Genomic DNA, 56,318 nt, shown 5'->3' on the forward strand with positions numbered 1-56,318 from the left:
AAAATTAGAAAGCACTGAATTAGAAATTACATTAAATCCAAAAATAAGGCAGTATGACGTAAAAAATAAGCTTTATCCAAAAGGTAGATCAACTATGGGTATGCCAGGAACTAAAGTTACAAAAAAAAGAGATAAGAAATGGAAGCACGGAAAATAATTATTACTGGTGGAGCTACTCGAATGGGTGCTGCAATTGCAAGAAAGTTATCTGGTCCAAATATTGAAATCTTAATCCATTACAACAAGTCAAAATTAAAAGCAGAAAAATTAAAAAAAGAATTATCTAACAAAGGTACAAAAGTATACTTAGTCAAAGGTGATTTAAGTAAAGAAACTGATATAAAAAAAATAATTAAATTTGCAAAATCTAAATTAAAGTTTTTTGATTGTCTTGTTAATAACGCCTCTTTATTTGAAAATGATAAATTAAAAAATTTTTCATTGGATAGTTGGAGTAAGCATTTAAGAACCAATTTAAGAGCGCCCGCATTATTAACGAAAGAATTTGCTAAAAATGTTAAAGGTAAAAATAATAATATCATAAATATTATTGATCAAAGAGTTTTCAAATTAACCCCTTACTTTTTTTCCTACACTCTTAGTAAAACTGGTTTGTATACTTTAACAAAAACTAGCGCTATGAGTTTGGCTCCAAATATAAGAGTAAACGCAATTGCACCTGGACCCACTATAAAAAATCAAAGACAATCTGAAAAACATTTCAAAAAGCAATATTTAGCAACACCTCTTAAAAGACAAGTTGATGTGGAACAAATATGTAATGCTGTTGACTTTTTTATTAAAAATATATCTATTACTGGTCAGGTTTTGGCTATTGATAGTGGTCAAAATCTTAACTGGCAAACCCCAGATGTAATGGGCAAAGAATGAAAAAAAATAATTTAAAAATTGTCAAAATAGATAAAAATAAAAGCTTATTTAATTATGAGAAAAAAATCCTAATTAACGAATTAATCTTGGATTTAAAACTTGGTTATTACGATTTTGAAAAAGAAAAACCACAAAAAGTTAAATTTAGTCTTGAAATAGACTATGAAGACAAAAAACCTTCAAGCGATAAAGATATCAAATCCATTGTTAATTATGGAACTATAGTAAAATTAATTACGAAACTTGTAAAAAAGAAACATTATAATTTCCTAGAAACTTTAGCAGAAGCTGTTTTTGACGAGTTATTTAAAGACAAAAGGATTGCTAAAATAATGTTGAAAATTGAAAAATTAGAAATTTTAAAACAGTGTTCATCTGTTGGTATTCAAATTACCAAAAAGAGAAGCCATGATAAGCTCTGAAATAGGAAAAGAAGTAATTAAAAAAGAGCTACCTCTAGTACCAAAACTTCCAGGCATATACAGAATGCTTAATGAAAAGAATGAAATTCTTTATGTAGGTAAAGCAAAAAATTTACCAAATAGATTAAAGAGTTATGTTTCAGAAAAAAATCATATAATTAGAACTGAACGAATGTTGTCTCAAACAAGAAAATTAGAGATAACAACAACATCTAATGAAAGTGAAGCTTTACTACTAGAAGCAAATTTAATTAAAAAACATAAACCAAAATTTAATATCCTTTTACGTGATGATAAGTCATTTCCATTTATATTTATTGGTAATAAAGATAAATGGCCTCAAATAAAAAGACATAGAGGAAAAAAAACAAAAGAAGGTTTTTACTTTGGACCTTTTGCCTCTGCTGGTTCAGCTAATTGGACAATTAAAATGATACAAAAAATTTTTCATTTAAGAGTTTGTGATGACACCGTTTTCAAAAACAGAGAAAGACCTTGTATTTTATATCAAATAAAAAGATGTTCTGGACCTTGTGTAGGATATGTAAAAAAAGAGGAATACAATCAAACAGTAGAAGATGCTATTGAATTTGTTTCAGGCAAATCTAGGAAAATTCAAAAAAATCTTTCTAACCAAATGGAAAAGGCAAGTGAGAATCTTGATTTTGAAAAAGCTGTAATTTTAAGAGATAGAATTAAATCATTAAACATCATTCAATCTTCACAGAGAATTAATGAAGCAAACTTAGTTGAGGCAGATGTTATTGCTGGATATAAAGAATCTGGAAAAACTTGTATTCAAGTATTTTTTTATAGATCAAAACAAAATTGGGGCAATCAAGCTTTTTTCCCTAAACACGATCCAGATGAAAAGTTTAGTGAAATCCTTAATTCATTTGTTTCTCAATTTTATGAAAATAAAAGTGTTCCTTCATCGGTTATCCTTTCAGAAGAAATAAAGGAAAAAGCACTAATTGAAAAAACACTTACACAAAAAGAAGGTAAACAAATAAATATTTCAGTTGCCAAAAAAGGATCAAAACTAAAAGTAATTAATCAAGCAATTAAAAACGCAAAGGATAGTCTAAATAGAAAACTTTATGAAAGTCAGAATAATAAAGAATTGTTCGATGCAGTAGCTAAAAAATTTAATTTAGAAACCAATATAAATTTAATAGAGGTTTATGATAATAGTCATATTCAAGGCACAAATAGTGTTGGCGCTTTAATAGCCTACGGCGATGAAGGATTTATCAAAAAAAGATATAGAAAATTTAATATTAAGCATAAAAAAAATGAGCAAGACGACTATGGAATGATGAGAGAGGTATTAAATAGAAGGTTCAAAAGAGCAGTTCAAGAAAAAGATAATTACCTTGCTTTTCCTGATTTGGTTCTAGTAGATGGGGGAAAAGGTCAATATTCAGTCGCTAGAGAGAGCCTTAATGAATTAGGACTTCACGACATTCCAATTATTGCAATAGCAAAAGGTAAATTTAGAAATAGTGGAAATGAAACTTTTTTTCACAATGGTAAGGAATATAAATTCACTAGAAATGATCCTACCTTATTTTTTCTTCAAAGAATAAGAGATGAATCACATAGATTTGCTATAAGCGCTCACAGAGCAAAGAGAAAAAAAGGTATAAGCAAATCTCTGTTAGATCAAATAGAGGGGATTGGGGCTATAAGAAAAAGAGCTTTATTGAACCATTTTGGATCTGCAAGATCGGTTGAGTCTGCTAGCTTAGATGAAATAAAATCTGTAGAAGGTGTTGAGGAAAAAGTAGCAAAAAAGATATATAACTTTTTTCACGAATAATTATGCTAAAAAAAATTCCAAACATATTAACGATAGGGCGAATAATAATTGTTCCTTTTTTTGTTTTGGCTTTTTATCTTCCAGGATTTTATGGTGATCTTACTGCTTTAATATTATTTATTATTGCATCATTTACAGACTTCTTGGATGGTATGTTGGCTAGAATGTTTGGAGTAGAGTCAAAACTGGGTGAATTATTAGATCCTATAGCTGATAAAATTATTGTTGCAACAGCATTAATACTTCTGGTTATGGATGGAACAATCAGAAATTATGAGGTGATTGCAGCAATAATAATTCTTACAAGAGAAATTTTAATTTCAGGTTTAAGAGAATTTTTAGCAAAGGGAAAAATAAAACTTCCTGTTTCAAACCTTGCTAAACTTAAAACAGTATTACAAATGGTATCAATTGCTCTTTTATTGTCTGGAGATACTGGAAATAAAATAATTAATTTCCAAGATTATAATGCTCAAACTATAGGTATAATTCTTTTGTGGTTATCTGCTGCTTTAACACTTTTTACTGCATATGATTATATGCGAAAAGGTATTGATCACGCTATGTCTGAAGATAGTAAAGACTAGGCTGCTTTTTTCTTCCTTACTAATGCCTGATAACTTTCATTCAAATCAATAATAGTATCACAAACTTTAAATTGATTTTCAGCAATACAAGATACTGGTGTTACCTCTGCTGCTGTTCCTGTTAAAAAACATCCAACAAAATTAGGTAATTCAGTGGGACTAATTTTTCTTTCATGCACTTTTATATTTTTTGATTTTGCAATTCCAATTACGGTTCTTCTTGTAATACCGTCTAAAAAAGAATCTGGTATTGGAGTGTGAATTTCTCCATTTTTATCTTTGAAAAAAATATTTGCACCCGTTGCTTCAGCAATATTTCCTTCGTGATCAAGCATTAAAGAATCTGTATATCCTTGCTTTTCTGCCTCATGTTTTGAGAGTGTACAAATCATGTAAAGACCTGATGCCTTTGTATCCCATGGTATTGTATTAGGCGCTGGTCTTCTCCAATTTGAAATATTTAATCTTATTCCTTCTACTTTAAGTTTAGGATCAAAATATGATCCCCATTCCCATGTTGCAATCGCAACATGTATTTTGGTTTGTTGCGCAGAAATAGCCATCATCTCACTACCTCTCCAAGCTACAGGTCTTACATAACCATTTTCTACTTTTTGGGTTGCTATAATTTTATTGGATGCATTATTTATTTCTTCTTCTGTGTATGGAATTTCAAAACCCATTCTTCTTGCAGAGTGAAAAAATCTAGCTGTATGCTCTTCTAATTTGAAAATTGAACCATCATAAACTCTCTCACCCTCAAATACACAACTGGCGTAGTGCATACCATGGCTTAAAACATGTAGTTTAACCTCAGCCCAATCAACTAATTCGTTGTTGTACCATATTTTTCCAGATCGCTTGTCGTAAGGTATCATGTGTGAAAATTTTTTAATTTATAAATGAAAAATATCTTTGTATCTTTAATATGTCAATATAACTTACCTATTATGAAAGAACTTTTATATTTAAAAGATGACCAGCTTAAAGATCTAATTGAAAAACTATTTGTAAGCTATAGAGAAACCTTTTCTGACTCTAAAAAAATATTAGATAGATATTCAATTGGTTTAGCACACCATAAAGTAATTCATTTACTGTCAATGTATGAGGGGATCTCAATTTCTGAGCTGCTTAAGAGATTAAAAGTAACAAAACAAAGTTTAAATCGTGTTCTCAAAGATTTGATTAAACTTGAAATCGTCATTTTTAAAAAAGATGACCAAGATACTAGAGTAAAGCATGTTTTTCTGAATGATAAAGGTAAAAAAATTTTTAATGAAATTTTCAATTTACAAAAAAAGAGAATTTATAATGCTTTATTAAGTTCAAGTTCTGAAGAAGTTATTAATTTTGATAATGTACTAAGTAAAATAATTAATGGATAAGTTTATCGCACATATACTAGTGGTTGATGATGATGATGGAATTAGATCTCTTGTAAAAAAATATTTAAATGAAAATAAATTTTTAGTCACTACTGCTGAAAATGCAGAAAATGCATCAGAGAAAATAAAAATAATTAAGTTTGATTTAATAGTTTTGGATATCATGATGCCTGGTAAAAGTGGTCTTGAATTTTTAAAAGAAAATAAAAAAAAAATAGATACACCAGTTATACTTCTCACTGCTAAAGGTGAAGCAAGTGAAAGGGTTGAAGGGTTAGAGATTGGTGCTGATGATTATTTACCGAAACCATTTGAACCAAAAGAATTAATTCTAAGAATACAGAACATCTTAAATAAAACTATCAAAACAGATCAGAAAAGGGTTATAGAATTTGCAAATGTCAAAATTGATTTGAATAAACTTTTAATATTTAAAAGTAATAAAGAATTTAAGATTAATGCAACGGAAAAAACGATTTTAGAAAAAATGATTAATAACCCAGGCAAAACATTTTCTAGGGAAGATATTGGTCAATTAATCAATTTAGATAAAGAGAGATCAATAGATGTTATTATTACTCGGCTTAGAAAAAAAATTGAAATTGATCCAAAAAATCCAAAATTTTTGCAAACAATAAGAGGTGCAGGATATGTTCTCTGGATTGAGTAATTACTTAAAAAAAATATTACCAAAAAGATTATTTTATAGAGCACTTCTTATAGTTGCTATTCCAGTTTTGGTTTTGCAACTGGTAATTACAATTGTTTTTTTTGATAGCCTTTGGATCAAAACAAACAAGGGTATGACAAGAACCTTGGTAAATGAAATTAGTACATTTATTGAAGGCTATGAAAGTGAGCAAGAAAATAAACAAGAGTTGCTAGATCTTTTTTCCATATTTTTAGATTTAAATATTGAGTTTACCAATAACGAAAAATTACAAAATACAGATACTGAAAGATGGTTTAGTCCTATAGATAGAACTTTAAGAAGAGAACTAAAATCTAAATTTGGATTAGATGAATACTGGTTTGATACAACAAGTTATAAAGAATTAATTGATTTAAGAATTAAATACGAAAATGGTTATTTTAAATTTTTAGTGCCTAAAGATAGGGTTGCAAGTTCTTCAGCAAGAATATTTGCACTTTGGATCACAGTACCTGCAATTATAATGGTGATCATTTCTCTAATATTTTTAAAAAATCAAACTAGACCAATCACTAACCTAGCTCGTGCGGCTGAAAGGTTTGGTAAAGGAGAAAATATTGAAGAGTTCAAACCTTCTGGAGCCCTTGAAATAAGACAAGCAGGACATGAATTTGATAAAATGAGAAAGAGAATTGAAAGACACTTAAATCAAAGAACAGAAATGTTATCTGGAATAAGTCATGATTTAAGAACACCCTTAACAAGGATGAAACTACAATTAGCTTTTATAAGAGATAAAGAAACTGTTAATAAATTGACTGAAGATATCAATGAAATGGAGAAAATGTTAAATGAATATTTACAATTCACCAGCTCATCATATGTTGAAAAAGATGAAATGTTTAATCTATCTGAATTAATTTCAGAAGTTATTGATAAATATAATAATGAAAATATTTCACAAAACTTAACACCAAGAATTTACTTTAATGGTAGGAAAAATTTAATTAATAGGTGTCTAAATAATCTAATTGATAATTCACTGAAATATGCAAATAAAGTCGAAATTAGTTTAAGTAAAAAAAATACAAATTTATTCATTATTATTGATGATGATGGTCCTGGAATACCAAAAAATGAGTATGAAAATGTATTTAAACCTTTCTATAAAATAGATAAGGGTCGAGCAGACTCAAAATCAAGTGTTGGTCTTGGTTTATCAATTTCATCTGACATTATTAAATCTCATGGAGGAAATATAATGTTAGAAAAATCAAAAATGGATGGTTTAAGAGTTAAGGTTTTCTTGCCCGTTTAACTTTTTTATTTTTTTTTTTATCAAGTTTATTTATTTTATTTTCAAGATTCTCAACACGTTTTGAGAGTACTTCAAACTCATCTTTGCTTGTAAGTTTCATTTTAAAAACAAACTCATCTCTTTTGGATTTTAAGATATTAAATAATTCAGTAGTTAAGTCTTTTGAAGATACTAGTCCCTGCTCTATTAATTTAGCAAACTTATCAATTATAAATTTAGAATTTTTCATATTTAAGATATACATTATAAGTATTATTAAAAATGTTCATTAATAATTTTGACCCAGTAGCCTTAGAAATATTTTCTCTAGAAATCAGATGGTATTCTTTAGCTTATATGTTTGGAATTATATTAGGCTGGATTCTCGCAAAAAAATTATTTATCCAAGACATAGAAGTTAAAAATAAATTTGATGATTATTTAACTTATTTAATTATAGGTATAATTTTAGGAGGAAGACTTGGTTATATTATTATTTATAATTTAAGTTTTTATATAAATAATCCATTAGATATATTTAAAATTTGGCAAGGAGGAATGTCCTTCCATGGTGGTTTAATTGGAGTTATTTTCGCATCTATATTTTTCGCTAGAAAAAATAATCAAAATCCATTCTTATATTTAGATATTGTTGCTTTAGTAGCTCCAGTCGGATTATTTTTTGGACGAATAGCAAACTTTATAAATTCAGAGTTGTATGGAACTATAACTAATGTACCCTGGGCAGTAACATTTGTTCAGGTAGATAATCTTCCTAGGCATCCCTCGCAATTATATGAAGCACTATTAGAGGGTTTATTTTTATTTTTATTATTAATTTATTTTAAAAATAAATTTTCAAACAAACCTGGTGTGATTTCAGGATTATTTTTAATAATTTACTCAATTTTCAGATTTATTATTGAATTTTACAGAGTACCAGATGAACAGCTTGGTTATATACTTTTAAACTTAACGATGGGGCAAGTAGTAAGTTTAATATTTATAATATCAGGAGTAATCTTATTTTATTTAAAATATGAAACTCGCTAAAACAAATAATTTACCATTAGATCAATTTATAAATTTTGCTCTTTACGATAAGGACAAAGGTTTTTATATGAAAAAAAATCCTTTTGGTGAAGATGGAGACTTTATTACTGCTCCCAATGTCACAAGATTATTTTCGGAGATTATTGCAATTTGGACGATTACTTTTTGGAAAAGCATTGGCTCTCCAAAAAAATTTAATTTGCTAGAACTGGGAGCTGGAAATGGTGAAATGATGAAAGTCATAGATGAGACACTTATAAATTTTCCTGAGTGTTATAATGCCTGCAGTTTTGTAATTCATGAAAAAAGTGATTTTTTATTAAATGAACAAAAAAAAAATTTAAATTCTAAAAAATTTTCATGGTTAAAAAACATTAAAAAAATAAACTCAAATCCAACAATTTTTTTAGCTAATGAATTTTTTGACGCCATACCGATCAAACAATTTTTTAAAAAAAAAGATAGTTGGTTTGAAAGATTTGTGAATTTAAGTGATCCAAACAAAGCTGAATTTAAAGAAGAAAAAATTGATATAGAAACAATTGAAAAACATCTTAATTTCGAAATATCAAAAGATCAAAGTGTTATAGAATATTCGCCAGATACATTTAAATATTTAAAAACAATTTGTGACTTAATACAAAAAAATGATGGAGGAATGTTAGTTATTGATTATGGTTATGCAGATAGCAAAATGCATGAAACTCTTCAGGCAGTAAATAATCACAAATATTCTAACGTTTTAGAAAATATTGGAGACTCTGATATTACCTACAATATAAACTTTCATTCCTTTGAAAAATTTATTAATCAGTTTAAAGAAGTTAATTCAATTTTTACAAATCAAAAAAAATTTTTGACAAATATGGGTATTCTTCAAAGAGCAGAAATAATAAGCAAAAATATAGCATTTTCTAAAAAAGCAGATTTATTTTATCGAGTAAGACGTTTAATAGATGAAAATCAAATGGGTGAATTGTTCAAAGTCATGCTTGTAAAAAATAGGAGAAACAATTTTAAGACAGGTTTTCAAAATTGATAAAATCAAAAAAACTTTCGAAAATAAATATAATTAAACATGGTTTTTTTAATAAAACTGGTGGTAAATCAAAAAAAATTTATAAAAGTTTAAACTGTGGTCCTGGTTCTAAAGATAATCCCTCAGATGTTAAAAAAAATTTACAAATAGTTAAAAAAAAAATAAAAAGCACCGCTAAACGTATTTTTTTACTTCATCAAATGCATAGTAATAAGTTTGTTTATATTAATAAAAAAAATAAATTTAGATCAAAACCAAAAGCAGACGCAGTAATTACAAACCAAAAAAACATACCAATTGGTGTTTTAACTGCTGACTGTGTGCCGATTTTAATCTGTGATGAAAGAATAAAATTAGTTGCTGCAATTCATGCAGGATGGAAAGGTGCATACAAAGATATAATTAGCAAAGTAATCCAATTTATGATCAAAAAAGGATCTAATCCTAAAAATATTACTGCAGCTATCGGACCTGCTATCTCAGCTAAAAATTATGAAGTCAAACAAGATTTTAAAAGAAAATTTATAAAAAAGGATAAAAAAAATAATAAATTTTTTAAAATTAAGTACAAAAAGCTTTATTTTGATTTACCTAAATATGTAAAATCATGTCTTTTAAAGAATAAAATAAAAAATATTGAGTCTTTAAATATTGATACATTTAATATTAATAATAATTTTTTTAGTGCAAGAAGAGCGCTAAGGCTAAATCATGATGATTATGGTAGAAATATTTCAATAATTATGCTTAATTAGGTTTTTTTAATGAAATTATTATCCGGAAATAGCAACAAACCATTAAGCAAGAATATTGCTAAATATCTAAAATCTAAATTGGTTAACTCAAGCATTAGAAATTTTTCTGATGGAGAAATTTATGTTGAAATAAATGAGAATATCAGAGGTAACAGTATTTTTATAATTCAATCTGTTTCTTCGCCTGCAAATGATAATTTGATGGAGCTTTTATTGTGTATTGATGCACTAAAAAGATCTTCTGCAAAAAATATAACTGCCGTAATTCCATATTTTGGTTATGCCAGACAAGACAGAAAGGTAGTACCTAGAACTTCAATTTCTGCAAAACTAGTATCAAACTTAATTACAAAAGCGGGAGCTGACAGAGTAGTTACTGTTGATTTACATGCAGGTCAAATTCAAGGTTTCTTTGATATTCCGGTAGACAACTTGTTTGCAACACCTATTTTTGCAAGACATGCAAAAAAAAAGATAAAAAGTAAAAACCTTATTTGCGTTGCTCCAGATGTGGGTGGAACTGAGCGAGCAAGAGCACTAGGTAAACTACTAAATGTTGGATTAGCAATTGTAGATAAAAGACGACCGAAGCCAGGTCAATCTCAAGTCATGAATGTCATAGGAGATGTAAAAGGTAAAACTTGTATAATTGTAGATGATATAATCGATTCTGGTGGAACAATAGTAAATGCAGCTAAAGCTCTTAAAGATAGAGGGGCTAAAGAAGTTTATGTCTATATAACTCATGGTGTTCTTAGTGGTGAAGCTGTAAAAAAAATTAAAAATTCAGCAATTAAGAATTTAGTAATAACTGATACGATCGATAACATGAGCAGAACTAAAGGTGTTAAAAACATTGAGGTTCTGTCAATTTCAGGGCTTATGGGAGAAGCAATTAAAAGAATATCTAATTCAACCTCAGTATCAGATTTATTCAAATAAATACCTTGAGTTATTAAGTAACTTGAGCTAAAAACCCTTGTTTTTATGAATTCATTAGATGCCAACATCAGAAATACCAAAACTAAAGGTGAATTAAATTCATTAAGAGATAATGGTAATGTGCCTGCTATAATTTATGGTGGAGAGGCTCAAAACGAGAAAATTTCAATATCTAAAAAAATACTCAAGTCACTAATTGAAAAAGAAAACTTTTTATCAAGCATCATAACTTTAAATATTGATGGCAAACCTCAAAAAGTTCTACCAAGAGAAATAAAATATGACATTATTTCAGATGAACCAATTCATGTAGACTTTCTAAGAATAGTTTCAGGCATAAAAGTTAGAATTGAAGTTCCAGTAAAATTTTTAAATCATGAAAAATCACCTGGTTTGAAAAGAGGTGGGGTTTTAAACATTGTACGAAGAAAAGTTGAACTAAAATGTCCAAGCGAAAAAATTCCTGAAAATCTTGTAATAGATCTTGATGGAGTTGATATTGGAGAGAGTTTTAAGATCTCTTCTATAAATCTTGACAGTGAAGTTACTCCTACAATTCAAGGAAGAGATTTCGTAATTGCAACTCTAGCAGCTCCGACTGTTATGAAAGAACCTGAAAAACCTGCAGAAGCTGATGCGGCTGAGGGAGAAGGTGCTGAAGGAGCAGAGGCGGCGGCAGCTGAAGGTGGAGATAAGACAGCAGCTGAAAGTGATAAAAAAGAAGGTGAAGATAAAAAACCCGCTGAAGAAAAAAAATAAGTTAATTAAAATTGAATTTTATTCTCCAATATTAATATTTTATGCTTCTACTTGTAGGATTAGGCAATCCAACCCCAGATAGTGAAAAAAATAGACACAATATTGGTTTCAAGATTATAGATGCAATAAATAAAAAATTTGGACTTTCAAAACAAAAACCAAAATTCAAAGGACTTCTTACAACTGGTAATGTGGGTGAACAAAAAGTTTATGCAATTAAACCTTTAACATTTATGAATAATTCTGGAATTTGTATTAGAGAATTAATTGAATATTTTAAAATAGATGCTGAGGATGTTATCGTTTTTCATGACGATCTAGATGTAGAATTTGGAAAAATAAAAGCAAAATTTGGTGGCTCTGATGCAGGACATAACGGAATTGCATCAATAGATAAATTTATTGGTAAAGATTATTCAAGAGTGCGAATAGGAATTGGTAAACCAAAAGATAAAATGGAAGTTAGTGATTTTGTTCTTCAAAATTTTGACGAGGATGAAATGCTTGAATTGGAAAAAATTACCAATAACATCACAGATTCTATTTCAATACTTATCGAAAAGAAATTAGATTTATTCTCTAGTACTGTAAATAATAAATAATGAGTTTTAAATGTGGAATTGTTGGTTTGCCTAATGTGGGTAAATCTACACTCTTCAATGCTCTAACAAACTCAGGCAAAGCCCAAGCTGCAAATTTTCCATTTTGTACGATAGATCCTAATGTGGGAGTAGTCCCTGTTCCAGATAAAAGATTGAACAAATTATCAGAAGTTTCAAAATCAAAAAAAACAATAAATACAACTATTTCATTTGTAGATATAGCTGGTCTTGTGAAAGGTGCATCTAAAGGTGAAGGATTAGGCAATAAATTTCTGTCCCACATAAGAGAAGTTGATGCAGTTATTCATATGATTAGATGCTTTGACTCGGACGATATTCAAAATGTTAATCCTAATGTTGACCCAATAAGAGATCTTGAGATCATTGAAACTGAAATGATGTTGGCTGACCTAGAATCTATCCAAAAAAGACTTGAAAAAAATAATAAGAAAAATGTAGACGAAGATCAGCTTAAAATTTTAGAGATTGCATTAGACTGTATTAATAATGACAAAGATATATCAACATTAAATTCTCAATTTGATACAAAACAACTTAATCAAAGTGGTCTTTTATCAATAAAACCAAAGATTTTTGTTTGCAATGTTGATGAGCAAAGCGTACAGGATGGAAATCAATATACTAAAAACTTTATTGAAAAATTTGGAAAAGATAACACTCTGATTGTTTCTGCGGACATAGAGAACCAAATAAATGAATTAGCAGATGATGAAAAAAAAAATTATATGGATATGATTGGTTTAAAAGATACAGGTCTGAGTATGTTAATTCAAAAGGGCTATAAAATATTAGAACTTGATACGTATTTTACCTCTGGACCTGAAGAAACAAGGGCTTGGACTATTCAAAAAAACTGCACTGCTCCTAAAGCTGCAGGTGAAATTCATACAGATTTTGAAAAAGGCTTCATTAGAGCTGAAACTATATCTTATGAAGATTTCGTTGCTAATGATGGATGGGTAAATTCTAAAGCAAATGGAAAAATGAGACTAGAAGGTAAAGATTATATTGTGAAAGATGGAGACGTACTAAACTTCAGATTCAACACGTGACCATATCTTTTTCATGCTGAAGTAAACAAGAATTGTCAAAATAATTAAGTATATAATTGCTTTAAAGCCCATTTGATGTCTAGCTTCTAGATGGGGTTCAGCAGCCCACATTAAAAATGTTGTTACATCTTTTGACATTTGTTCAACAGTAGCAGCAGTTCCATCACCGTACTCAACCAACCCATCAGAAAGTGGAGCGGCCATTCTTATTTTATTTCCATACATGTATTTATTATAATGAACACCATCATCTAAAATCATTCCGCTAGGAGCTTCTTCATAGCCTTGTAATAAAGAATATACGTAATCAACACCACCACCTCTAGCTTTAACCAAAACAGACATGTCTGGAGGGTATGCACCACCATTTGCAGCTTGAGCAGCTTTTACATTGTCATACGGCATTACAAATTTATCAGATAATTTACCTGGTCTAGCAAACATTTCACCATCTGCATTAGGTCCATCCATTACCTCAAATGAAGCTGCAATAGCCTTAGCTTGATCTTCTGGAAATTCTGGTCCACCTTTTTCAGCTAAATTTCTGTAACTTAAGTATTTCATTGAGTGACATGAGGCACAAACTTCTGTGTAAACTTGATATCCTCTTTGAAGAGAAGCTCTGTCAAATTTTCCAAAAAGCCCTTTAAAACTCCAATCTGTTTTTAAGTAATCAACTTTTTCAGCAGCAAAAGAGAAGGTATTTGACGAACAAATTAATAATAATACTGAAAATATTTTAAGAAATTTTTTCACTTATTCTATCTTGCTTTCTTTTTTCCTCGCGGTTGCTAAATTGGGTGAACCACCAAGAACTGGTTCGGTTATGCTCAAAGGTACTGGTAAAGTTTTTTCTTTAAATCCTAAAACAGGAAGAATAACTAAAAAATGTAAAAAGTAATATGCCGTAGCAACTCTTGCAATTAACAAATAAAGTCCTTCAGCTGGCATTGCACCTACATAACCAAGAATTAGAACATCAGCAACTAGTATCCAGTAAAACTGTTTATACAAAGGTCTAAATACTGCAGATCTAATTTTCGAAGTATCTAACCAAGGTAAGACAGCTAGAATTAATATTGCAGATAACATTGCCACAACCCCCAATAATTTATCTGGGACAGATCTTAAAATTGCATAGAAAGGTAATAGATACCATTCAGGTACAATATGTGCGGGTGTTACCATTGGATTTGCCTCAATATAATTATCAGCATGACCTAGTATATTTGGTGAATAAAAAACAAAAAATGCAAAAACAATCATGAACATTAATAAAGCGAAACCATCTTTGATTACGATGTAAGGATGGAAAGGTACAGTGTCTTTGGACGGTTTTTTGATGTCTATTCCAACTGGATTATTATTTCCAGGAACATGCAAAGCCCAGATATGCAAAACAACTAATCCTAATATTAAAAATGGAATAAGATAATGCAACGTAAAAAATCTGGTTAAAGTTGGATTGTCTACTGAGTATCCACCCCATAACCATGTAACAATACCCTCTCCAACAAAGGGAATGGCACTAAATAAATTTGTAATTACAGTTGCTCCCCAGAAGCTCATTTGTCCCCAGGGCAATACATAGCCCATGAACGCAGCTGCCATCATTAGCAAGTAAATAATTATTCCAATTATCCAAATTATTTCTCTTGGTGCTTTGTAAGAACCGTAAAACAATGATCTAAAAATATGAATGTAGACTGCTAAGAAAAACATAGATGCACCGTTTGCATGAATATATCTAATTAACCAACCATAGTTAACATCACGCATGATGTGCTCAACACTCTCAAAAGCCATATCAGCGTGAGCGATGTAATGCATAGCAAGAGTTAATCCAGTTATAATTTGAGTGATTAAGCAAAAAGTTAAAATTCCACCAAATGTCCACCAATAATTTAAATTTTTAGGAGTCGGATAATCAGTTAAATGATTTGCAAGAGTTAATAGTGGCAATCGATCATTAAACCATTGTCCTACTTTTGATTTTGGTCTGTAATCGTGATCACTCATTAGTGTTCAATTTATCCAATCTTAATTGTATTAGCGTTAACAAATTCGTATTTGGGAATTTCCATGTTTAAAGGAGCTGGTCCTTTTCTTATTCTTCCAGATGTATCATAGTGAGATCCATGACATGGACAGAACCATCCATTGTAATCGCCTTTGTCATTTAAAGGTACACATCCTAAATGTGTGCAAACCCCTAACATTACAAGCCACTCAGGGTTTTTAGCTCTATCCTCATCTTTCTCAGGATGAATTAAATCCTCCATCTTTACTTTTCTTGCTTCATCAATTTCTTCTTGAGTTCTTCTTCGTATAAAGACTGGTTTACCTCTCCACAAAACAGTTAATGTATTTCCTGGTGTTAATGCACTTACATCAACTTCTGTGCTAGCTAATGCTTTAACAGAAGCATCTGGATTCATTTGATCTATCATTGGCCACACCACTGCAGCGGCACCAACAGCTCCTACCGCTGTGGTAGCTGTAAATAAAAAATCTCTTCTTTTTGTTTTTTTTTCAGACACTATTAGTAGCTTTTATTATTATCTCTTTTTGATTTAAAATAGTTAATATACGAATTCATATAATATAAAATAATTATTTTACTACTGAAAGAATGACACAGAATTCAACAATTTTAGGACCCAAAATAGCTTTGTATGAGCCTGATATACCTCAGAATACTGCTGCAATCATAAGAACCTGCGCTTGTTTGGGTGCTAAATTAGAAATAATTGAACCATGTGGCTTTCTATTATCAGACAAACGTTTTAAAAGAGTGGTTATGGACTATATGGACTATAGTCAAATAGAGTTTTATCAAAGTTCAGAAAAATTTTTTGAGGCAAAGAAAAAACAGAGAATCGTATTGATGACAACTAAGGGTTCAATAAATTATACTAAATTTAAATTTAAGCCTGATGATACTATTTTGTTTGGAAGAGAAAGTGCTGGGGTCCCCGAGAAGGTTCATAAAATTATTAAAAATCGTTTAAAAATACCAATGAATAATCAAGTAAGATCTCTTAATATTGCATCGTCTGTTGCCATTGTTTTGGCAGAAAGTTTGCGTCAAATTGAATTAATATAAAATGGATATTTTAATTAAAAAAGACTTAGCAAGTAATTGGTTTAAGCTATTACAAAATGCAATATGTGACGACATTTTAAAAATTGAAAAAAACAAAGTAAATTTTCAATCAACTTCTTGGAATAGAAGCAGTAAAAAAGATGAGGGTGGTGGTGAATATAGGATTCTTAAAAATGGAAAAATTTTTGAAAAAGTAGGAGTAAATTTTTCAAAAGTTTATGGAAAATTTCCTAAGCAATTTCAAAAGAATATACTGGGCGCAAGTAAAGATCCTAGATTTTGGGCATCAGGAATATCAATAGTTATGCATATGCAAAATCCCCATATTCCTGCAATGCATTTTAATACCAGATTTATTTGCACAACAAAGAATTGGTTTGGTGGAGGTATGGATGTAACCCCGGCAATAAAAGATGAAAAAGAGAAGAAAAACTTTCATAAAATATTAAAGGCAATGTGTGATAGACATAATAAAAATTATTATAAAAAATATAAAAAGTGGTGTGATGAATATTTTTATCTACCTCACAGAAAAGAAGCCAGAGGTATAGGTGGAATATTTTTTGACTATAAAAATGATAATTTTGAAAATGACTTTAAATTTGTCAGAGATGTTGGTGTTACATTTCAAATGCTATTTAATGAAATAATTAAAAAAAAATTAAAAAGAAAATGGACTTTAAAAGATAAAGAGTTTCAGTATATTAAAAGAGGTCGATACGCAGAATTTAATTTGCTCTACGATAGAGGAACAAAATTTGGGCTACAAACTGGCGGTAATGTTGAAGGAATTTTGATGTCATTACCTCCGGTTGCAAAATGGAAATAAAAAAATGGATAAAGAGCCAATAACATTAAACGGATTAAATAAACTAAAAGAAGAATTAGTTTTTTTAAAAGAAAAAAAAAGACCTGAGATAGTAGCTGCAATTGCTGAAGCGAGATCCCATGGAGACCTTAAAGAAAATGCTGAATATCATGCAGCTAAAGAAGAACAATCTCATAACGAGGGAAGAATTACAGAAATCAACGATATTATTGCAAGAGCAAATGTTATTGATGTTACAAAACTAAATAACGAAGGAAAAGTAATTTTTGGATCTACAGTTTATTTAGAAGATTTAGATACTGGTGAAAAAATTAATTATAAAATTGTTGGAAGAGATGAGGCAGATTTAAAACAAAAACTGATTTTCTTTCAATCACCAATTGGTAAAGGCTTGATTGGAAAAAATAAAAGTGATTTAGTTGAAATAAATACACCCTCTGGTGTAAAAAATTTTGAAATTAAAGACGTTAAATATATTTAACTTTTAACTATTTGCTGTACTTGCTTATCTGAAATTTGAAATCCATTTTGAACCCAAGTTTCTTCTATTTTTTTTAATTTATTACCTAAAGTTTTACCCTCAGTAATTTGAAATTTAGACATTAGTAGATCAGCCCCTATTGGCAAAGTTGGAATAGTTTTCTCTTTATAATTATCTAATAGTTTAATTAGTTTTTGCTCTACTTTGTTTGAGTTAAAAATTTTAAAATTAATTATATCTATTACAGCCTGTCGCCCATTAAAATAAAAAAGTTTATTCAAATTTTTCTCTGTAAAGCTGTTAAGAGTTACTTTTTCTCTATAAAAAAGATCTATCAATTTTAATCTTTTCTTATCTTTGTTAGATATTTTAAATTTATAAAGAAAATAATCAGCATTATCAGTCCCATCAATTACTAAAAGCGCAATCAAGAATATAAAGTCAATTTTTAAAAAATTCTCTGCAGCATAAGAATTTTGTTTTTTAAAATTTTTAATATTCTTTAATTGAGGGAAAATTATTTCTATGAGTTCTAAACTTTCTTTATCTTTAAAGAGTTTTAAAAATCCATTTGAAGTAGTTATTTTTTTTAGTTCATCGATTAATCTTTCAGATGATATATTTGAAATTCCATCAATATTTTTTTTTATATTTTTTATTATTTCTGGCTGGTGCTTATGATTTGAGTAATTTAAATAAAATCTTAAATACCTCAAAATACGTAAATAATCCTCTTGAATTCTTTTTTCCGCATTGCCAATAAAATTAATATAACCCTCCTCTAAATCTTTTTTACCGTTAAATGGATCAAATAAATTACCATCACCATCTGCATAAATTGAATTGATAGTAAAATCCCTTCTAGAAGCATCTTCCTTCCAATCTAAAGAAAATTCTACTTCAGCATGCCTTCCATCAGTTGAGACGTCTTTTCTTAAAGAAGTAATTTCATATTTATATTCGTCAATTATTGCGGTTATAGTTCCATGTTCAATTCCTGTTTCGTAATAACTTATTTGTTTGTTTTTAAGAGCCTCACAAACTTCCGGGGGCGTTAAATTTGTTGCTAGGTCAATATCATCAACATTTTCTTTTTTTATCACTTTTCTTACACACCCACCCACATATCTTATTTCACTTTTCTCTGAAAAATTATTAATTGCTTCAAAAATTTTATTTGCTGGTGTTGTTAAAGTAATTTGTTTTAAATTTTGACTGATATAATCAAGATTTTTTGATCGGGAAAAAAATTTATCTAAAAAATTTTTCATAAATGGCTGGGGCGCTAGGATTCGAACCTAGGATGCAGGTACCAAAAACCCGTGCCTTACCGCTTGGCTACGCCCCAATACTAGCTTCCTATAACATAAAAATATAAAATTCATATAGTTTTTGCTGTAACACACCAATAATTTTTATATTTTCTTTTAAATTTAGCTTTTGCCAATTTACAACTCTTTAATGAATTATAATAGGCAACAATTGTTGATCCTGAACCAGTCATTCTTACAAATAATGGATTATTTATACTTTCTAAGAACAACTTTATTTTTTTTAGTTTTGGATATTTTTTGAGTGCTATTTTTTCAAGGGCATTTTGTTGATCAATCAAATATTTTATTCCAAACATGTTTTTTTTAGGTTTGTTATATTTTGATTTTGTATACTTTCTAACAGCTGAGTATATTTTTTTAGTTGAGCACCCAAAATTAGGCTTTACTAAAGTAGAGTAATATTTTGGAGTATTATAAATCTTTTTTATTCTACCATCTGATGACAACACACAGCTAGATGAAATGGTGCCCAAAATAACATCAGAACCAACTAAGTCACAGATACTTCGAGTTTTTTGATAATTAGGATTAATAATTTTTTTTTTAACCAGATAATTAAACACACTAGCTGCATTCATCGATCCCCCGCCCAACCCAGCTTCTTGAGGGATTGATTTTTTAATTTTAACTTTAAATTTTTTATTTTTTAATAAATTTTCTTTATCTAGTATTTGAAATAATTTTTGAACAGTATTTTTTTTTCCAATATTTTTAGAAAACTTTCCATAAAAAGAAATATGATGTTTTTTTCTATTATGTTGATTTATCGAAATAACATCATGTAAATCTATGAAATCAATTATACTTTCAATTTTATGTAAAACCTTTTTTTTTCCAGTGATATTTAGTGCTAAATTTAACTTTGCATTAGATTTAATTTTATTAATTTTCATTTAGGAATTTTTAAGACCTTCAATTACTTTAATATTGATATTTTCTCTCATATCGTCTTCGGTGTCATCAAAAGTTAATACGTTATTCCAAAAATATCTTGCTTGAATTTTTCGATTTAACTTCCATAAAATGTCTCCATAATGATCATTCACGATTGGATCATCTGGCATTAATTCTACAGCTCTTTTTAAATACTTTTCTGCTTCTACATAATCCTCTATTAAAAAATATGCCCAACCAATTGAATCAATAATATATGGATCATTGCTTTTTAAATCATATGCTGTTTTCAACATATCCATTGCTTCATTAATTTTATAATCACGCTCTAACCAAGAGTAAGCAAGGTAATTCAAAATATATGCATCACTAGGATCAATTTTAAGCGCATGCAACAAATCTTCATCTGACTTTTCATAATTGCCCATTCTTTCATAGCTACCACCTCTACGGTACAATACATCTGATTTAATAAGTGAATTGTCATCCAGTGTTAAAATAATTTCTGTATAACGATCTATTGCCTTTTCATAATTTTTAGAATTCTTATAAAAATTAGCTAAATCAAAAATCATTTTTATATTTGGATTTTCAATTTTATTAAATTTTGAATCTATGTATTTAATCCCATTTTCATAATCTTGCTGTTGAATTATTATTTGAGCTTCTTTTTTTAATCTAAACCAATAATAAAATTCATCTTTTTTTTTAAAGTTTTTTAAGATCCTTTGTACTTTATCAAATTCATCATTAAGATAAAAATTTTCTGCAACCAATGACAAATTAAATTCAAACTTGGGATTTAAATAGTTTGACAAATTTAAGTAAAAATTTGATTTGTCAAAATTATCCTGAGAAGAATAAAGATTAGAGATTAAAAATAAAAACTCACTTACAAGATCATTATGATCTTTGCATGAAAAAATTTTTCCAAAATCATCGAATTTTTCTTTGTCTACCCAACTTTTACTTTGTGAAAGTAAAAGTGTTGAATTTATATAATCAATTTGTTCAACAACTAATCTTGCTTCATTTAATTTATTGTTATCAATTAAATGATTAAGATAAAAGAAAATGTATCTTGAATAGTCGCCTTGTTGATTATTTATTAAATTAAGAAAAAATAACGAAGTTCTTTTGTCTTCAATATAACATCTTTGGAATGTCTCGGCTATAAGAGACAGGTTCCCAAAATTTTTTTTGTTATCTAATATTTTTTTATTTTTAAATGTATAAATGTACTGTTTTAGAGTTTCAAATATAACTAGATTTATCCTATCTTCATCTTGAAATTTTAAACTTTGTGATAAATATTCGTCAGCTTTTTTAAAGTTATTTTTTTTTAAACTATCAATTATTAAAATTATATATGCATCATAAAAATCTGAATTAGATTTGTTTGCATTGTTATTTAATACATTAATTGCTTGAGGTACTTTGTTATCTAAAACTAAAGAGTTAACATATCTTTTTAAATAACTGTCATGTTTGTTAATTAATACTTTGGTTAAGTTAAAATATTTTAAAGCTTCAGAATTATCTCGATTTTCAAATGCAACAATTCCAGAAAAATAATTTGATAAATCTCTTGAGTTGAAATCATTAAAAGTAGCACTTTTAGAATACAAAGGTGTCTGATAAGATATGAATATTAATAGTACTAATTTTAAAAATTTTAGGAACATGTAACCATACTATGACTAAAAAAGTGATAAATCAAAATACCAAATTAAACCAAGAACTAATTAATACTATTGAGCCAAAATTTATATTCGCTGATAAGCCAATAAATAGATTTAATATTTTAGAAACGAACAATGGAACCCTGCAAATTAATAAAGAAGAATTAATAAAAAATTTAAAAGATCAAATAAATTCAATTGAAAATTGTAAATTGAAAGAAAATTCAAATAAAATTATTTTAGGTGAGGGAAATATAAATAGTCCACTAATGTTAATTGGAGAGGCTCCTGGGCCTGAGGAAGAAAAATTGGGCGTCCCATTTAGAGGTGAAGTTGGTGAACTTCTTAACAAAATGCTTATAGCCATCAATATTAAGAGACAAAATATTTACACTAGTTATGCAATCAATTTTAGACCACCTGATGACAGAAAACCAACCTCGACCGAAATTAAAAGATACTCAGAATTTTTGAAAGAGCATATATCAATTATAAACCCAAAGATCATTGTTTTGATGGGTAGTTCAGCAATGGAGGCTGTTACAGGAATAAGTGAAAAAATAACTAATGAAAGAGGACATTGGAAGGAAGTGATTTTAAAAAACAAAACATTCCCTTTAATGATAACTTTTAATCCATCTTATTTAATCCGTTTTCCAGAAAATAAAAAACACTCATGGGAAGATTTAAAGAAAATTAGAGACAAAATAAAAGATCTGAAGTTAAAAATTTGATGAAGATAATTGCTGGGGTTGATGAGGTTGGTAGAGGAAGTTTAATTGGGCCTGTTTATGCTTCAGCAGTAATTTTAAAAAAATCAATTAATCAAAAATTATTAAAAGACTCAAAATCATTAAGTAAAAAAGAGAGGGAGTATCTTTGTACATATATAAAAAAAAATTCTTATTGGTCCATAGGCAAAGCTTCTGTCAAAGAAATAGAAAAGCTGAATATACTACAGGCAAGTTTGCTGGCTATGAAAAGAGCTATAAAAAAACTTAAGAAAAAACCAACACACGTTCTGATAGATGGAAACAAAACTCCAGAATTAGAAAATTATAATTTAAAATCAGTTATTAAAGGAGATAAAAAAATCCCCTCTATTTCGGCAGCTTCTATAATTGCAAAAGTATCAAGGGATAAGTTTATAGCCACCTTGTCAAAAAAAAATACAGGTTATGACTGGGATAAAAACTTCGGGTACGGAACAAAACAGCACTTAAAAGCTTTGAAAAAATTAGGTATTACCAAACATCATAGAAAAACTTTTTCACCAATATCTAAAATAAATTAATACTACATCTAGTTACCTTCTAATTTAGAAACACTAATCGAATCCAAATTTTTCAATCTCAGGTTGACCGTAGAATCCATTTGGAGTCTAATTAATTTTTACAAATGAAAACTGATTTCAAAAATAAAATAATTAATGGAGATAGTCTCGAAGAATTAAAAAAAATTCCACGTGAAACTTTTGATTTAATTTTTGCTGATCCTCCTTACAACTTACAATTAAAAAGTGAATTAACTAGACCCGATAGATCAAAGGTTAGTGCGGTAAATGATAAGTGGGATCAATTTGAAAATTTTAAAAAATATGATGATTTCACTTATGAATGGCTTGGTGAATGTAAAAGAATTTTAAAAAAAGATGGAGCAATTTGGGTTATAGGAAGCTACCATAATATTTTTAGAGTTGGCACAGCAATCCAAAATTTAGGTTTTTGGATTTTAAACGATGTCATTTGGAATAAAAACAATCCAATGCCAAACTTTAGAGGAACACGTTTTACTAACGCTCATGAAACTTTGATATGGGCTTCTAAAAGTGAAAAATCAAAATACACATTCAATTATCAATCTTTAAAATGCTTAAATGATGATTTGCAAATGAGATCTAATTGGGATCTTCCAATATGCAATGGTTCTGAAAGACTTAAAAAGGATGGAAAAAAAATTCACTCTACACAAAAACCAGAAGCACTATTACATAGAATTTTACTAGCTACATCTAATAAAAATGACCTGATTCTTGATCCTTTTTTAGGATCAGGAACAACAGCTACAGTAGCAAAAAAACTAGGAAGAAATTATTTTGGAATAGAAAAGGAAAAAAATTATTTTAAAGCTGCTGAGCAACGCATAAAAGCTACAAAACCTATTGAGGACGACTTATTAGATACTCTAAAAAATAATAGATCAAAACCAAGAATTCCTTTTGGTTCATTAGTTGAGCTTGGAATAATTAAACCTGGAACTAATATTTTTGATAATAAGAAAAAAATAACAGCCAGAATTATGGCTGATGGTAGTATAAAACATAATCAAGCAGAGGGTTCTATACACAAAGTTGCGGCTACTATTTTAGGAGCTGAAAGTTGCAATGGATGGACTTTTTGGCACTGTGATATAAATGGACGAACTTATCCTATTGATTATCTAAGACAAAGATTAATTTCTAAAAATTAACTTTTATAAATTTTACCCAAATAACTTTGTAAAAATTTTTTATTCTTAGTTAAAAGTTTTAAAAAAATATTTCTTAATATAATCATAATTGGATTTGATAAATGGAAAGCAAATTGATTGAAATTAGATCTGCTTTTAATCATTTTTACTCTCTTCAATCTGATATCATAAAAATTATTATTATTTATTAAACATTTATATAATTCATTAGATCCCTCAATTGATTGGGAAGCTCCCTGCGCAAATGAAGGTGAAAAAGCAAAAAATGCGTCTCCTACAAGGAATATATTTTTTGGAGGATTGTATAAATTTTTACTTACAAATATTGGAAATAATTTAATATTTTGAAGACTTTCCAAAAAACTTAAAGAAACTTTTTTAGATAATTTAAATTTAATATTTTTTATAAAAGAACTCTCATTAAAAAGATTGTAATTCTCTTGCTCATTTGAATTTAATTTATGTTTTAAAATGCCAATAAAATTTAAATTTTTATCATTATTAATTGGATAAATAACATAATGAAAATTTGGCCCTAAAAACAAAGAAATATTTTCTTCATTTATATTTTGTAGATTTTCTCTCGATATAGTGCCCCTAATAGCAATCGTGTCATTGTAAATTGGTTTTGATTTATTGTTTGAAATTAATAACTTCCCCTTAGAAAACACACCATCTGAAATAATTAAGTAATCGCAACTAATTTTATTTTTATCAAATATTAATTTTATTGAATCTTTATCATAATCAATCTGTTCAATAGTGTGATTATATCTAATTATATCCTCGTTTATTTGTTCTTTTAAAAATTGAAGTAATTTTGATCTTTTCAATGTTGTATATTTACAATCTTCAGAATTAAATTTTGAAATGTCTAAGTCACAAATTTTTTTTGAATTTTTAATTTCATAAAAATCAATTTTTTTTGGATTAAATTTTTCCTCTTTAGTGAGAGAAGCAAAGCCTATTTTGTTTAAAAGCTTCACGCTATTTACTGACAGCTGAATTCCATAGCCTTCATCTATTTCTATTGAATTTCTTTTTTCATAAATCGTAACCTGATAATCCTTATGATCTTTAAATAAATTGGCAATATACAAACCAGAAATTCCAGCACCAATTATTGCTATTTTTTTCATTTATGACTTTCTAAAAATTTTACTATCTTTTTTGTAAATGTTGGCAGTGTATAATTTTGAAGCTTTGTTGGATCAATCCAATAATTATTTTTATTTAAATTATATTTATTTTTAAATTCAATTTTAATATTCATGCTCATATTAGACATTTTAAAATTCAAATCTCTATCAAAATTTTTAGGATTATTTACTTCCTCCATCGGGAAGATATTAAAATTTTTCAAAAAATTAAATTTATTATTTTTGATTAATAAATAATGATTATTTTTTTTATAAACATTTAGCTTGTAAAAAGTTTCCTTACCTTTTTTTTTAAATTTTACTAAATCAAAATTTTTATTTTTAAATGATTTGCATTTTTTTACTAATGGACAGTTCTTACAATTAGGACTAACAGGTTTACAAATTAGTGCTCCTATTTCCATTAAAGCTTGAGCATAATCACTAGACCTTTTGACAGATGTTCCAAAAATTTTTTTCTTCTCATGTAAATTTTCTTTTTTTATTTGATCTTGTTTTTTTAAAAATAAGTATCTCTTTAATACTCTTTCAATATTACCATCTAGAGGAATTATTGGTTCATTGAATGCAATTGCAGAAATTGCACTTGCTGTATAATCTCCAATTCCTGGAAGAGACTTTAAATCTACAAAATTTCTAGGTATTTTTTTATTAAAATTTTTAACAACTATTTGAGCTGTTTTTTTTAAATTTCTTACTCTTGAATAGTATCCAAGACCCTCCCAAAGTTTCATTAATTTTCTATCATCATATTTAGATAATTTTTCTATTGTGGGAATATTTTTTATAAATCTATTAAAGTAAGGTATTACCGTTGCAACCTGGGTTTGCTGCAACATAAATTCACTTACTAAAGTGTAATATTGCTTTTTTGTTTGAGAAACATTCTTTCTCCAAGGTAAAGATCGTTTATTTAAATCATACCAATTAAGAATATTATTTGTTATTATTTGATCTTTCATATGCAATCTAAAAATAATACTAAGCAGAGAAACGCTAGCATTCAAGGATTAAGATCTTTCAAAGACACTTTGCCAAAAAATGTCAAAAAAATAATAAATAAAAAAGGTCATGTATATTCAGAAACTCTGAGCAATTGGAAATTTTTAGTTGGAAGCGAATTATTTAAAATTTGCTATCCAAAAACATTTAAAAATTCAAATAAATTTGGTGTTAGTACCTTAGTGGTTATGGTCAAGCGAGGACATGAAGTTGACGTAGAATATTCGAAAAAAGATATTTTAAATAAAATGAATAATTTTTTTGGATATTCTGTTGTTGAAAAGCTTAAATTCATAAGTTTTGATGATCAACATGAAATGACGGGCTCGGGTGAAACAAAAGTTAAAAATGTGGCAATTAGTAAATATCAAGATAAGATTAAAGGTGTTAAAAACGAAAAAATTAAAAAATCATTAACAGAGTTAACCAGGGTTTTTAGAGAGAAATGAAAAAAATTATATTCTTAATATTAATATTTTTTACTACAGTCTTAAATGTACAAGCTGAGGAAATTAAAAGGATAACTGTCGGTAAAAAGGATGCAAAAATAACTATTATAGCTTTTGAATCATTAACTTGTAGTCATTGTGCTAACTTTCATAAAAATGTTTATCCTCAATTAAAAGAAGAATTTCTAGATAAAGGAATTGCTAAAATTGAATTTAGACATTTTCCATTAGACATAGCTGCCTTTAATGCATCTAAAGTTTCTCAGTGTAAGAATGATGGAAATTCAGATATCCTTGAAAGTTTATATGCTAATCAACAAAAATGGGTAAAGGGAAGTTCAATACAGGAGGCAAATAAAAATCTACAAAAATTTTTAAAAAGTGAGGGATTTAGTATTGATTTTGATACTTGCATAAATAATAAGGAAATTGAAGATTTTGTATTAAACGATCGAATCGATGGAGCAAAGAACTTCAAAGTGAACGCAACTCCTACGATTATTATTAACAACGAAAAATTTGAAAAAACTCTAAATTATAAAAATTTAAAAAAAGCGCTAGAAAAACTGATATAAGTTAGTGCATGGAGTTTAAAAAAATCCAATTAAATGGATTTAAATCTTTTGCTGAAAAAACCAACTTCTTAATTGAGGATGGTCTTACGGGTATAGTGGGTCCTAACGGCTGTGGTAAATCTAACATTGTAGAATCTTTAAGATGGGTAATGGGAGAGACCTCGGCAAAAAGTATGCGTGGATCTGGTATGGAAGATGTTATATTTTCAGGGACATCTAACAAAGCATCAAAAAATATTGCAGAAGTATCAATCGAAGTTGAAAACAAAGATAAAGAGGGCCCTATCCAATACCGTGAATTAGAGCAAATACAAGTGAGAAGAAAAATAGAAAAAGATAAAGGATCTAAATTTTATATTAATGATAAAGAAGTAAGAGCAAGAGATGCTCAAATGTTTTTTGCAGATCTTTCGACTGGTGCGCACTCTCCATCCATGATTAGTCAAGGAAGAATAGGTGCATTGGTAACAGCGAAACCAACAGATAGAAGGTCTATTTTAGAAGAAGCCGCAGGAATATCTGGTTTACACGTTAGAAGACATGAGGCTGAATTAAGATTAGGTGCGGCTGAGAATAATTTAAAAAGAGCGGATGAACTAAGAAGACAGCAAGAAAAACAATTAGCAAATCTTCAAAAACAAGCTGAAGAGGCAACAAAATACAAACTAATTTCAGATCAAATTAAAAAAATTGAAGCAGGTTTATATTATTTAAAATTATTAGAAATAGATAAAGAAATTAGAATAGAAAATGAAATTAATACTGAGGCAGAAGGAGAAGTAGAAGGATTTAATAACAAAATATCTGAATTAGAAAACTCAATTAAAACTTTTACAGATAAAGTAAATCCATTGAGAGAGAAAAATATTGAAAATTTATCAAGGATACAAAGACTTAATTTAGAACTTCAAAGTTTAGATGAAGAAAATACAAGAATTCAAGATGAGATAGAAAGCATCAAAAAATCAATTCAAACACTTGATGATGATATCACGAGAGAAAAAGGGATAATCATAGACGCTAACTCAAATGAAAAAAGATTGAAGGAAGAAAAAACTGAATTAATTGAGACAGACTCGAAGTATTTTGAAACAGAAAAATTATCTAATGAAGAGTTAGAAAGTGCAAAAAATAAACTTAAAGAAGAACAAAAAGCTGTTGATGAAGTTGTAAACAGTTTAGCAGAAGAAACTGTAAATATAAGTGTTGGTCCAATAAGAAATGTAAAAAACACTATATCAAGGGTAAAAGAATTAATAGATAGTAATGAAATAAATCAAGCAGTAACACTTCTAGATAGATGTAATATGGAGCTAGATAGTTTTTTAAATGATTTAAAAAATGAGAGATCTAGAAGTGAGTTATTAGGAGTTAGCGAAAAATCAGAAAATATAAAATTACTCCAAGAAAAATATGCTGATGCATATAGTAAAAATCAATCAATTAAAAATGAGTCCATAAAAAGAAATGAAAGAATTAAAACCATTGAAACGGAAATTGAAAGTTGGAAAAATTTATTAACTAACTCAGAAAAAATGGTTAATGAACTAACACAAAGAAAAGAAAAATTATCAAAACAATTAAGTGATTTAGAAAACCAGCCTAGAGCCCAGGCAGAAAGAAAAGGTCAAATTTCAGAAAATTTAAGAATTTCAGATAAAGAAAAAATTGATAATGAAGCGATTATAGATGAGACAGATCAAAAAATTGAAATGTTAAGAACGCAATTAAATGAAATTCAAGAACAATCAATTCAAATCAGAGAAAGAAAAGCAAGCTCAGGAGCTACAATTGAAGGCCTGCAAAAAAGAAAAAATGATCTCCTTGATAGAATTAGTTCTGAGTTAAATTTGAATGAAGATAATATTTTAGAAAATTCAAATTTAAACGGGGTAGAAGAGCTTCCAAATCCAGTTGATCAAGAAGATGCTTTAGACAAGAAAAAACAAGAAAGAGAAAAATTAGGATCTGTAAATTTAAAAGCAGATGAAGAAACAAGTAAATATGAAGAAGAGATAAAAAAAATGGAACAGGATCGTGCCGATCTTGTTGCTGCTATCGTAAAACTTAAAGATAGTATTAATGAACTTAATCAAAAAGGAAGGGAAAGATTGATTGAAGCTTTTGAAAAAGTTAATAGAAAATTTAATGAAGTTTATACAAAACTTTTCAATGGTGGAAATGCCAAACTAGAACTGGTGGACTCTGATGATCCACTTGAAGCAGGTTTAGAAATGTTAGTTAGTCCTCCGGGAAAAAGACTTCAATCTATAACTTTGTTATCTGGAGGTGAGCAAGCTTTGACCGCCCTCTCATTAATCTTTGCAGTATTTTTAACAAACCCTTCACCTATATGTGTATTAGATGAGGTTGATGCACCACTTGACGATGCTAACGTAACAAGATTTTGTAGTCTACTTGAGGAATTAATAAAAATAACCAATACTAAATTCATAATCGTAACTCATCATGCTTTAACCATGTCAAAAATGAACAGACTATATGGGGTGACGATGCCTCAAAAAGGAATTAGTCAGCTTGTGGCTGTTGATTTACAAAAAGCAGAGAGTATGGTTGCTTAAACTATATAAATGCCAAAAGACCCTTTCAAAACTCGCTTAGAGATTGCAAAAAACAAGATTTCAAAGAAAAATCTCTACAATAAGAAGAATGACCCCTCGCCTATAGGAACTGCATTCAAATTGAGCACAGAACTTGTTTCTGCAGTGGCTGTGGGGACAATTATTGGGTTTATTTTTGACAAGACCTTTGGTACTAAACCCTGGTTTATATTAATATTTTTTTTTGTTGGTGTAGTTGCTGGAATAACCAATGTGATTAGATCCGCAAAAAAAATGCAAAAATAAATAAGTATTATGGCAGCAAATCCTATGTCCCAATTCGACGTTTATAGAATTGGACCTGAAATTAAAGTTGGAGCATTCGACATATCATTTACGAACGCAAGTTTGTTTATGATTTTAAGTACTGTGTCTATTTTGTTAATCTTTAATTTAGGATCAAAAAAAAATTCAATACTACCAAACAAAATTCAATTATTAGCAGAACTTAGCTATACCTTTGTGTCCAAAATGATTAGCGATACAGCTGGATCAAAAGCTAAACCATACTTTGCATTTATATTTTCTCTATTCATGTTTGTTTTATTTTGTAACATGTTTGGAATGATACCTTATACTTTCACTGTAACCAGTCATATAATTGTAACATTTGTACTCGCAGCATTTATATTTATTGGAGTGACTGTAATTGGGTTTATTAAACATGGATTTGGGTATTTAAAATTATTTGTCCCAAGTGGAGTGCCTGCAGTATTGCTCCCTTTAATTGTTGTTATTGAAATTATTTCTTATTTAAGTAGGCCTATAAGTTTATCAGTTAGATTATTTGCCAATATGATGGCTGGTCATACAATGATGAAAGTTTTCGGAGGCTTTGTAATTAGCCTTGGAATAGTTGGTGGGTGGCTTCCACTAAGTTTTTCGGTTGCGTTAACTGGTTTGGAGATCTTAGTTGCTTTTCTTCAAGCTTATGTTTTTGCAATCTTAACCTGCATCTATTTAAATGATGCATTAAATTTACACCATTAATAACAGAGGAGGATATAATGGAATTAGAAGCAGCAAAAATGATCGGAGCAGGTTTAGCAGCAATTGCTTTAGCTGGAGCCGGTGTTGGTATCGGAATAATTTTTGGAAATTATTTGTCTGGTGCAATGAGAAATCCATCTGCAGCACAAAAACAATTTCCTAACTTGCTTTTAGGTTTCGCACTTGCAGAAGCTACAGGATTATTCGGATTAGTAGTTGCGTTAATCATTCTCTTTGCGTTTTAAATTGATGGTTAAAAAAATATATTTTCAGTCAATATTTTTTAGCTTCTTTTTTATTAAAGAAGCTTTTGCAGCTGAAAGCGGAGGTATGCCTCAATTAAATCCAGAGTTTTGGGTTTCTCAAATTTTTTGGCTAGTACTTACTTTTGGTATTATGTATTTAGTTTTATCTAAACTAATACTACCAAAAATTAGTAACAACTTAGAATCGAGAAAATCCCAAATATTAGAAAATATTGAGGCTGCTGAGAAACAAAGAGAAGATAGTGATGCAAAACTAAAAGAATACGATGAAATTATATCTAAAAGCAAACTTGAGGCTAATAGTATTTTCAATCAAGCAAGAGAAAAAGCGCTAAAAGATATTGGTGCAAAAAGAGAAGTGCTTGATAAGCAAATTGATAATGAAATTGCTGAGGCTGAAAAAGAAATAGATGCATTAAGAAAAAATGCGCCAGATAAAATAAATAAAATTGCTATTGAGACTTCATCTGAGTTATTGCAAAAACTAATTGGAGCAGAAGTAAATAATAGTAGTATATCTGCAATTGTTGACGATCTATCTAAAAGAAATGGAGATAAATACTATGGCAATTGATGCAACATTTTGGGTAGCCGTATCATTTATTATTTTTTTTGGAGCGTTAATTTACCTTAAAATTCCACAAAAAATTTCTGAAATGTTAGATAAAATGATATCTGACATTAAAAATGAAATTGATGAAAGCGAAAAATTAAGAACCGAGGCAAAAACACTATTAGATAACTCACAAAAAAAATTAGATACAGCTCAGTCTGTTAGCAACGAAATTCTTGAGAACGCCAAAAAAGATGCAGATAGATTAATAATTGAGATGAATGATAAGTTTCATAAATCATCAGAAATTAAAAAAAATTTAGCTGAAAATAAAATAAGTCAGATGAAAGAAGCGGCTTTAAAAGAAATTAAGGACGCATCAATAAAGATTGCCGTGGACTCAGTTAAAAAAATAATAACTACATCTGTAGACAAGTCAAAATTAGATGCTGTGTTTCAAAAAAATTTAGATGAAACTAAAGCAGAGTTAAAAAAAATTAACTCATAATACACTTACAATTTTTCAAAAAAGCTATAAATTATTAAAATGAACTCTATAGTCATTGGATCGGGATTTGGTGGGATCGCAGCAGCGCTAAGACTTAAGGCAAAAGGACATAACGTAAAATTAATAGAAAAACATCCAGACCTAGGTGGAAGAGCAAGAGTTTTTAAGAAAAACGGATTTATATATGATGCTGGACCAACAGTAATTACTGCACCCTACTTAATTAATGAATTGTTCGAGTTATTCAATAAAGATCCAAAAAATTATATAGAACTAACTCCACTTAAAATTTGGTACCAGTTTATTTTTGAAGACAAAACTAAATTTAATTATTCAGGCGACGAAATAGAGATGAAAAACCAAATTGAGAAGCTTAGCAAAGAAGATGTAAATGGATATGAAAAATTAGTTAATTTTACAAAAAAAATATTTGATAAAGGTTTTTTAGAACTTGCAGATGTACCATTTGATAAACCTTTCGTAATGATGCAACAATTGCCTGCCCTATTAAAACTTAAAAGTTATAAATCAGTTTACTCACTTGTTTCATCTTATATAAAAAATGAAAAATTAAGAAGAATGCTTAGCATGCATCCTTTACTAGTTGGGGGAAATCCCTTTACCACCACTTCTATTTATGGATTAATTCTTTATTTAGAAAAAAAATGGGGAATACATTATTCAGTTGGAGGAACAGGAAATATAATTAAAGGTTTAGAAAAATTAATGAATGAGGTTGGTATTGAAATAATAAAAAACAGTGAAGTTACAGAAATTATATCAAAAAATAATAAAATAAGTGGTGTAAAATTAAATAATGACAATGAAATTGGTGCAGATAATGTTGTTTGTAATGCAGATCCACCTGCATTTTACGAGAAAATGTTAAGCAAAAGCAACGAGAATTCCATGTTGTTTAATTGGAAAAAAAATCGAATGGAATATTCTATGGGCTTATTTGTTTACTATTTTGGAACAAAAAAAATTTATGAGAATGTTGAACATCATACAATAAAGTTTGGAGAAAAGTATAAAGAACATCTTGATGAAATATTTGATAAGAAAAAATTAAATAACGATATTAGCTATTATCTTCACAGACCTACAGCGACCGATAAAACTATGGCCCCAGATGGAAATGATTGTTTTTATGTGTTAGTGCCTGTTCCCAACAATCAATCAAAAATAAATTGGGAAACTGAAGGTGAGAAAATGAAAAATCTTGTAATTGAAAAAATGGAAAAAGACTTAATGCCAGATCTTAAGAATAATATAGTTGAGGACTTTTATCTAACACCTGATTACTTTGAAAAAGAATTAAATACAAAATTTGGATCAGGGTTTTCAATTCAACCTAAATTTACACAATCCGCATACTTTAGATTTCATAATAAATCTGAAATATATGATGGTTTATACTTTGTTGGTGCAGGAACACATCCTGGGGCTGGGGTACCAGGTGTTCTCTCTTCAGCAAAAGTTTTAGATAAATTATTTTAATGTTAACAAAGAATTATTTAGCTATTTACGCAAAATCTTTTAATTGGGCAGGTTTTTTTTTACCAAAAAAAACCTATGAAAAATGCTCTGCGCTTTATGATTTTTGTAGAGAAGCAGATAATATTGCTGATGATGAAAATAAGATAGAAGTAAAAAAAGATAATTTTATTAAATTTAGAAATAATTTTATTAATAAAAATTATGATGATCCGGTTATTAAAAACATGTGGGGTCTTATTAATGAATTTAGTATTTCAACTAAAATTGTAGATGATTTATTTGAGGGTATTAATTCTGATATAAAAGAAAATGTTAAACTTAATTCAAAAAAAGAATTATTAATTTATTCCTATAGGGTGGCTGGAACAGTTGGATTGATGATGGCTAAGATATTGAATGTTCACAAAGAACCATCTCTAAAATCAGCTATTGATCTTGGGATTGCTATGCAATTAACAAATATTTCCAGGGATGTTATGGAAGATAAAAAAAATAAAAGATTTTATATCAATGAAAGTTTTGAGGACATAAAGACCACAATCAAGCTTTCAGAAAAGTTTTATGAAAATTCATTTTACTCAATTAAAGAAATACCGTTAAGTTTCAGATTTTCTATTTTAGTAGCAAGAAGGGTTTATAGAAAAATAGGATATAAAATCTTAAATAAACAAAACATAGAAAATTATAAAAAGTCTGGAAAAATTTATGTTTCAAATATTGAAAAAATTATTGAAACTTTTTTATCTATTTTTGACTTAATTAAGTTATCACTTATAAGTAAAAACGATGATAATATTAATCATGACCATAATTTAATTAATGAAGAAATAAATTTAAATGAAAGAATTTGATTATACAATTATAGGAGGAGGTTGCGCAGGTCTTTCATTAGCATATGAGCTGGAAGTTTATGAAAAATTAAAAGATAAAACCCTAGCAATAATTGAACCAAGAGAAGATTATAAAAGAGATAAAACCTGGTCATTTTGGAAAGTTTTTTCCCATAATTTTGATGACTGTGTCAAAAAAAGTTGGAATAATTTTACAATAAATACACCCAATAATACGAAATATATAAATTGCGAACATACGCCATATCAAACAATTGATAGTGGTATGTTCTACGAAAAAATACTTTCAAAACTTAAATTAAATAAAAATATTCAGTTTTTTAAAAGTATTGACGAAATAGATAAATCAAATTCAATTGTATTTAATAGTGTACCTAATTTTGAGAATAAACAGAGTGAGTTATGGCAACACTTTTGTGGAGTTGAAATAGAAACAGAAAAAGACTTTTTTGATGACGAAATTTTCAATTTGATGGACTTTGCTTGTGATCAAAGAAACAAAGTTCATTTTTTTTATACGTTACCATTTACTAAAAGGAATGCATTAGTTGAAACTACTTGGATATCTGAGCTAAATGATGAAAAACTCAAAGATTATGATGAACAAATTGATAATTATTTAAGCAACCACCTAAATATCAGAAACTGTAAAATCAATTTCAAAGAAACTGGTGCAATTCCACTTTTTAGACAGAAAAATGTAAATAAATTAAATGAAATTTATATAGGCTCAGCAGGAGGCATGACTAGATTAAGTACAGGTTATACGTTCCTAAATATTCAAGAACAGAGCAGATATATAAGAGAAAACATAGAAAATATTAAAAATGTAAATTTATTTAAAATTAATTCAAAATATGATTTTTTAGATAAAATCTTATTAAGAGTTCTAAAAAATAATTCCAATGAAATGGGAAATATATTTTTTAAAGTTTTTAATTCAAAACCTAAAACAGCTATCAACTTTTTATCAAATAAAAGCAGTTTTTTTGAAGATTTAGAGGTAATTCTAAAAATGCCAAAGTGGAAATTTTTAAAAGAATTAATTTAAAATGAACAATAAAATAAAAAAAATAAATCTAAATCATTCATTTATTTTTTTCTTTCTTGTAAACATTTTTTGTATTTTACTGTTCAAGTTTAATAATTTTAATATTTCATCAATTTTGTGTTTACTTTTAATTTTAATTATAGGGGTTTCCCATGGTTCATTAGATCATATTAAAGGAAAAAAACTGCTTAAATTGTTTAATATAAAATCAAGTTATATATTCTACATTATATATATTTTAATTTCGGTATTAGTTATCGTAACTTGGATATTGTTACCATCAATAACTTTAATTATTTTTTTAATGATCGCTTCCTACCACTTTGGCAAAGAAGATACACAATTTTTGATTAATGAAAAATCTTATTTCACTCAAATACTTTATTTTTTTAAAGGATTATTAATTATACTTGCTCCTTTGTATTTTCATTTTCAGGAAACAATAGCGATTTTCAAATTATTATTAATCAATAATGAGACATTTTATTCAAGTTTAGATTTTATTGAGACAAATAATGTAATTCAAATAGGAATATTCTGCAGCACACTATCTAGTATTTTTCTTTTCTTAAAGAATTTTGAAATCAAGAAATTTGTTGTTTTTTTAGATTATTTTTCAATTTTGATATTAAATTATTATTTATCTCCACTAATAGCTTTTACTGTTTATTTCTGTTTTTTACATTCAATAAGACATTCAATTTCCCTCGCTATTGAACTTGATCCAAATAGTATAGTTAATGGATTTAAATTATTTGTTAATAAAGCTTTACCTTTAACAATTTTAACTGCTATTTTTTCTTTTATTGCACTTTATCTACTGAATAATTCATTTAATTTAGATAGTGCAATTTTAAAAATAATATTTATAGGTTTGGCGTCTTTAACCTTTCCACATATATTGCTGGAATATTTTTTAGAAAAAAATGAAAAATAAAGAATTAAAAATATTATTATCTGCGCCTCGTGGGTTCTGTGCTGGGGTGGAAAGAGCAATTGAAATAGTTGAAAAATCTATACAAAAATTTGGAGCTCCGGTTTATGTGCGTCATGAAATAGTACACAATAAGTATGTTGTAGATGATTTAAAAAATAAAGGGGCAATATTTGTTGAAGAGCTGGAGGAGATAAAGGATAAATCAAGACCGGTAATTTTTTCAGCGCATGGTGTTCCGAAAAAAATACCTGAAGATGCAAAAAATTATAAAATGACTTATGTGGATGCTACATGTCCACTTGTTTCTAAAGTTCATAGAGAAGCAGAAAATCTTAATAAAGCTGGCTACCATATAATATTAATTGGTCATCAAAATCATCCAGAAGTAATTGGAACTATGGGTCAATTAAATGAAGGTTCTATAGATCTAATCCAAAATGAGGTAGATGCTGCAAACTATAAAAATAAAGAAGACAAAAAATTAGCATATATTACTCAGACTACTTTGTCAGTTGATGATACAAAAGAAATAATCAAAATTTTAAAAACCAATTTTCCTAATATAAAAGAACCAATGAAAGAAGATATTTGTTATGCAACCACAAACCGTCAAATGGCAGTAAAAAATATTGCAAAAAATTGTGACATGTTTTTTGTTATTGGTAGTAGAAACTCTTCAAATTCTGTTAGACTAGTTGAAGTAGCAAAAAAATCAGGCTGTGAAAATTCACAACTTATTCACTCAGAAAGCTCAATACCGTATGATCAAATAAAAAATTGCAATACTATAGGTATATCTTCAGGAGCATCTGCGCCAGAAATATTAGTAGAAAATTTTATTAATGATTTAAAAAATAAATTTTCTATAAGTATCGATGAAGTTGAAATAATTAAAGAAGATGTTGTATTTAAAGTTCCCAACAAATTAAATTAAAAATGGCTGTCTATACAAAAATAAATCAAAAAGAAATTAATATTATTAATAAAAAATTTAATATTGATAAAGTAATAAGTTTTAAAGGTATCAAGCAAGGAATAGAAAACACAAACTATCTTCTTAAATCAAAAAAGAAAAAATATATTTTAACTATTTTTGAAAAAAGAGTTTTGCAAAAAGAAATACCTTTTTTTATGAAGTTAATGGATCATTTGAATAATTCAAAAATAAACTGTCCTAAGCCACTGAAAACTAAAGAAAATAAATATCTTATTAAATTAAAAAACAAAACTGCATGTATTGTATCATTCTTAGAGGGTAAAGATAAAAAAATTTTAAATATAAATGATTGTTATGTAATTGGTAAAACAATTGCTCGAATGCATTTGGTCACAAATAAAATGAAGCTTAATAGAAAAAATTCGATGGGTATTAGGAATTTAAAACCCTTGTTGGAAAGTATTAAATTTAAGTCAAAAAAATTTTCAAATTTAAAAGTATTCTTAAAAAATAACCTAAAAAATGTTAATAAAAATTGGCCTAAACAATTACCCAAAGGTATTATCCATGGTGACTTGTTTATAGATAATATATTTTTCAAAAGAAATAAACTTTCAGGAATTATTGATTTCTACTTTGCTGCTAATGATTATTTTATGTATGAAATTGCTATATGCATCAATGCTCTTTGTTTTGACTATAAAAAGAGAAAATTCCAAATGAATCATAAAAAAATTAAAAATTTAATCAAAGGGTATGAAAGCGTTAAAAAAATTTCAACAAAGGAAAAGAAATCTATAAATATTTTATGTAGAGGTGCAGCATTAAGATATTTGTTAACAAGATTGTATGACTATTCAAATACACCAAAAACAGCATTGATTAAAATTAAAGATCCTAATGAATATTATCAAAAATTGCTTTCTCACAACAATTTAAGTTCATTTAAAGACTATTTAAATTAATGATTATAATTTACACAGACGGTTCTTGTTTAACAAATCCAGGTAATGGTGGATGGGCTGCTATTATAAATGATGAAAAAGAAATAAGAAAAATTAGTGGTAGTGAAAAAAACACTACAAATAATAGAATGGAGCTACTTGCTCCAATAAATGCACTGAAGGATATGAAGCCTGGTGTTGAAATAAAAATATATACTGACTCTCAATATGTGAAAAATGGAATAACTGAATGGATTAATACTTGGTTAGCTAATAATTGGAAAACATCAAAAAAAGAAGATGTTAAAAATAAAGATTTGTGGATTGAATTATATAATTTGAATAAATCACTTAATGTTCAATGGAATTGGGTAAAGGCTCATGATGGAAATCCTATGAATGAAGAAGTAGACTTATTAGCTAAAAAAGCTGCGAATTTAGACTAAATTTAAAAAGTTTTCTGCTGCTGAAATTTCACAAGATCCAGTATCTTTTTCTTCTTGTAACTTAATAACCTTCATATCTTCAACATACATCGTGTATCTATTTGATCTAATACCTAAACCTCTACCACTTTTATCAACATCCGCACCTATATCTTTAGTAAAATTTAAAAAAGGGTCTCCCATCATAATAATTTTATCGCCTACATTATTTTCTTTTCCCCAGGCATTCATAACAAAAGGATCATTTACAGATATGCAAATAATATGATCAATACCTTTTTCTTTATACTTATCATGCAACTTAACATAACCAGGTAAATGTTTAGCAGAACACACTGATGTATAAGCACCTGGTAATCCAAATAAGACTACTTTTTTATTTTTGAAAAAATCTTCAATTTTTTTTTTAGTTGGCTCACCATTTTCTAAAACAAATACTTCTGAATTAGGCAGTAAATCATTTTCGTTTATTTTCATTATGTTCTATCTTTAATATGTTGTTTTACTTTTTCAATATCATTTTCAACAATATCATAATTTTCTTTTTGATCTAAAACAAAAGTTAATTCATTGGGCAATTCTGCTTTCACATTAATTGCACTTTGAATGGCGTCTGGAAACTTGCAGGGATGCGCTGTTGCAAGTACGATATTGTTTCCTTTTAAGTTATGTTTATCAAATGCTCCATACCCAATAGCTGTGTGTGGATCTAAAACTACTGCAAATTTTTCATATACATTTTTAATTACCTCTAAGGTCTCATCCTCACTCATTCTAGCTGATAAAAAGTTTTCGCTAATTTTATTTAATTTATCGTCATTTATTAAATACTGTCCCTTCTCTTTAATATTTTTCATATCTAGAGAAGTCTGTTGATCGTCTCCATTATTAAGATCAAATATAAGTCTTTCAAAATTACTGGCTATTTGTATATCCATACTTGGGGAGATAGTTTCTGAAACTTTTTCTGCTTCATAACTACCTTTTGAAATTGCTCTATGTAAAATATCATTTTGATTAGTTGCAACAATCAATTTATCTATCGGCAAGCCCATTTTTTTGGCTAAATATCCTGCATATACATCTCCAAAATTTCCTGTCGGCACTGAAAAATTTGTTGGTTCATTTGCATCTTCAACTGATAAATAACTATAAAAGTAATAAACACTTTGAGCAATAATCCTCGCCCAGTTAATAGAGTTTACACCTGACATTTTAATATCATTTGAAAATTTCTTGTCTGCAAACATGGATTTAACTAAGTTTTGACAATCATCAAAATTTCCCTTTATGGCTATGTTAAATACGTTTTCATCTTTACCTGTTGTCATTAATTTTCTTTGAACTGGTGAAACACGATTATCTGGATGAAGCACAAAAATATTAACATTTTTTTTACCTTTAATTGCATCAATTGCTGCAGCACCAGTATCTCCAGATGTGGCAACAACAATATTAATCTTTTGATTTTCATTATTTAGGTAATACTCGTAAAAGTTACCTAAAAGTTGCATAGCAACATCTTTAAAAGCTAAAGTTGGACCATGAAACAGCTCTAACACAGTTCTGTCTCCAAGTTTTATAAAATCTACAACATTATCCCGTCTAAATGTAGAGTAAGACTTGTCAATAATTTTACTTAATTCTGCTTGTGACATGAAATTACCAATAAATGGATGAACGATCTTTTTGGCTAACTCTGAGTAGCTTAGTTTTTTAAATTCTTTAACTTCATTTTCAGTATATTTCGTTAATTCTTCTGGAATAAATAAGCCTCCATCATCAGCAAGGCCTTTGATAAAAACCTCTTTAAATTCAAAGGTTTTTGATGTGTCTCTTGTACTTACGTATCTCATTTAATAATTTTTTTTCCTGAAATATAAATATATTAAAAGAATTGAAATCGCCATAGAAAACCAAGTAATTGCATACTTCTTGTGATTATTTGAAATTTTAGCAGTAATCACTCTTGGTTTTGGAATTTTGTAATCCCCGTTTAAATAAATGACATACTCTGAAAAATTTCTTCCAGTAAATTTTGAAATATCTTCTCTATTCAAAGTAAACCAATAATTTTTCTCAATATCGTTTTCTGGTTTAAATGTACTTGGTTTAGTTTGTAGCATAAGAGTGCCGACTATTTTATTTTGATCAACTAAATTTATTTCAGGTAGGTCTTTTTTTTCAAAAGGTATCCATCCCCTATTCATTAAGTAATTGACGTCACCAATTTTTATTGGATTAACTACCTCAAATCCAGGTTTCCCTGCATCATTTAAATTATATAAGTAAATTTGTTTATCAAAATCAATATCTCCACTTGTTTTTATTCTAAGATAGTTTTTTTTTTCAACATTGGATAATTCCACTGGGTCGTTTTTTAAAGAATTTTCTATTTGCTCAATTAGCTCTAATTTCCAATTTAATCTATAAATTTGCCAAAACCCTAGGGAGAGAAGAATTAAAATAATAAAATAAACAAAAACTGAAAATAGTAATTTATTCTTCAAGGATAAATATTAACTTCCCCAAATATAAATTGCAGCAAATAAGAATAGCCACACTACGTCAACGAAATGCCAGTACCAAGCAGCTGCTTCAAATCCAAAATGATGATCTTTAGTAAAATGACCTAGTCTTCCTCTCCACAAGCATACTGCTAAAAATATCGTTCCAATTATGACGTGAAAACCATGAAAACCTGTTGCCATATAAAATACAGCTCCATAAATATGTCCTGAGTACGTAAAAGTAGCGTGATGATATTCGTATGCTTGCAATAATGTAAAAAAGAAACCAAGAATAACAGTTAGTGTTAAACCTTGTATAAATCCTTTTCTATCATCTTCTAATAAAGCGTGATGAGCCCAAGTAACAGTTGTTCCTGATAATAATAAAACTAGAGTATTTATTAAAGGAATGTCCCAAGGATCAAACGTTTCAATATCTTTGGGAGGCCATACATTTCCAACAAATTCATTTGGAAATAAACTTATATCAAAGTAAGCCCAGAACCATGCAACAAAGAACATTACCTCTGAAGCAATAAATAAAGTCATTCCATATCTGTGATGAATTTGAACAACAGGAGTATGATGACCTTGATGTTCAGCTTCGATAACTACATCTCTAAACCACATGTACGCGCCATAAATTAATAACGCTAAACCAAGATACATTCCCCAGGAAATGCCATTATGCATATAAAAAATTGCACCTATTGCTAATACTAAGCATGCAAACGATGTATAGATTGGCCAAGGGCTTGGATCAACTAAGTGGTAATCGTGTTTTTTTTCTGCTGACATTTTTCGTGATTATGATTGTTTATAGTAATCTGTCGAGAAAAAAGTGTACGACATGGTTACATCTTGTAGATTTTTTGTTGTTGGATCATTTACAAGTTCAGGGTCTAAATAAAAAGTCATCACATAAGTAGCCTTCTCACCAGCCTTCAACTCTTGTTTTTCAAAGCAAAAACATCCTAATTTACTATAATATTTACCAAAACTTGCTGGCGACACATTAAAACTAGCAACACCATAAGTAGTTTCATCTCCAATATTCTCAACTTCAAATTCTATTCTGTTGACCTGGCCAACCTTTACATCAATCACGTTCGATTTTGCCTTAAAATTCCATTCAAGATTATTCACATTTGTATCAAACCTCACGCTTACAACCTTATCTAAAACTATTTTTGGGGCCTCTTTAGATACCTGGGTTGTTCCACCGAAGCCTGTAACTCTACAAAACAGATCATACAAAGGCACTGCCGCAAAAGACAATCCTAACATAAGGACAAAAATCCCAGCCAAAAGTAAAGGAGTTAATGTTTTGCTTTTAATCATATCTGTCTATCAAATACTCCAACGTTGTATAAAGTAAAAACAAATAAAAATACCATAAACGCTAAAATTGCTATTGCAGTTATAATATTTTTTTTCTTTGTTTTCTTGTCAGGCGTTATCATAAAATTTTATCAATTAAAAAAAGAACAAAAATCAAAAATAAATACAAAATTGAATATCCAAAAATAGATTTTGCTTTTTTTGCATCAAATTTGTTCTTTTTAAATTTATAAAGTTCGAAACATAAATAATTATAATAAATTGTCAAAATTAATGATGGGATTAAAAAAGTTATACCCACAAAACCAATAGCATATGGTAAAACAATTACTGGTAACATTGTTAAAGAATAAATAAATATATTTAATTTTGTACTCTCAACACCATTTGTTAGAGGAAGCATTGGAATCTTTGCTTTTTTGTAATCATCTGATTTATACAAACTTAAAGCCCAAAAATGCGAAGGCGTCCAAAAGAATATAATCAAAAAGAATGTAATTGGCTCAAAAGTCAAAGAATTGGTAGCTATAGTCCAACCAATCACTGGGGGCAATGCTCCTGCGGCTCCTCCTATCACTATATTTTGCGGAGTTTTTCTTTTTAACCAAATTGTATAAACAAACACATAAAACAAAATAGTAAAAAGTAATAAAATAGCTGATATTCTGTTTGAATAATAATCAAGTGCAATTACAGAAAAAATCGAAAGAGAAATTCCAAATACCAGTGCTTGATTTCTATTTACTTTACCTGTCGGAATTGGTCTCAAACAAGTTCTTGTCATAAGAGCATCTAAATCAGACTCGTACCACATATTTAAAGCCCCAGCAGCTCCTGCTCCAATTGAAACTAAAATTATTCCAATGATTGCATCTTTTGTTGGAATTATATTTGGAGCCATTAACAATCCAACTGCACATGTAAATATAACCAAAGACATTACTCTTGGTTTCATTAATTTAAATAATTCAGATAAATTAAAGGCGTCTTCTTGAGATAAGTTTCTATTTTTTAATTTAGACTTAATCATTAATTTAAAGTTAAAAAATCTTGTTTGCTATATTTAGCTTGTAGATTTTTCAACACCCTCATCATCTTCAAACTTTGGTAATTCTTCAAAAGTATGAAAATTAGGTGGAGATGGTACAGTCCATTCTAAAGTTGTAGCACCTTCTCCCCATGGGTTTTGTGCTGCAGCCTTTTTCTTATAAAAAGCATAAGCAAGATTTATAAAAAATACTACCAATCCAATTACAGAAATATAAGAACCAATTGAAGAAATGTAATTCCATCCTGCAAAAGCATCTGGATAGTCAGCATATCTTCTTGGCATTCCTGCAAGACCTAAAAAGTGTTGTGGGAAGAAAACCAAGTTTACTCCAATAAACGTTAACCAAAAATGTAGTTGACCCATCCACTCTGAATACTCGTAACCAGACATTTTTCCAAACCAGTAGTAAAACCCTGCAAAGATTGCAAATACAGCCCCTAAAGATAGTACGTAATGAAAGTGAGCAACAACGTAGTAAGTATCATGCATTGCAGTATCAACTCCAGCGTTCGCAAGTACTACACCGGTAACTCCACCAACAGTAAATAAAAATATAAATCCTAAAGCCCAAACCATTGGAGTTTTAAATGAAATCGAGCCACCCCACATAGTTGCTATCCATGAAAATATTTTTATACCGGTTGGAACTGCAATAATCATAGTTGCAGCTAAAAAGTATGCTTTAGTATCTGTACTTAAACCAACTGTATACATGTGGTGAGCCCACACAACAAAACCAACTATACCAATTGCAACCATTGCATAAGCCATTCCTAAGTATCCAAAAACTGGTTTTCTAGAAAATGTTGAAACAATATGACTGATCATTCCGAAACCTGGTAAAATTAGAATATAAACTTCTGGGTGACCAAAGAACCAAAATAAATGTTGGAATAAAACTGGGTCTCCACCAGTTTGTGCATCAAAGAAAGCTGTTCCAAAGTTTCTGTCAGTAAGAAGCATCGTAATCGCTCCTGCTAAAACTGGTAATGATAACAATAATAAGAAAGCTGTTACTAATATTGACCATGCAAATAATGGCATTTTATGAAGTGTCATGCCGGGCGTTCTCATATTTAAAATTGTAGTAATAAAGTTTACCGCACCTAAAATTGAAGAAGCTCCGGCTAAGTGTAAACTTAAAATTGCAAAATCCATTGCTGGACCTGGTTGACCAGCTGTAGATGATAAAGGAGGATAAATAGTCCATCCACCACCAACACCCGTTTGACCCGGAGGGCCATCCATGAAAATTGACATTATTAATAATATGAAAGATGTAGGTAGTAACCAGAATGAAATATTATTCATTCTAGGAAAAGCCATATCAGGTGCACCGATCATTATTGGAACAAACCAGTTACCAAATCCACCTATCATTGCCGGCATAACCATAAAGAAGATCATGATCAAACCATGACCAGTGACTAAGACATTATATAAATGATAGTTTCCACCTAAAATTCCATCACCAGGATGCATCAATTCCATTCTCATTAAAACTGAGAATGCTGTACCAATTACACCTGCAATAATTGCAAATATTAAATACATGGTTCCAATATCTTTGTGGTTAGTTGAATAAGCCCAACGTTTCCAACCAGTTGGTGTATGATGATCGTCGTGTGATGCTGTTTGTGTATACATATTATTTACTCGCTAGTTTTTTAAATTGATCTTCTTCATTAATTTCTTTTGCAAATTTGACTTTAGCGTCTAACAACCAGTCTTGATATTCCTCTTCAGTAACAACTCTAACTTCAATTGGCATAAACGCGTGTTTAATTCCACACAGTTCAGAACATTGACCATAATAAGTTCCAACTTTTTCTGCTTTAAACCAAGTTTCATTTATTCTTCCAGGCACAGCGTCTCGTTTTACTCCAAATGAAGGGAGTGCCCAAGCATGTAGAACATCATTAGCAGTGATCATTACCTTAACAACTTTATTTACTGGAACAACCAGTTCATTATCTACAGCTAACAGTCTTGGTTCGTTTTCTTTTAAGTCCTTAGTTTCGATCATGTAAGAGTCGAAGAAAATATTTTCGTCTGGATACTCATATCCCCAGTACCATTGATATCCAATAGCTTTAACAGTTATGTCTGCTTTTGGAATTGCATCTTGTTTGTATAAAATTTTAAATGATGGAACTGCCATCACGATTAGAATTAAACATGGAATTAAAGTCCATAAAACTTCAACAGCAACATTATGAGTTCTTTTTGATGGAACTGGATTTGCTGAAGCTCTAAATCTAATACAAGCATAAACCATCAAAAATAGAACAAAAACACTGATTGCTATTATAATTGGTAACAACAATTTATCATGAAAATTAACGATATCTCTCATAGTCTCGGAAGCAGCCTTTTGAAATCCTAGTTGCCAATCGACAGGTTGATTAGCGAACGCGCTTGAAGTGATAAAGAATGTTAGAAATATATATAAAATTTTTTTCATTTTTTTACCCTATATAGAGCGTCTTTTAAAAAAATACACTTTTACTTTTAGCGACAAAATATCAATTAATGGCGTAATTTATGATCGATAGAGCAGAAATTACAGCCGTTTCAGATCTCAATATGTTTTCATTGATTTTAATAGGCTGAACACCACTAAATTTAAGAATCTCTTCCCTCTCCTCCTCAGAAAAATCTCCCTCTGGTCCTATGATTACGCAAGTAGGCTTGGTGGTTAACTTTTTAATGTCAATTTTTGTATTAGTAGTGTTGAGATCAGTAAAAATTAAATCCATATCATTATTTAGAAAGCTTTTTAATTTTTGAGGCTCTTCAATTGATGGAACAGTTATTCTGTTTGATTGTTCAGCTGCTTCTATGATTACTTTTTCCAATCTCTCTTTATTAATCTTCCTAACAATCGTTCTTTCAAAGATAATTGGTAAAAACTTAGTTACACCAAGCTCTGTAGCTTTTTGGATCATGAAATTAAAGTAATTTGATTTGATAGGAGAGAAAGCCAGCCAGAGATCTATGGTATTTTCTTTCTGTCTTAATTGTTTCGTAACATTAAATTCAACTATGCTTTTATTGATATTTGCGATTTTCGCCTCCCATTCGCCACTACTATTAAAAAGAGAAAAAACTTCTTTCTCTTTAAGTCTCATAACTTTTGAAACATAGTGTGATTGAGATTTATCAAGTTTGTCAGTCAAATTAAGAGATAAACTTTTTGAATAAAATAATCTAATGTTACTCATATTGATAAGTTAGTTTATGAAAAATATTAAAGCAATAATTTTTGATGCTTACGGCACCTTATTTGATGTCAATTCAGCTGCTGAAAAATGTAAAGATAAAATAGGTGATAAGTGGGAAGGTTTCGCCAATTATTGGAGAACAACACAATTAGAATATACTTGGCTAAGAAGTTTAATGAAACGTCACAAGGATTTTTGGCAGGTAACAGAGGATAGTTTAGATAAATCTATGAAAGCTTATAAGATAGATTCTTCAATGAGAAATGAGTTATTAGATCTTTATAAAATTCTTTCTCCTTTCAAAGAAGTTCCTGAAGTTTTAAAATCATTAAAAGAAAAAGATTTTAAACTTGCTATTCTTTCTAATGGTACTCCTGCTCTTCTTAATGAATTAGTTAAGAGTAATAACTTGGAAAATATATTTAATAATATTTTTTCAATTGAAGAAGTTGGAGTTTATAAACCAGATTCTAAAGTTTATGACCTTCCAATAAATCAATATCAAATAAAAAAAAATGAAGTTGCTTTTTTAAGTGCTAACACTTGGGATGTATCAGGTGGTGGAAATTATGGATTCAATTCTATTTGGGTAAACAGAAATAATAATATTTTTGATAACCTTGATTATAAACCTCAAAACGAAATCAAAAATCTAAAAGAGTTACTCAATATTATCTAATTCTATTTTCTTCAAAGTTTTTATTTAGTTTTAAAGAAATAGCTCTTGTGTTTTTTCTATTCCAGTCAGAAAAAGATTTTAAAATAGGAATTACGGATAAACCAAATTCAGTAAGTGAATACTCTACTTTTGGAGGTACTACTTGATGTACTTTTCTATTAACTATTCCATCGGTTTCTAACTCTTTAAGTTGCTTGGATAACATTTGTTGGGTGATTGTTTTTAATACTTTTTTAAGTTCATTAAATCTTACTTTCTTGCTGTTATATAATGTAAATAAAATTCTTATTTTCCATTTACCACCTAAAAAATAAATAGCTCTTTCGGCGGGACAATTAATTAAATCTTTCATAAGGATTAAATAACTCATCTATTTAAATTTTCAAGGTATGATTTTGTATACTAGTATGATTATATTGCGTTCTTGCAGAATTAAATACAAACTATTAGATAACCCTAAACTTAATGAAAGGGTAAAAATGAGCAAAGGACAAAAAGCAGGTAACGGACCAATGGCTATCGAAGTTGAAAAAGGCAAATCATATTATTGGTGTGCATGTGGACGATCAAAAAAACAACCATTCTGTGATGGTTCACATACCAGTCCACTAAATGATGAAGGAACAAAGTTTACTCCTTTTGCATATAAAGCAGAAGAAACAAAAAAAATGTTTTTCTGTGCATGTAAACAAACTAACAATCAACCATTCTGCGATGGTTCACACAATAAATAAACTATGACAAATATTTTAGATTTAGTAGGAAGAGTATTTATCTCTTTAGTATTTTTATTAAGTGGAATAAATAAAATTGTAAATTACGAGGGATCTATCAGATGGATGGAATCTTTTGGAATGCCTGGTATTTTTTTAATTCCAGCAATTATACTAGAAATAGGTGCTCCTATATTAATTATAATTGGGTACAAAGTAAAAATCGCTGCAGCTTTACTAAGTGTATTTTGTATTGCAACTGCGCTTATTTTTCATACTGATTTTAGTAATCAAATGCAGTTTGTATCCTTTATGAAAAATATAGCTCTTGCAGGTGGATTTTTATTTTTAGTGATAAATGATACAAAGGATTTTAGTTTAGAGGGTAAATTATCAAAATAAATGTCAAATATAGAAGTAAGTAAAATTATTGACCCTATTCCAGCTTCTGATGGTGCTGGAGTTAAATTAAAAAGAAGTATTGGTGTTGAGCCAAATTATTTTGATCCTTTCTTAATGCTTGATGAATTTGGTTCAGAAAATAGTGAGGATTATATAGCTGGTTTTCCACCCCACCCTCATCGAGGAATTGAAACAGTAACTTATATGTTGGCTGGAGATTTTGAGCACAAAGATAGTACAGGTGGTGAGGGCAGAATGACTGCTGGAGACGTTCAATGGATGAAAACCGGAAGTGGAATTATCCATTCAGAAATGCCTGCTATGAAAGAAGGAAGACTTCATGGGTTCCAATTATGGATTAACATGCCTGCTAAATTAAAAATGAGTAAGCCTGAATATCTTTATATTGATGCTGATAAAATGAGTGTTCATAAAGATGATGATAAACAAGTAAAAGTAATAGCTGGAAAATTTGAAAAAGCTGAAGGACCAGTAAAAGGTCATAACGTTGAGCCAGTTTATTTTGATGTAGAATTAAACAAAGATAAAGAGTTCAATTTTAAATTACCATCTACTCACAATACGTTTATTTATTTAATTAGTGGAGAAATCGAAATTGGTAAAAATAAACATGAAAATGTTAAAGACAGTACTTTAATTCTTTTAACTAAGGGTGAAGACTTAATAGTTAAAGCTAAATCAAACGCTAAGTTTTTAGTAATTTCAGGCAAACCAATTAACGAGGAAATAGCAAGAGGTGGACCATTTGTGATGAATACTAAAGCAGAGATCTTGCAAGCAGTTCAAGATTATCATAATGGTACATTTGTAAAATAAATTATGAAAGCTGTACAAATTAACAAAACTGGTGGTCCTGAAGTTTTAGAAGTTAAGGATATATCTTTAGATAAGCCTGGTCCAGATCAAGTAACTATTGAGCAAAAAGCAATTGGTCTTAACTACATTGATACTTATCATCGATCAGGTTTGTACCCTTTAAAACTACCGATTGGTTTAGGTTTAGAAGGTGCTGGAATTATTACAGATGTTGGGGAAAATGTGAAAGACTTCAAAGTTGGTGATAAAATTTCATATGCTGGAATTCCTTTAGGATCTTATTCTTCTCATAGAAATTACCCAACTAAAAATTTGGTGAAAGTACCAGACGGTATTGATCTAGAAATAGCTGCAACATTAATGACAAAAGGTTTAACAACTTTTTATCTTTTACATAAAACTTATCCAGTTAAATCAGGTGAAACAATTTTATTTCACGCAGCTGCTGGTGGAGTTGGTCAGATTTTTGGACAATGGGCAAAAAGTTTAGGATGTACTGTTATAGGCACAGTTGGATCAGATGAAAAAGTGAACATAGCAAAAGAAAATGGTTATGATCATGTTATAAATTATAATAAAGAAGATTTTGCAAAAAAAGTTTTAGAGATTACCAACGGTAAGGGAGTGCCAGTTGTTTATGATGGTGTTGGAAAAGATACACTAGATGGATCTATTGAATGTTTAGCAATAAGAGGAATGATGGTTTCTTTTGGAAATGCATCGGGTCCATTGTCTGAAATAAATGTTCCAAAAGTTCTTCAACCGAAAGGACTTTATCTTGTAAGACCATCAATGCAACAATACCTTTCTACAAGACAGGAATTAGATGAAGCATCAACAACAATGTTTGAAAAAATTAGCTCTGGTAAAGTAAAAATTAAAATTTTTAAAAAATATAAGTTAGAAGAAGTTATTCAGGCTCATCGAGATCTGGAAGGAAGAAAAATTTTAGGACCAGCTGTAATAGTTCCTAATTAACATCAACATCCATATCTGACATATGCAACTTTAATGCATTTGTTGAAATTTGAATTTCTCTTATAAAAAAAATTATAGATATGATCATAGATAGACAACAAGATCCAAAAATTACTCTTGCCAAAAAAACTTCATCTAAGTAAAGAGCAAATACAGTTAACATATTAAAAAGAAACCCAAAAGCCGCAAATAATATTGTCCATCTTAAAAGAGTTATTCTGCCACTTAAATTTATAAATTGCTTTTTCCACTCGGGTGGAATGTGTTTTTCATAAACATGCTCGTCATGTAGCTGTCTAATTAGAATACTAAGAGAATGGAACCTGTTACTATAAACTCCCATTAATAAAGGAATTGCTGGAAACATTAGTGCTGTGACTGTGTAATCTATATTCATACGAATCAGTTTGATTATGAATCTAGCCTTTGTTATTTACAAGTAAAATATGAACCAATTAAATCTTTTCATTGAGTTAACTAGATTAAAAAAACCAATTGGCTTTATGCTGTTATTTTGGCCATGTGCATGGGGATTAACTATTGCATATGATTTTTCAACTAATCTTAAAAATTATTATTTTTATCTATTGCTATTTTTTTTTGGTGCAGTGCTAATGAGGTCAGCCGGATGTATTGTAAATGATATATTAGATAAAGAATTTGATAAAAAAGTATTTAGAACAAAAGACAGGCCTGTAGCTTCAGGAAAAATTTCAGTAAAACTTGGTATCACTTATGCTTTGATATTATGTTTTTGTGCTTTATTGATACTATTAAATTTCAATACTATTACTATTATATTGGCAATAGGATCTATGCCCCTTGCTTTCACGTATCCGTTGATGAAAAGATTTACATATTGGCCACAATTGTTTTTAGGCATAACTTTCAATTATGGCTTATTACTTGGATGGACATCAATTAATGAAAGTTTAAACATTATTCCAACATTATTCTACATAGGAGCCATATTTTGGACACTCGGCTATGACACAATTTATGGGTTTCAAGATATTAAAGATGATGAAATAATTGGTCTAAAATCAACTTCAATTAAATTTAAAAAAAAACCATTTATTTTTCTATTAGCTTGTTATGTTATTTTATTTTCAATGATAATTGCTTTAGGAATATTAGAAAAATTTAATATATTTTATTACGCCTTTAGTTTAATAATTGGGTATCATTTATTTTTGTACCAATTAAAAAGTGTTAACTTAGATAATCCTATGAATTGCTTAAAAGTTTTTAAAAGTAATAATCTTTTAGGTTTTCTTGTATTTATACAAATATTAATTGGTAAAATCTAGAGATATGACAAATAAAGAAATATTAATTAGACTGTACAAAAATTATACCAGTAAATATTTAAATAGAATTTTGATCGCTGGTTTTTATTCTATTTTAGTTGCAGGTAGTACCTCAGCAGTAGCGTACTTATTAGACCCTGCAATAAAAAAAATTTTCGTAGATAAAGATGAAACTTTAATTTATTTAATTCCAATTGCTATAATTCTAGCTTTTTCTACAAAAGGTATTTCTTTATACTTGGCAAAAGTAACTATGATTCATGTAGCGGAGGATGTAAAAAAAAATATACAACTTGATATGATGGCATCATTAATTAATGCAGATACTAAAGTTATTGACAACCAACATACTGGGAAAATTGTATCACATATTAATCATGATGCTGGTGTAATTATAAATTTGCTAGGTGTTGTATTATTAAATCTTATTAAAGATACCCTAACTCTGTTTGGACTTATTTTTGTTATGTTTTATCAGAATTGGAAATTATCACTTATAGCTTTAATAATGATTCCCTTAGCATCTTATGCTGCTCAAAAACTCGGAAAAAGAATGGGCAAAATTTCTACAAAAGGAATGGAAAATGCTAGTTTTTTAAATACTCATTTATTGGAAATATTCAAAAATCACAAACTAATGAAAATATTTCAAAGGGAAAATTATGAATATCTCAGAATTGATGACAAATTAGAACACGTAAAAAATACTACAAAAAAAATGCAAAAAATATTTGTTAAAGTATCACCAATAATGGAATCTTTAACAGGTATAATGATTGCATTATTAATCTTCTATTCAGGAAAATTAATAATCAATCGTGAAATAGATATTAACAATTTTTTTTCTTTCCTTGCGGCAATGATGTTGGCTTATCAGCCAGTTAGGTCACTTTCTACTTTAAATATGGCAATACAAGCAGGGTTAAGTGCTGCAAGAAGAATTTTACCAGTTATTGATCAAAAAATTGAAATCAATGATGATACAAATTGTAAGGATCTAGTAGTTAAAAATGGAGAGATAAATTTTAATAATGTTGATTTTAAATATGATTTAAATAGTGAAAATTTAAATATTCTAAACAAAATTAATATAAACATTTCTGGTGGTAAAATGACTGCTTTAGTTGGGCATAGTGGATCGGGGAAATCAACTATTCTAAATTTAATCCCAAGATTTTATAATGCAACTGCAGGAGAAATTAAAATTGATAATCAGCCTATAAACAACTTAAGCATTAATTCGCTCAGAAAAGAAATTTCTCTTGTAAGCCAAGACACAACTTTATTTGATGATACTATTAAAAATAATATTGCTTATGCAAACTTAAATGCTACTGATGAAGAAATTATTGAAGTAGCAAAAAAATCTTTTGCCTCAGAATTTATTGAAAAATTACCAAATAGGTACAATTCTTTAATAGGTGAAAATGGACTAAGACTGTCAGGGGGTGAAAAACAAAGAATATCTATAGCGAGAGCTATGCTGAAAAAGAGTTCGATCATTCTACTTGATGAAGCAACGTCATCTCTTGATGCTGATACGGAACAAAAAATTCAAAAAGCTTTGACTTTATTAACAAAAAATAAAACAACTGTTGTTATTGCTCACCGTTTATCCACTATTTTAAGCTCAGATCAAATATATGTTATTGACTCTGGAAAAGTTATAGCAAACGGTAATCATAATGAATTGTTAAAGAACTCATCTGTCTATAAAAATTTTTATGATAAACAAATCACTAAAAATTAATGATTTTATTTTATAGATTTTTAATTAATGTAATTTTTATCCTTTCTCCATTAATAATTTTGATCAGACTCTTAAAAAAAAGAGAGAGTCCCAAAAGGTTTAAAGAAAAACTTGGGTTTTTTACAAAAAACAGGTCTAAAGGAAAATTGATATGGTTTCATGGAGCAAGTGTTGGTGAGCTTCAAAGTATAGTTCCTTTATTGGAAAAATTAGAAAAATCAAAAAAAATTTCTCAAATATTGATAACTTCAAACACTCTAAGTTCCTCAAAAATAATTTCTAAAATAAAACTAAAAAAAATTTTACATCAATTTTTTCCTATAGATAATGAATTAATTATAAAAAAATTTATTAATCATTGGAAACCATCTGCGGCTTTTTTTATTGACTCTGAGATTTGGCCTAACACTATGATAAATTTAAATAAAGAAAAAATCCCAACTATTCTTATCAATGCAAGAATTACTAAGAAATCTTATAAAAAATGGATTAAATTAAAAAACTTTTCAAAATTAATTTTTAATAAATTTGATCTTTGCTTGTCCTCAAATAAAGAAACAGTTAGTTTTTTAAAAAAACTTGGTGCAAAAAATATTAAATATTTTGGTAACTTAAAATATTCCCAATCAGAAAATGAAAAAATTGAGATTGATAGTCAAACAATAAAGTTTATATCAAGAAAAACTGTATGGTGTGCTTCCAGTACTCATAACTCAGAGGAAAAATTTGCTGGGCTTATTCACAAAAAATTGAAGAAAAAATATAAAAATCTTTTAACAGTTATTATTCCTAGACATATAGATAGAGACGAAGAAATAAAAGAACAGTTGTCTAATTTAGGTTTGAAAGTTCACACACATGAACCAAAATCTAGAATTAATGAAGATACTGATATTTATCTAGTAAATGCATTTGGAAAAACTAAATCATTTTATTCCCTCATAAAGAACATTTTCTTGGGTGGGTCTCTCATAGAACATGGAGGACAAAATCCTTTGGAAGCAGTCAGATATAACTGTAATATATTGCATGGTCCAAATGTTTCAAACTTTAATGAAATTTATAAGTTTCTTAATAAACAAAAAATCTCCAAAAAAGTGATAAATTTAAATCAAACTACAAATATTTTAAATAAACTCCTCAATTCAAAAAAATCACAAAAAAATATAAAAGATAAGATAAATAAAATTGGTCAAAAAATAATAGAAAAAAATATTGATGAAATAAATTTAATTTTAAACAAAGTATGAAGTTAAAAAAACCTTATTTTTGGGACTTGCCAAAACCAAATTTTTTATCTTACTTATTAATTCCTTTTTCATTACCAATTATTCTAAGAAATTTTTTGTTTAAATTTCTTAAAAAAAAAAAACCGTTTAATATTAAAACTATTTGCGTGGGAAATATTTATCTTGGAGGTACAGGAAAAACTCCACTTACTATTAAAATATATGAAATTTTAAAAGGATTAAATTTTAAAATAGCCACCGTAAAAAAAAACTATTCAGATCAAAAAGATGAGCAGCTTTTGTTAAAACAAAAAACTTCATTGATAATTTCAAAAAAAAGAAAAGATGCTGTTTACCAAGGTATAAATCAAAACTTTGATGTTCTAGTATTTGATGATGGACTACAGGATATAAGTGTTGATTTTAATTTGAAATTTGTCTGTTTCAAATCAAAAAATTGGATTGGAAATGGCCACCTTATCCCAGCTGGACCGCTTAGAGAGAAAGTTTCAAGTTTAAAGAGATTTGATGCAGTTTTTTTAAATGGAAGCTTAGGTAATTTTGAAAAAATTGAAAATCAAATTAAAAGTATAAATTTAAATATTAAAATTTTTAAAACTTTTTATAAAATATTAAACATTAAAAAATATAATTTAGATAAAAAATATTTAATATTCTCTGGAATAGGCGAACCATCTGATTTTAAAGATATTCTATTGGAAAATAAATTTAAAATTGCTAGAGAAGTAGTATTTCCTGATCACTATAAATATAGTCTCAAAGATTTAGAAGAAATTCAAAATATAGCAAAAAATGAGAGCTTAAAAATTATAACTACAGAGAAAGACTTTATGAAAATTCCTGAAAAATTTAAAAAAGATATTGATTATTTAACTATTGATTTAGTTATTCGAGATGAAAAAAAATTAATTGAGCTACTAACTAAATAATATGAAATACATAAAGTATTTTTTTCAATTTTTATTAATAAGCTGTTTGTTAATTTTTTTTAAGATTATCGGATTAAAATTCTCAAGAATTATAGCAAGTAAATTGCTTTCTACAATTGGTCCTTTTTTCAGATCTGAAAAAATTATTGAAAAAAATATTTCATATGCATTTCATGAGCCAGATAAAGATTTTAAGAATAAAATTATTAATAGTATGTGGAAAAGTTATGGAAAAATTTTAGCTGAATATGTTTTTATGAAATATTTTAGAAAAATTGAGTCAAAAAAATTTCTAGAAATAAAAGGTCAAGAAATTTTAGAAAAAATAAAACTTTCAAAAAAACCTGTAATATTTGTATCTGGACATTTTGATAATTTTGAATTGATGGCTATGCATATTGAAAAGTCAGGGATTGATCTTGCTGCAATTTATAGACCTCTCAATAATTATTTTCTCAATCCAATAATGGAAAATAT

67 protein-coding genes and 1 tRNA gene (2 of these 68 cut by a window edge) are annotated in these 56,318 nt (G+C 28.5%); 46 read left to right on the forward strand and 22 right to left on the reverse strand.

What is annotated here, in order from left to right; all coding sequences use genetic code 11:
• The 5 genes in view from uvrB to pgsA are tightly spaced (at most 2 nt apart) and all read left to right on the forward strand, a layout consistent with a single transcriptional unit that may run on beyond the window.
• Positions 1-157 carry the end of an excinuclease ABC subunit UvrB gene (gene uvrB, locus AMN81_RS03720; protein ID WP_072090773.1) on the forward strand. It extends 2,018 nt beyond the left edge of the window, so 157 of the gene's 2,175 nt are visible here — the last part of the coding sequence; its start codon lies off the left edge, out of view; the stop codon is at positions 155-157.
• A complete protein-coding gene (locus AMN81_RS03725) occupies positions 139-891 on the forward strand; it encodes an SDR family oxidoreductase (RefSeq protein WP_072090774.1) in 753 nt (250 codons plus the stop codon). The genes uvrB and AMN81_RS03725 overlap by 19 nt, the downstream gene beginning before the upstream one ends.
• Positions 888-1,313 (forward strand): dihydroneopterin aldolase, encoded by a 426-nt coding sequence (locus AMN81_RS03730; RefSeq protein WP_023854815.1) that lies wholly within the window; start codon positions 888-890, stop codon positions 1,311-1,313. The genes AMN81_RS03725 and AMN81_RS03730 overlap by 4 nt, the downstream gene beginning before the upstream one ends.
• Positions 1,300-3,135, forward strand: coding sequence for an excinuclease ABC subunit UvrC (gene uvrC, locus AMN81_RS03735; protein WP_072090775.1), 1,836 nt, complete (start codon positions 1,300-1,302; stop codon positions 3,133-3,135). Before AMN81_RS03730 ends, uvrC begins: the two co-directional genes overlap by 14 nt.
• A 2-nt stretch (positions 3,136-3,137) precedes the next feature.
• Entirely contained in the window at positions 3,138-3,722 is a 585-nt protein-coding gene (gene pgsA / locus AMN81_RS03740) for a CDP-diacylglycerol--glycerol-3-phosphate 3-phosphatidyltransferase (protein WP_023854813.1), read from the forward strand.
• On the opposite strand, the gene AMN81_RS03745 is transcribed toward pgsA, so the two are convergent.
• Positions 3,719-4,600 (reverse strand): branched-chain amino acid aminotransferase, encoded by an 882-nt coding sequence (locus tag AMN81_RS03745; RefSeq protein WP_072090776.1) that lies wholly within the window; start codon positions 4,598-4,600, stop codon positions 3,719-3,721. The two genes, pgsA and AMN81_RS03745, sit on opposite strands and share 4 nt — an antisense overlap.
• A gap of 24 nt (positions 4,601-4,624) precedes the next feature.
• On the opposite strand from AMN81_RS03745, the gene AMN81_RS03750 reads away from it, so the two are divergent.
• From AMN81_RS03750 to AMN81_RS03760, 3 genes are read left to right on the forward strand one after another with little or no spacing between them, the layout of a single operon-like run.
• Entirely contained in the window at positions 4,625-5,110 is a 486-nt protein-coding gene (locus tag AMN81_RS03750; protein WP_256998220.1) for a MarR family winged helix-turn-helix transcriptional regulator, read from the forward strand.
• Positions 5,103-5,780 carry a response regulator gene (locus AMN81_RS03755; protein WP_072090778.1) on the forward strand — a complete coding sequence of 226 codons (678 nt, stop codon included), beginning with the start codon at positions 5,103-5,105 and terminating at the stop codon, positions 5,778-5,780. Before AMN81_RS03750 ends, AMN81_RS03755 begins: the two co-directional genes overlap by 8 nt.
• Positions 5,761-7,080, forward strand: a complete 1,320-nt coding sequence (locus AMN81_RS03760; protein WP_072090779.1) for an ATP-binding protein — start codon at positions 5,761-5,763, stop codon at positions 7,078-7,080. Before AMN81_RS03755 ends, AMN81_RS03760 begins: the two co-directional genes overlap by 20 nt.
• Here the strand turns inward: AMN81_RS03760 and AMN81_RS03765 are convergent.
• Entirely contained in the window at positions 7,058-7,309 is a 252-nt protein-coding gene (locus AMN81_RS03765) for a hypothetical protein (RefSeq protein WP_072090780.1), read from the reverse strand. The two genes, AMN81_RS03760 and AMN81_RS03765, sit on opposite strands and share 23 nt — an antisense overlap.
• Before the next feature lie 32 nt (positions 7,310-7,341).
• Here AMN81_RS03765 and lgt point away from each other — a divergent pair, with 32 nt between their 5' ends.
• Genes lgt through ychF form a run of 7 tightly spaced genes read left to right on the forward strand, consistent with a single transcriptional unit; the run spans position 7,342 to position 13,282 of the window.
• On the forward strand, positions 7,342-8,112 hold the full coding sequence (lgt, locus tag AMN81_RS03770) for a prolipoprotein diacylglyceryl transferase (protein WP_072090781.1): 771 nt from the start codon (positions 7,342-7,344) through the stop codon (positions 8,110-8,112).
• Positions 8,099-9,151, forward strand: coding sequence for an SAM-dependent methyltransferase (locus AMN81_RS03775; RefSeq protein ID WP_072090782.1), 1,053 nt, complete (start codon positions 8,099-8,101; stop codon positions 9,149-9,151). Before lgt ends, AMN81_RS03775 begins: the two co-directional genes overlap by 14 nt.
• Positions 9,148-9,906: a peptidoglycan editing factor PgeF gene (pgeF, locus tag AMN81_RS03780; RefSeq protein WP_072090783.1), complete on the forward strand. Its 759-nt coding sequence runs from the start codon at positions 9,148-9,150 to the stop codon at positions 9,904-9,906. The genes AMN81_RS03775 and pgeF overlap by 4 nt, the downstream gene beginning before the upstream one ends.
• 9 nt (positions 9,907-9,915) lie before the next feature.
• Positions 9,916-10,848: a ribose-phosphate pyrophosphokinase gene (locus AMN81_RS03785; RefSeq protein ID WP_072090784.1), complete on the forward strand. Its 933-nt coding sequence runs from the start codon at positions 9,916-9,918 to the stop codon at positions 10,846-10,848.
• A gap of 45 nt (positions 10,849-10,893) precedes the next feature.
• Positions 10,894-11,607: a 50S ribosomal protein L25/general stress protein Ctc gene (locus AMN81_RS03790; RefSeq protein ID WP_072090785.1), complete on the forward strand. Its 714-nt coding sequence runs from the start codon at positions 10,894-10,896 to the stop codon at positions 11,605-11,607.
• A gap of 41 nt (positions 11,608-11,648) precedes the next feature.
• Positions 11,649-12,209: an aminoacyl-tRNA hydrolase gene (gene pth, locus AMN81_RS03795; protein WP_072090786.1), complete on the forward strand. Its 561-nt coding sequence runs from the start codon at positions 11,649-11,651 to the stop codon at positions 12,207-12,209.
• A complete protein-coding gene (ychF, locus tag AMN81_RS03800; protein WP_072090787.1) occupies positions 12,209-13,282 on the forward strand; it encodes a redox-regulated ATPase YchF in 1,074 nt (357 codons plus the stop codon). The genes pth and ychF overlap by 1 nt, the downstream gene beginning before the upstream one ends.
• On the opposite strand, the gene AMN81_RS03805 is transcribed toward ychF, so the two are convergent.
• From AMN81_RS03805 to petA, 3 genes are read right to left on the reverse strand one after another with little or no spacing between them, the layout of a single operon-like run.
• Positions 13,259-14,038, reverse strand: a complete 780-nt coding sequence (locus AMN81_RS03805) for a cytochrome c1 (RefSeq protein WP_072090788.1) — start codon at positions 14,036-14,038, stop codon at positions 13,259-13,261. The genes ychF and AMN81_RS03805 overlap by 24 nt on opposite strands.
• The gene (locus AMN81_RS03810) at positions 14,039-15,301 is read right to left on the reverse strand and encodes a cytochrome b (protein ID WP_072090789.1); all 1,263 of its coding nucleotides are present in this window, start codon (positions 15,299-15,301) and stop codon (positions 14,039-14,041) included. It lies immediately after the preceding gene.
• Positions 15,302-15,312: 11 nt separating this feature from the next.
• Positions 15,313-15,822, reverse strand: a complete 510-nt coding sequence (gene petA / locus AMN81_RS03815) for a ubiquinol-cytochrome c reductase iron-sulfur subunit (protein ID WP_072090790.1) — start codon at positions 15,820-15,822, stop codon at positions 15,313-15,315.
• 92 nt (positions 15,823-15,914) lie between these two features.
• Between petA and AMN81_RS03820 the strand changes: the two genes are divergently transcribed.
• From AMN81_RS03820 to greA, 3 genes are read left to right on the forward strand one after another with little or no spacing between them, the layout of a single operon-like run.
• A complete protein-coding gene (locus AMN81_RS03820; protein WP_072090791.1) occupies positions 15,915-16,388 on the forward strand; it encodes a tRNA (cytidine(34)-2'-O)-methyltransferase in 474 nt (157 codons plus the stop codon).
• Between the two features lies 1 nt (position 16,389).
• Positions 16,390-17,217: an oxygen-dependent coproporphyrinogen oxidase gene (hemF, locus tag AMN81_RS03825; protein ID WP_072090792.1), complete on the forward strand. Its 828-nt coding sequence runs from the start codon at positions 16,390-16,392 to the stop codon at positions 17,215-17,217.
• A 4-nt stretch (positions 17,218-17,221) separates the two neighbouring features.
• Positions 17,222-17,698, forward strand: coding sequence for a transcription elongation factor GreA (gene greA, locus AMN81_RS03830; RefSeq protein WP_072090793.1), 477 nt, complete (start codon positions 17,222-17,224; stop codon positions 17,696-17,698).
• On the opposite strand, the gene AMN81_RS03835 is transcribed toward greA, so the two are convergent.
• The 4 genes from AMN81_RS03835 to AMN81_RS03850 form a co-directional block, all read right to left on the reverse strand.
• Positions 17,695-18,969 carry a CCA tRNA nucleotidyltransferase gene (locus AMN81_RS03835; protein WP_072090794.1) on the reverse strand — a complete coding sequence of 425 codons (1,275 nt, stop codon included), beginning with the start codon at positions 18,967-18,969 and terminating at the stop codon, positions 17,695-17,697. The two genes, greA and AMN81_RS03835, sit on opposite strands and share 4 nt — an antisense overlap.
• A 3-nt stretch (positions 18,970-18,972) precedes the next feature.
• Positions 18,973-19,046, reverse strand: a tRNA-Gln gene (locus AMN81_RS03840).
• Between the two features lie 33 nt (positions 19,047-19,079).
• Positions 19,080-19,925 (reverse strand): GHMP family kinase ATP-binding protein, encoded by an 846-nt coding sequence (locus tag AMN81_RS03845; protein ID WP_072090795.1) that lies wholly within the window; start codon positions 19,923-19,925, stop codon positions 19,080-19,082.
• Positions 19,926-21,611 carry a tetratricopeptide repeat protein gene (locus AMN81_RS03850; RefSeq protein ID WP_072090796.1) on the reverse strand — a complete coding sequence of 562 codons (1,686 nt, stop codon included), beginning with the start codon at positions 21,609-21,611 and terminating at the stop codon, positions 19,926-19,928.
• A gap of 11 nt (positions 21,612-21,622) precedes the next feature.
• Between AMN81_RS03850 and AMN81_RS03855 the strand changes: the two genes are divergently transcribed.
• The 3 genes from AMN81_RS03855 (at position 21,623) to AMN81_RS03865 (ending at position 24,077) form a co-directional block, all read left to right on the forward strand.
• A complete protein-coding gene (locus AMN81_RS03855) occupies positions 21,623-22,342 on the forward strand; it encodes a uracil-DNA glycosylase (RefSeq protein WP_072090797.1) in 720 nt (239 codons plus the stop codon).
• The gene (locus tag AMN81_RS03860; protein ID WP_072090798.1) at positions 22,342-22,902 is read left to right on the forward strand and encodes a ribonuclease HII; all 561 of its coding nucleotides are present in this window, start codon (positions 22,342-22,344) and stop codon (positions 22,900-22,902) included. Before AMN81_RS03855 ends, AMN81_RS03860 begins: the two co-directional genes overlap by 1 nt.
• 104 nt (positions 22,903-23,006) lie before the next feature.
• Complete coding sequence (locus tag AMN81_RS03865) at positions 23,007-24,077, forward strand: site-specific DNA-methyltransferase (protein ID WP_072090799.1); 1,071 nt, start codon at positions 23,007-23,009, stop codon at positions 24,075-24,077.
• On the opposite strand, the gene AMN81_RS03870 is transcribed toward AMN81_RS03865, so the two are convergent.
• Entirely contained in the window at positions 24,074-25,216 is a 1,143-nt protein-coding gene (locus AMN81_RS03870; RefSeq protein ID WP_072090800.1) for an FAD-dependent monooxygenase, read from the reverse strand. The two genes, AMN81_RS03865 and AMN81_RS03870, sit on opposite strands and share 4 nt — an antisense overlap.
• Positions 25,213-26,199 (reverse strand): A/G-specific adenine glycosylase, encoded by a 987-nt coding sequence (locus AMN81_RS03875; RefSeq protein WP_072090801.1) that lies wholly within the window; start codon positions 26,197-26,199, stop codon positions 25,213-25,215. The genes AMN81_RS03870 and AMN81_RS03875 overlap by 4 nt, the downstream gene beginning before the upstream one ends.
• Between AMN81_RS03875 and AMN81_RS03880 the strand changes: the two genes are divergently transcribed.
• Genes AMN81_RS03880 through rnhA form a run of 15 tightly spaced genes read left to right on the forward strand, consistent with a single transcriptional unit; the run spans position 26,200 to position 38,867 of the window.
• Positions 26,200-26,688 (forward strand): DciA family protein, encoded by a 489-nt coding sequence (locus AMN81_RS03880; protein ID WP_072090802.1) that lies wholly within the window; start codon positions 26,200-26,202, stop codon positions 26,686-26,688.
• Complete coding sequence (locus tag AMN81_RS03885) at positions 26,685-27,263, forward strand: thioredoxin domain-containing protein (protein WP_072090803.1); 579 nt, start codon at positions 26,685-26,687, stop codon at positions 27,261-27,263. Before AMN81_RS03880 ends, AMN81_RS03885 begins: the two co-directional genes overlap by 4 nt.
• An 8-nt stretch (positions 27,264-27,271) precedes the next feature.
• Positions 27,272-29,845: a chromosome segregation SMC family protein gene (locus AMN81_RS03890; protein WP_072090804.1), complete on the forward strand. Its 2,574-nt coding sequence runs from the start codon at positions 27,272-27,274 to the stop codon at positions 29,843-29,845.
• A 9-nt stretch (positions 29,846-29,854) separates the two neighbouring features.
• Positions 29,855-30,130, forward strand: a complete 276-nt coding sequence (locus AMN81_RS03895) for an AtpZ/AtpI family protein (protein WP_072090805.1) — start codon at positions 29,855-29,857, stop codon at positions 30,128-30,130.
• A gap of 9 nt (positions 30,131-30,139) precedes the next feature.
• Complete coding sequence (locus AMN81_RS03900; protein WP_072090806.1) at positions 30,140-30,874, forward strand: F0F1 ATP synthase subunit A; 735 nt, start codon at positions 30,140-30,142, stop codon at positions 30,872-30,874.
• A 17-nt stretch (positions 30,875-30,891) separates the two neighbouring features.
• Entirely contained in the window at positions 30,892-31,119 is a 228-nt protein-coding gene (locus AMN81_RS03905; protein ID WP_006997791.1) for a F0F1 ATP synthase subunit C, read from the forward strand.
• 4 nt (positions 31,120-31,123) lie between these two features.
• Positions 31,124-31,714 (forward strand): F0F1 ATP synthase subunit B family protein, encoded by a 591-nt coding sequence (locus AMN81_RS03910; RefSeq protein WP_072090807.1) that lies wholly within the window; start codon positions 31,124-31,126, stop codon positions 31,712-31,714.
• Complete coding sequence (locus AMN81_RS03915; protein WP_256998221.1) at positions 31,689-32,201, forward strand: F0F1 ATP synthase subunit B family protein; 513 nt, start codon at positions 31,689-31,691, stop codon at positions 32,199-32,201. Before AMN81_RS03910 ends, AMN81_RS03915 begins: the two co-directional genes overlap by 26 nt.
• 39 nt (positions 32,202-32,240) lie before the next feature.
• Positions 32,241-33,701 (forward strand): phytoene desaturase family protein, encoded by a 1,461-nt coding sequence (crtI, locus tag AMN81_RS03920; protein ID WP_072090808.1) that lies wholly within the window; start codon positions 32,241-32,243, stop codon positions 33,699-33,701.
• Positions 33,701-34,552 (forward strand): phytoene/squalene synthase family protein, encoded by an 852-nt coding sequence (locus AMN81_RS03925; RefSeq protein WP_072090809.1) that lies wholly within the window; start codon positions 33,701-33,703, stop codon positions 34,550-34,552. Before crtI ends, AMN81_RS03925 begins: the two co-directional genes overlap by 1 nt.
• Complete coding sequence (locus AMN81_RS03930; RefSeq protein WP_072090810.1) at positions 34,539-35,603, forward strand: lycopene cyclase family protein; 1,065 nt, start codon at positions 34,539-34,541, stop codon at positions 35,601-35,603. Before AMN81_RS03925 ends, AMN81_RS03930 begins: the two co-directional genes overlap by 14 nt.
• Position 35,604: 1 nt before the next feature.
• The gene (locus tag AMN81_RS03935) at positions 35,605-36,540 is read left to right on the forward strand and encodes a Brp/Blh family beta-carotene 15,15'-dioxygenase (protein ID WP_072090811.1); all 936 of its coding nucleotides are present in this window, start codon (positions 35,605-35,607) and stop codon (positions 36,538-36,540) included.
• On the forward strand, positions 36,530-37,474 hold the full coding sequence (gene ispH / locus AMN81_RS03940; RefSeq protein WP_072090812.1) for a 4-hydroxy-3-methylbut-2-enyl diphosphate reductase: 945 nt from the start codon (positions 36,530-36,532) through the stop codon (positions 37,472-37,474). The genes AMN81_RS03935 and ispH overlap by 11 nt, the downstream gene beginning before the upstream one ends.
• A 2-nt stretch (positions 37,475-37,476) precedes the next feature.
• On the forward strand, positions 37,477-38,442 hold the full coding sequence (locus AMN81_RS03945; protein ID WP_072090813.1) for a homoserine kinase: 966 nt from the start codon (positions 37,477-37,479) through the stop codon (positions 38,440-38,442).
• Positions 38,442-38,867: a ribonuclease HI gene (rnhA, locus tag AMN81_RS03950; protein WP_072090814.1), complete on the forward strand. Its 426-nt coding sequence runs from the start codon at positions 38,442-38,444 to the stop codon at positions 38,865-38,867. The genes AMN81_RS03945 and rnhA overlap by 1 nt, the downstream gene beginning before the upstream one ends.
• On the opposite strand, the gene AMN81_RS03955 is transcribed toward rnhA, so the two are convergent.
• The 9 genes from AMN81_RS03955 to AMN81_RS04000 all read right to left on the reverse strand — a co-directional run bounded on the left by AMN81_RS03955 (position 38,859) and on the right by AMN81_RS04000 (position 46,993).
• Positions 38,859-39,344, reverse strand: coding sequence for a peroxiredoxin (locus tag AMN81_RS03955; RefSeq protein WP_072090815.1), 486 nt, complete (start codon positions 39,342-39,344; stop codon positions 38,859-38,861). The two genes, rnhA and AMN81_RS03955, sit on opposite strands and share 9 nt — an antisense overlap.
• Entirely contained in the window at positions 39,344-40,723 is a 1,380-nt protein-coding gene (gene thrC, locus AMN81_RS03960; RefSeq protein WP_072090816.1) for a threonine synthase, read from the reverse strand. Before thrC ends, AMN81_RS03955 begins: the two co-directional genes overlap by 1 nt.
• Positions 40,724-41,377 carry an SURF1 family protein gene (locus AMN81_RS03965; protein ID WP_072090817.1) on the reverse strand — a complete coding sequence of 218 codons (654 nt, stop codon included), beginning with the start codon at positions 41,375-41,377 and terminating at the stop codon, positions 40,724-40,726.
• Positions 41,378-41,386: 9 nt separating this feature from the next.
• Complete coding sequence (locus AMN81_RS03970; RefSeq protein WP_023854769.1) at positions 41,387-42,175, reverse strand: cytochrome c oxidase subunit 3; 789 nt, start codon at positions 42,173-42,175, stop codon at positions 41,387-41,389.
• Between the two features lie 9 nt (positions 42,176-42,184).
• Complete coding sequence (locus AMN81_RS03975; protein ID WP_023854768.1) at positions 42,185-42,718, reverse strand: cytochrome c oxidase assembly protein; 534 nt, start codon at positions 42,716-42,718, stop codon at positions 42,185-42,187.
• A 118-nt stretch (positions 42,719-42,836) separates the two neighbouring features.
• Positions 42,837-43,748, reverse strand: a complete 912-nt coding sequence (cyoE, locus tag AMN81_RS03985; protein WP_072090819.1) for a heme o synthase — start codon at positions 43,746-43,748, stop codon at positions 42,837-42,839.
• Between the two features lie 33 nt (positions 43,749-43,781).
• Positions 43,782-45,416, reverse strand: coding sequence for a cytochrome c oxidase subunit I (gene ctaD, locus AMN81_RS03990; RefSeq protein WP_072090820.1), 1,635 nt, complete (start codon positions 45,414-45,416; stop codon positions 43,782-43,784).
• A gap of 1 nt (position 45,417) precedes the next feature.
• Positions 45,418-46,233, reverse strand: a complete 816-nt coding sequence (gene coxB / locus AMN81_RS03995; protein WP_072090821.1) for a cytochrome c oxidase subunit II — start codon at positions 46,231-46,233, stop codon at positions 45,418-45,420.
• A gap of 61 nt (positions 46,234-46,294) precedes the next feature.
• Positions 46,295-46,993, reverse strand: coding sequence for an RsmE family RNA methyltransferase (locus AMN81_RS04000; protein ID WP_072090822.1), 699 nt, complete (start codon positions 46,991-46,993; stop codon positions 46,295-46,297).
• 16 nt (positions 46,994-47,009) lie between these two features.
• Between AMN81_RS04000 and AMN81_RS04005 the strand changes: the two genes are divergently transcribed.
• Positions 47,010-47,672 (forward strand): haloacid dehalogenase type II, encoded by a 663-nt coding sequence (locus tag AMN81_RS04005; protein WP_072090823.1) that lies wholly within the window; start codon positions 47,010-47,012, stop codon positions 47,670-47,672.
• On the opposite strand, the gene AMN81_RS04010 is transcribed toward AMN81_RS04005, so the two are convergent.
• A complete protein-coding gene (locus AMN81_RS04010; RefSeq protein ID WP_023854761.1) occupies positions 47,665-48,024 on the reverse strand; it encodes a winged helix-turn-helix transcriptional regulator in 360 nt (119 codons plus the stop codon). The two genes, AMN81_RS04005 and AMN81_RS04010, sit on opposite strands and share 8 nt — an antisense overlap.
• Positions 48,025-48,151: 127 nt before the next feature.
• Between AMN81_RS04010 and AMN81_RS04015 the strand changes: the two genes are divergently transcribed.
• Genes AMN81_RS04015 through AMN81_RS04030 form a run of 4 tightly spaced genes read left to right on the forward strand, consistent with a single transcriptional unit; the run spans position 48,152 to position 50,602 of the window.
• Positions 48,152-48,406: a CDGSH iron-sulfur domain-containing protein gene (locus AMN81_RS04015; RefSeq protein WP_072090842.1), complete on the forward strand. Its 255-nt coding sequence runs from the start codon at positions 48,152-48,154 to the stop codon at positions 48,404-48,406.
• A gap of 3 nt (positions 48,407-48,409) precedes the next feature.
• The gene (locus tag AMN81_RS04020; RefSeq protein ID WP_072090824.1) at positions 48,410-48,787 is read left to right on the forward strand and encodes a DoxX family protein; all 378 of its coding nucleotides are present in this window, start codon (positions 48,410-48,412) and stop codon (positions 48,785-48,787) included.
• Positions 48,788-49,624 carry a pirin family protein gene (locus AMN81_RS04025; RefSeq protein WP_072090825.1) on the forward strand — a complete coding sequence of 279 codons (837 nt, stop codon included), beginning with the start codon at positions 48,788-48,790 and terminating at the stop codon, positions 49,622-49,624.
• Between the two features lie 3 nt (positions 49,625-49,627).
• Complete coding sequence (locus AMN81_RS04030; RefSeq protein WP_072090826.1) at positions 49,628-50,602, forward strand: quinone oxidoreductase family protein; 975 nt, start codon at positions 49,628-49,630, stop codon at positions 50,600-50,602.
• Here the strand turns inward: AMN81_RS04030 and AMN81_RS04035 are convergent.
• Positions 50,595-50,999: a DUF2721 domain-containing protein gene (locus AMN81_RS04035; protein WP_023854756.1), complete on the reverse strand. Its 405-nt coding sequence runs from the start codon at positions 50,997-50,999 to the stop codon at positions 50,595-50,597. The genes AMN81_RS04030 and AMN81_RS04035 overlap by 8 nt on opposite strands.
• A 49-nt stretch (positions 51,000-51,048) precedes the next feature.
• Here AMN81_RS04035 and ubiA point away from each other — a divergent pair, with 49 nt between their 5' ends.
• The 5 genes in view from ubiA to AMN81_RS04060 are tightly spaced (at most 4 nt apart) and all read left to right on the forward strand, a layout consistent with a single transcriptional unit that may run on beyond the window.
• On the forward strand, positions 51,049-51,912 hold the full coding sequence (gene ubiA, locus AMN81_RS04040; protein WP_072090827.1) for a 4-hydroxybenzoate octaprenyltransferase: 864 nt from the start codon (positions 51,049-51,051) through the stop codon (positions 51,910-51,912).
• Positions 51,913-51,916: 4 nt separating this feature from the next.
• The gene (locus AMN81_RS04045) at positions 51,917-53,662 is read left to right on the forward strand and encodes an ABC transporter ATP-binding protein (protein ID WP_072090843.1); all 1,746 of its coding nucleotides are present in this window, start codon (positions 51,917-51,919) and stop codon (positions 53,660-53,662) included.
• On the forward strand, positions 53,662-54,912 hold the full coding sequence (locus tag AMN81_RS04050) for a 3-deoxy-D-manno-octulosonic acid transferase (protein ID WP_072090828.1): 1,251 nt from the start codon (positions 53,662-53,664) through the stop codon (positions 54,910-54,912). Before AMN81_RS04045 ends, AMN81_RS04050 begins: the two co-directional genes overlap by 1 nt.
• Positions 54,909-55,841 carry a tetraacyldisaccharide 4'-kinase gene (gene lpxK / locus AMN81_RS04055; RefSeq protein WP_072090829.1) on the forward strand — a complete coding sequence of 311 codons (933 nt, stop codon included), beginning with the start codon at positions 54,909-54,911 and terminating at the stop codon, positions 55,839-55,841. Before AMN81_RS04050 ends, lpxK begins: the two co-directional genes overlap by 4 nt.
• A 1-nt stretch (position 55,842) precedes the next feature.
• Positions 55,843-56,318, forward strand: the 5' portion of a protein-coding gene (locus AMN81_RS04060) for a lysophospholipid acyltransferase family protein (protein ID WP_072090830.1). 385 nt of this gene lie beyond the right edge of the window; the window shows 476 of its 861 coding nt (coding positions 1-476); it begins with the start codon at positions 55,843-55,845; its stop codon lies off the right edge, out of view.

This window comes from Candidatus Pelagibacter communis, from assembly GCF_001179845.1.
In the GTDB taxonomy this organism is placed as follows: domain Bacteria; phylum Pseudomonadota; class Alphaproteobacteria; order Pelagibacterales; family Pelagibacteraceae; genus Pelagibacter; species Pelagibacter ubique_Q.

Excerpts from the sequence above, each read along its gene's own strand:
- AMN81_RS03725 (WP_072090774.1), top strand. The coding sequence starts at position 139 with ATGGAAGCACGGAAAATAATTATTACTGGTGGAGCTACTCGAATGGGT.
- AMN81_RS03730 (WP_023854815.1), top strand. The coding sequence starts at position 888 with ATGAAAAAAAATAATTTAAAAATTGTCAAAATAGATAAAAATAAAAGC.
- uvrC (WP_072090775.1), top strand. The coding sequence starts at position 1,300 with ATGATAAGCTCTGAAATAGGAAAAGAAGTAATTAAAAAAGAGCTACCT.
- pgsA (WP_023854813.1), top strand. The coding sequence starts at position 3,138 with ATGCTAAAAAAAATTCCAAACATATTAACGATAGGGCGAATAATAATT.
- AMN81_RS03745 (WP_072090776.1), bottom strand. The coding sequence starts at position 4,600 with ATGATACCTTACGACAAGCGATCTGGAAAAATATGGTACAACAACGAA.
- AMN81_RS03750 (WP_256998220.1), top strand. The coding sequence starts at position 4,625 with ATGAAAAATATCTTTGTATCTTTAATATGTCAATATAACTTACCTATT.
- AMN81_RS03755 (WP_072090778.1), top strand. The coding sequence starts at position 5,103 with ATGGATAAGTTTATCGCACATATACTAGTGGTTGATGATGATGATGGA.
- AMN81_RS03760 (WP_072090779.1), top strand. The coding sequence starts at position 5,761 with ATGTTCTCTGGATTGAGTAATTACTTAAAAAAAATATTACCAAAAAGA.
- AMN81_RS03765 (WP_072090780.1), bottom strand. The coding sequence starts at position 7,309 with ATGAAAAATTCTAAATTTATAATTGATAAGTTTGCTAAATTAATAGAG.
- lgt (WP_072090781.1), top strand. The coding sequence starts at position 7,342 with ATGTTCATTAATAATTTTGACCCAGTAGCCTTAGAAATATTTTCTCTA.
- AMN81_RS03775 (WP_072090782.1), top strand. The coding sequence starts at position 8,099 with ATGAAACTCGCTAAAACAAATAATTTACCATTAGATCAATTTATAAAT.
- AMN81_RS03785 (WP_072090784.1), top strand. The coding sequence starts at position 9,916 with ATGAAATTATTATCCGGAAATAGCAACAAACCATTAAGCAAGAATATT.
- AMN81_RS03790 (WP_072090785.1), top strand. The coding sequence starts at position 10,894 with ATGAATTCATTAGATGCCAACATCAGAAATACCAAAACTAAAGGTGAA.
- pth (WP_072090786.1), top strand. The coding sequence starts at position 11,649 with ATGCTTCTACTTGTAGGATTAGGCAATCCAACCCCAGATAGTGAAAAA.
- ychF (WP_072090787.1), top strand. The coding sequence starts at position 12,209 with ATGAGTTTTAAATGTGGAATTGTTGGTTTGCCTAATGTGGGTAAATCT.
- AMN81_RS03810 (WP_072090789.1), bottom strand. The coding sequence starts at position 15,301 with ATGAGTGATCACGATTACAGACCAAAATCAAAAGTAGGACAATGGTTT.
- AMN81_RS03820 (WP_072090791.1), top strand. The coding sequence starts at position 15,915 with ATGACACAGAATTCAACAATTTTAGGACCCAAAATAGCTTTGTATGAG.
- hemF (WP_072090792.1), top strand. The coding sequence starts at position 16,390 with ATGGATATTTTAATTAAAAAAGACTTAGCAAGTAATTGGTTTAAGCTA.
- greA (WP_072090793.1), top strand. The coding sequence starts at position 17,222 with ATGGATAAAGAGCCAATAACATTAAACGGATTAAATAAACTAAAAGAA.
- AMN81_RS03835 (WP_072090794.1), bottom strand. The coding sequence starts at position 18,969 with ATGAAAAATTTTTTAGATAAATTTTTTTCCCGATCAAAAAATCTTGAT.
- AMN81_RS03845 (WP_072090795.1), bottom strand. The coding sequence starts at position 19,925 with ATGAAAATTAATAAAATTAAATCTAATGCAAAGTTAAATTTAGCACTA.
- AMN81_RS03850 (WP_072090796.1), bottom strand. The coding sequence starts at position 21,611 with ATGTTCCTAAAATTTTTAAAATTAGTACTATTAATATTCATATCTTAT.
- AMN81_RS03855 (WP_072090797.1), top strand. The coding sequence starts at position 21,623 with ATGACTAAAAAAGTGATAAATCAAAATACCAAATTAAACCAAGAACTA.
- AMN81_RS03860 (WP_072090798.1), top strand. The coding sequence starts at position 22,342 with ATGAAGATAATTGCTGGGGTTGATGAGGTTGGTAGAGGAAGTTTAATT.
- AMN81_RS03865 (WP_072090799.1), top strand. The coding sequence starts at position 23,007 with ATGAAAACTGATTTCAAAAATAAAATAATTAATGGAGATAGTCTCGAA.
- AMN81_RS03870 (WP_072090800.1), bottom strand. The coding sequence starts at position 25,216 with ATGAAAAAAATAGCAATAATTGGTGCTGGAATTTCTGGTTTGTATATT.
- AMN81_RS03875 (WP_072090801.1), bottom strand. The coding sequence starts at position 26,199 with ATGAAAGATCAAATAATAACAAATAATATTCTTAATTGGTATGATTTA.
- AMN81_RS03880 (WP_072090802.1), top strand. The coding sequence starts at position 26,200 with ATGCAATCTAAAAATAATACTAAGCAGAGAAACGCTAGCATTCAAGGA.
- AMN81_RS03885 (WP_072090803.1), top strand. The coding sequence starts at position 26,685 with ATGAAAAAAATTATATTCTTAATATTAATATTTTTTACTACAGTCTTA.
- AMN81_RS03890 (WP_072090804.1), top strand. The coding sequence starts at position 27,272 with ATGGAGTTTAAAAAAATCCAATTAAATGGATTTAAATCTTTTGCTGAA.
- AMN81_RS03895 (WP_072090805.1), top strand. The coding sequence starts at position 29,855 with ATGCCAAAAGACCCTTTCAAAACTCGCTTAGAGATTGCAAAAAACAAG.
- AMN81_RS03900 (WP_072090806.1), top strand. The coding sequence starts at position 30,140 with ATGGCAGCAAATCCTATGTCCCAATTCGACGTTTATAGAATTGGACCT.
- AMN81_RS03905 (WP_006997791.1), top strand. The coding sequence starts at position 30,892 with ATGGAATTAGAAGCAGCAAAAATGATCGGAGCAGGTTTAGCAGCAATT.
- AMN81_RS03910 (WP_072090807.1), top strand. The coding sequence starts at position 31,124 with ATGGTTAAAAAAATATATTTTCAGTCAATATTTTTTAGCTTCTTTTTT.
- AMN81_RS03915 (WP_256998221.1), top strand. The coding sequence starts at position 31,689 with ATGGAGATAAATACTATGGCAATTGATGCAACATTTTGGGTAGCCGTA.
- crtI (WP_072090808.1), top strand. The coding sequence starts at position 32,241 with ATGAACTCTATAGTCATTGGATCGGGATTTGGTGGGATCGCAGCAGCG.
- AMN81_RS03925 (WP_072090809.1), top strand. The coding sequence starts at position 33,701 with ATGTTAACAAAGAATTATTTAGCTATTTACGCAAAATCTTTTAATTGG.
- AMN81_RS03930 (WP_072090810.1), top strand. The coding sequence starts at position 34,539 with ATGAAAGAATTTGATTATACAATTATAGGAGGAGGTTGCGCAGGTCTT.
- AMN81_RS03935 (WP_072090811.1), top strand. The coding sequence starts at position 35,605 with ATGAACAATAAAATAAAAAAAATAAATCTAAATCATTCATTTATTTTT.
- ispH (WP_072090812.1), top strand. The coding sequence starts at position 36,530 with ATGAAAAATAAAGAATTAAAAATATTATTATCTGCGCCTCGTGGGTTC.
- AMN81_RS03945 (WP_072090813.1), top strand. The coding sequence starts at position 37,477 with ATGGCTGTCTATACAAAAATAAATCAAAAAGAAATTAATATTATTAAT.
- rnhA (WP_072090814.1), top strand. The coding sequence starts at position 38,442 with ATGATTATAATTTACACAGACGGTTCTTGTTTAACAAATCCAGGTAAT.
- AMN81_RS03955 (WP_072090815.1), bottom strand. The coding sequence starts at position 39,344 with ATGAAAATAAACGAAAATGATTTACTGCCTAATTCAGAAGTATTTGTT.
- thrC (WP_072090816.1), bottom strand. The coding sequence starts at position 40,723 with ATGAGATACGTAAGTACAAGAGACACATCAAAAACCTTTGAATTTAAA.
- AMN81_RS03970 (WP_023854769.1), bottom strand. The coding sequence starts at position 42,175 with ATGTCAGCAGAAAAAAAACACGATTACCACTTAGTTGATCCAAGCCCT.
- AMN81_RS03975 (WP_023854768.1), bottom strand. The coding sequence starts at position 42,718 with ATGATTAAAAGCAAAACATTAACTCCTTTACTTTTGGCTGGGATTTTT.
- cyoE (WP_072090819.1), bottom strand. The coding sequence starts at position 43,748 with ATGATTAAGTCTAAATTAAAAAATAGAAACTTATCTCAAGAAGACGCC.
- ctaD (WP_072090820.1), bottom strand. The coding sequence starts at position 45,416 with ATGTATACACAAACAGCATCACACGACGATCATCATACACCAACTGGT.
- coxB (WP_072090821.1), bottom strand. The coding sequence starts at position 46,233 with ATGAAAAAAATTTTATATATATTTCTAACATTCTTTATCACTTCAAGC.
- AMN81_RS04000 (WP_072090822.1), bottom strand. The coding sequence starts at position 46,993 with ATGAGTAACATTAGATTATTTTATTCAAAAAGTTTATCTCTTAATTTG.
- AMN81_RS04005 (WP_072090823.1), top strand. The coding sequence starts at position 47,010 with ATGAAAAATATTAAAGCAATAATTTTTGATGCTTACGGCACCTTATTT.
- AMN81_RS04010 (WP_023854761.1), bottom strand. The coding sequence starts at position 48,024 with ATGAAAGATTTAATTAATTGTCCCGCCGAAAGAGCTATTTATTTTTTA.
- AMN81_RS04015 (WP_072090842.1), top strand. The coding sequence starts at position 48,152 with ATGAGCAAAGGACAAAAAGCAGGTAACGGACCAATGGCTATCGAAGTT.
- AMN81_RS04020 (WP_072090824.1), top strand. The coding sequence starts at position 48,410 with ATGACAAATATTTTAGATTTAGTAGGAAGAGTATTTATCTCTTTAGTA.
- AMN81_RS04025 (WP_072090825.1), top strand. The coding sequence starts at position 48,788 with ATGTCAAATATAGAAGTAAGTAAAATTATTGACCCTATTCCAGCTTCT.
- AMN81_RS04030 (WP_072090826.1), top strand. The coding sequence starts at position 49,628 with ATGAAAGCTGTACAAATTAACAAAACTGGTGGTCCTGAAGTTTTAGAA.
- AMN81_RS04035 (WP_023854756.1), bottom strand. The coding sequence starts at position 50,999 with ATGAATATAGATTACACAGTCACAGCACTAATGTTTCCAGCAATTCCT.
- ubiA (WP_072090827.1), top strand. The coding sequence starts at position 51,049 with ATGAACCAATTAAATCTTTTCATTGAGTTAACTAGATTAAAAAAACCA.
- AMN81_RS04045 (WP_072090843.1), top strand. The coding sequence starts at position 51,917 with ATGACAAATAAAGAAATATTAATTAGACTGTACAAAAATTATACCAGT.
- AMN81_RS04050 (WP_072090828.1), top strand. The coding sequence starts at position 53,662 with ATGATTTTATTTTATAGATTTTTAATTAATGTAATTTTTATCCTTTCT.
- lpxK (WP_072090829.1), top strand. The coding sequence starts at position 54,909 with ATGAAGTTAAAAAAACCTTATTTTTGGGACTTGCCAAAACCAAATTTT.